Source organism: Polaromonas sp. P1_F2 (assembly GCF_056405735.1).
The window spans coordinates 449,939-505,752 of the sequence record NZ_JBFUBN010000002.1; the positions used below are offsets into that span (position 1 = coordinate 449,939).

The 55,814-nt window shown below is 64.8% G+C and carries 49 protein-coding genes (1 of these 49 cut by a window edge); 29 read left to right on the top strand and 20 right to left on the bottom strand.

What is annotated here, in order from left to right; genetic code table 11:
• Both AC1D0O_RS06065 and AC1D0O_RS06070 read right to left on the bottom strand, forming a co-directional pair.
• Window positions 1-66: the 5' end (the start) of a M48 family metalloprotease gene (locus AC1D0O_RS06065; protein WP_477652636.1), read on the bottom strand. The gene continues 981 nt to the left of window position 1, outside the view; the window shows 66 of its 1,047 coding nt (coding positions 1-66); its start codon is at window positions 64-66; the stop codon falls past the left edge of the window.
• 31 nt (window positions 67-97) lie between these two features.
• A complete protein-coding gene (locus AC1D0O_RS06070; protein ID WP_477652637.1) occupies window positions 98-664 on the bottom strand; it encodes an SH3 domain-containing protein in 567 nt (188 codons plus the stop codon).
• A 70-nt stretch (window positions 665-734) separates the two neighbouring features.
• Between AC1D0O_RS06070 and AC1D0O_RS06075 the strand changes: the two genes are divergently transcribed.
• From AC1D0O_RS06075 to AC1D0O_RS06120, 10 genes are all read left to right on the top strand, one after another.
• Window positions 735-1,529 carry an SDR family oxidoreductase gene (locus AC1D0O_RS06075; protein WP_477652638.1) on the top strand — a complete coding sequence of 265 codons (795 nt, stop codon included), beginning with the start codon at window positions 735-737 and terminating at the stop codon, window positions 1,527-1,529.
• Window positions 1,530-1,546: 17 nt separating this feature from the next.
• Window positions 1,547-1,921: a hypothetical protein gene (locus AC1D0O_RS06080; RefSeq protein WP_477652639.1), complete on the top strand. Its 375-nt coding sequence runs from the start codon at window positions 1,547-1,549 to the stop codon at window positions 1,919-1,921.
• Window positions 1,922-2,241: 320 nt separating this feature from the next.
• Window positions 2,242-3,285: a LacI family DNA-binding transcriptional regulator gene (locus AC1D0O_RS06085; RefSeq protein ID WP_477652640.1), complete on the top strand. Its 1,044-nt coding sequence runs from the start codon at window positions 2,242-2,244 to the stop codon at window positions 3,283-3,285.
• A gap of 134 nt (window positions 3,286-3,419) precedes the next feature.
• Window positions 3,420-4,535: an SMP-30/gluconolactonase/LRE family protein gene (locus AC1D0O_RS06090; RefSeq protein ID WP_477652641.1), complete on the top strand. Its 1,116-nt coding sequence runs from the start codon at window positions 3,420-3,422 to the stop codon at window positions 4,533-4,535.
• An 18-nt stretch (window positions 4,536-4,553) separates the two neighbouring features.
• Window positions 4,554-5,570 (top strand): Bug family tripartite tricarboxylate transporter substrate binding protein, encoded by a 1,017-nt coding sequence (locus AC1D0O_RS06095; RefSeq protein WP_477652642.1) that lies wholly within the window; start codon window positions 4,554-4,556, stop codon window positions 5,568-5,570.
• Window positions 5,571-5,581: 11 nt separating this feature from the next.
• Entirely contained in the window at window positions 5,582-6,862 is a 1,281-nt protein-coding gene (locus AC1D0O_RS06100; protein WP_477652643.1) for a glucarate dehydratase family protein, read from the top strand.
• A gap of 98 nt (window positions 6,863-6,960) precedes the next feature.
• Window positions 6,961-8,115, top strand: coding sequence for an ABC transporter substrate-binding protein (locus AC1D0O_RS06105; RefSeq protein WP_477652812.1), 1,155 nt, complete (start codon window positions 6,961-6,963; stop codon window positions 8,113-8,115).
• Between the two features lie 156 nt (window positions 8,116-8,271).
• Window positions 8,272-9,366: an ABC transporter ATP-binding protein gene (locus AC1D0O_RS06110; RefSeq protein ID WP_477652644.1), complete on the top strand. Its 1,095-nt coding sequence runs from the start codon at window positions 8,272-8,274 to the stop codon at window positions 9,364-9,366.
• A 1-nt stretch (window position 9,367) separates the two neighbouring features.
• Complete coding sequence (locus tag AC1D0O_RS06115) at window positions 9,368-10,255, top strand: ABC transporter permease (protein WP_477652645.1); 888 nt, start codon at window positions 9,368-9,370, stop codon at window positions 10,253-10,255.
• Complete coding sequence (locus AC1D0O_RS06120; protein ID WP_477652646.1) at window positions 10,252-11,121, top strand: ABC transporter permease; 870 nt, start codon at window positions 10,252-10,254, stop codon at window positions 11,119-11,121. The genes AC1D0O_RS06115 and AC1D0O_RS06120 overlap by 4 nt, the downstream gene beginning before the upstream one ends.
• A 96-nt stretch (window positions 11,122-11,217) precedes the next feature.
• On the opposite strand, the gene AC1D0O_RS06125 is transcribed toward AC1D0O_RS06120, so the two are convergent.
• The 5 genes from AC1D0O_RS06125 to AC1D0O_RS06145 form a co-directional block, all read right to left on the bottom strand.
• On the bottom strand, window positions 11,218-13,209 hold the full coding sequence (locus AC1D0O_RS06125) for an AAA family ATPase (RefSeq protein WP_477652647.1): 1,992 nt from the start codon (window positions 13,207-13,209) through the stop codon (window positions 11,218-11,220).
• Window positions 13,210-13,222: 13 nt separating this feature from the next.
• Window positions 13,223-13,459 (bottom strand): hypothetical protein, encoded by a 237-nt coding sequence (locus tag AC1D0O_RS06130; protein ID WP_477652648.1) that lies wholly within the window; start codon window positions 13,457-13,459, stop codon window positions 13,223-13,225.
• 404 nt (window positions 13,460-13,863) lie between these two features.
• On the bottom strand, window positions 13,864-14,196 hold the full coding sequence (locus AC1D0O_RS06135; protein WP_477652649.1) for a hypothetical protein: 333 nt from the start codon (window positions 14,194-14,196) through the stop codon (window positions 13,864-13,866).
• 153 nt (window positions 14,197-14,349) lie between these two features.
• A complete protein-coding gene (locus tag AC1D0O_RS06140) occupies window positions 14,350-14,793 on the bottom strand; it encodes a hypothetical protein (RefSeq protein ID WP_477652650.1) in 444 nt (147 codons plus the stop codon).
• A gap of 124 nt (window positions 14,794-14,917) precedes the next feature.
• The gene (locus AC1D0O_RS06145; RefSeq protein WP_477652651.1) at window positions 14,918-15,817 is read right to left on the bottom strand and encodes a DMT family transporter; all 900 of its coding nucleotides are present in this window, start codon (window positions 15,815-15,817) and stop codon (window positions 14,918-14,920) included.
• A gap of 137 nt (window positions 15,818-15,954) precedes the next feature.
• Between AC1D0O_RS06145 and AC1D0O_RS06150 the strand changes: the two genes are divergently transcribed.
• The 4 genes from AC1D0O_RS06150 to AC1D0O_RS06165 all read left to right on the top strand — a co-directional run bounded on the left by AC1D0O_RS06150 (window position 15,955) and on the right by AC1D0O_RS06165 (window position 21,338).
• Window positions 15,955-16,950 carry a quinone oxidoreductase family protein gene (locus AC1D0O_RS06150; protein ID WP_477652652.1) on the top strand — a complete coding sequence of 332 codons (996 nt, stop codon included), beginning with the start codon at window positions 15,955-15,957 and terminating at the stop codon, window positions 16,948-16,950.
• 83 nt (window positions 16,951-17,033) lie between these two features.
• Window positions 17,034-18,479, top strand: a complete 1,446-nt coding sequence (locus AC1D0O_RS06155; RefSeq protein ID WP_477652653.1) for a DUF1800 domain-containing protein — start codon at window positions 17,034-17,036, stop codon at window positions 18,477-18,479.
• Window positions 18,480-18,498: 19 nt separating this feature from the next.
• Window positions 18,499-19,860, top strand: coding sequence for a DUF1501 domain-containing protein (locus AC1D0O_RS06160; protein ID WP_477652654.1), 1,362 nt, complete (start codon window positions 18,499-18,501; stop codon window positions 19,858-19,860).
• A 656-nt stretch (window positions 19,861-20,516) separates the two neighbouring features.
• A complete protein-coding gene (locus AC1D0O_RS06165; protein WP_477652655.1) occupies window positions 20,517-21,338 on the top strand; it encodes an NUDIX hydrolase in 822 nt (273 codons plus the stop codon).
• Between the two features lie 17 nt (window positions 21,339-21,355).
• Here the strand turns inward: AC1D0O_RS06165 and AC1D0O_RS06170 are convergent, their stop codons facing one another.
• The 3 genes from AC1D0O_RS06170 to AC1D0O_RS06180 are packed head-to-tail and all read right to left on the bottom strand — an operon-like array spanning window position 21,356 to window position 25,094.
• Window positions 21,356-23,014 (bottom strand): Na/Pi cotransporter family protein, encoded by a 1,659-nt coding sequence (locus AC1D0O_RS06170; RefSeq protein ID WP_477652656.1) that lies wholly within the window; start codon window positions 23,012-23,014, stop codon window positions 21,356-21,358.
• Window positions 23,011-24,237: an AGE family epimerase/isomerase gene (locus AC1D0O_RS06175; RefSeq protein WP_477652657.1), complete on the bottom strand. Its 1,227-nt coding sequence runs from the start codon at window positions 24,235-24,237 to the stop codon at window positions 23,011-23,013. Before AC1D0O_RS06175 ends, AC1D0O_RS06170 begins: the two co-directional genes overlap by 4 nt.
• On the bottom strand, window positions 24,237-25,094 hold the full coding sequence (locus AC1D0O_RS06180; RefSeq protein ID WP_477652658.1) for a hypothetical protein: 858 nt from the start codon (window positions 25,092-25,094) through the stop codon (window positions 24,237-24,239). Before AC1D0O_RS06180 ends, AC1D0O_RS06175 begins: the two co-directional genes overlap by 1 nt.
• Window positions 25,095-25,227: 133 nt before the next feature.
• Here AC1D0O_RS06180 and AC1D0O_RS06185 point away from each other — a divergent pair, with 133 nt between their 5' ends.
• The 8 genes from AC1D0O_RS06185 (at window position 25,228) to AC1D0O_RS06220 (ending at window position 34,521) form a co-directional block, all read left to right on the top strand.
• Window positions 25,228-26,274 (top strand): sugar-binding transcriptional regulator, encoded by a 1,047-nt coding sequence (locus AC1D0O_RS06185; protein ID WP_477652659.1) that lies wholly within the window; start codon window positions 25,228-25,230, stop codon window positions 26,272-26,274.
• Window positions 26,275-26,462: 188 nt separating this feature from the next.
• Complete coding sequence (locus AC1D0O_RS06190; protein ID WP_477652660.1) at window positions 26,463-27,791, top strand: NAD(P)H-dependent oxidoreductase; 1,329 nt, start codon at window positions 26,463-26,465, stop codon at window positions 27,789-27,791.
• Complete coding sequence (locus tag AC1D0O_RS06195; protein WP_477652661.1) at window positions 27,788-28,813, top strand: thiamine pyrophosphate-dependent dehydrogenase E1 component subunit alpha; 1,026 nt, start codon at window positions 27,788-27,790, stop codon at window positions 28,811-28,813. Before AC1D0O_RS06190 ends, AC1D0O_RS06195 begins: the two co-directional genes overlap by 4 nt.
• Window positions 28,806-29,804, top strand: a complete 999-nt coding sequence (locus AC1D0O_RS06200; RefSeq protein ID WP_477652662.1) for an alpha-ketoacid dehydrogenase subunit beta — start codon at window positions 28,806-28,808, stop codon at window positions 29,802-29,804. Before AC1D0O_RS06195 ends, AC1D0O_RS06200 begins: the two co-directional genes overlap by 8 nt.
• Window positions 29,805-29,806: 2 nt before the next feature.
• Window positions 29,807-31,090 (top strand): acetoin dehydrogenase dihydrolipoyllysine-residue acetyltransferase subunit, encoded by a 1,284-nt coding sequence (locus AC1D0O_RS06205; RefSeq protein ID WP_477652663.1) that lies wholly within the window; start codon window positions 29,807-29,809, stop codon window positions 31,088-31,090.
• Window positions 31,091-31,098: 8 nt separating this feature from the next.
• A complete protein-coding gene (locus tag AC1D0O_RS06210; RefSeq protein WP_477652664.1) occupies window positions 31,099-31,872 on the top strand; it encodes a 5'/3'-nucleotidase SurE in 774 nt (257 codons plus the stop codon).
• A gap of 16 nt (window positions 31,873-31,888) precedes the next feature.
• Window positions 31,889-33,496 carry an alkaline phosphatase D family protein gene (locus AC1D0O_RS06215; RefSeq protein WP_477652665.1) on the top strand — a complete coding sequence of 536 codons (1,608 nt, stop codon included), beginning with the start codon at window positions 31,889-31,891 and terminating at the stop codon, window positions 33,494-33,496.
• 62 nt (window positions 33,497-33,558) lie between these two features.
• Complete coding sequence (locus AC1D0O_RS06220; RefSeq protein ID WP_477652666.1) at window positions 33,559-34,521, top strand: Bug family tripartite tricarboxylate transporter substrate binding protein; 963 nt, start codon at window positions 33,559-33,561, stop codon at window positions 34,519-34,521.
• 18 nt (window positions 34,522-34,539) lie between these two features.
• Here AC1D0O_RS06220 and AC1D0O_RS06225 read toward each other — a convergent pair whose 3' ends face one another.
• From AC1D0O_RS06225 to AC1D0O_RS06240, 4 genes are all read right to left on the bottom strand, one after another.
• Window positions 34,540-35,127, bottom strand: coding sequence for a hypothetical protein (locus tag AC1D0O_RS06225; RefSeq protein WP_477652667.1), 588 nt, complete (start codon window positions 35,125-35,127; stop codon window positions 34,540-34,542).
• 20 nt (window positions 35,128-35,147) lie between these two features.
• Window positions 35,148-35,648 carry a signal peptidase II gene (gene lspA / locus AC1D0O_RS06230; RefSeq protein ID WP_477652668.1) on the bottom strand — a complete coding sequence of 167 codons (501 nt, stop codon included), beginning with the start codon at window positions 35,646-35,648 and terminating at the stop codon, window positions 35,148-35,150.
• The gene (gene ileS, locus AC1D0O_RS06235) at window positions 35,648-38,479 is read right to left on the bottom strand and encodes an isoleucine--tRNA ligase (protein WP_477652669.1); all 2,832 of its coding nucleotides are present in this window, start codon (window positions 38,477-38,479) and stop codon (window positions 35,648-35,650) included. The genes lspA and ileS overlap by 1 nt, the downstream gene beginning before the upstream one ends.
• 108 nt (window positions 38,480-38,587) lie before the next feature.
• Window positions 38,588-39,622: a bifunctional riboflavin kinase/FAD synthetase gene (locus AC1D0O_RS06240; RefSeq protein WP_477652670.1), complete on the bottom strand. Its 1,035-nt coding sequence runs from the start codon at window positions 39,620-39,622 to the stop codon at window positions 38,588-38,590.
• Between the two features lie 162 nt (window positions 39,623-39,784).
• On the opposite strand from AC1D0O_RS06240, the gene AC1D0O_RS06245 reads away from it, so the two are divergent.
• Window positions 39,785-40,342 carry an HNH endonuclease gene (locus AC1D0O_RS06245; RefSeq protein ID WP_436153452.1) on the top strand — a complete coding sequence of 186 codons (558 nt, stop codon included), beginning with the start codon at window positions 39,785-39,787 and terminating at the stop codon, window positions 40,340-40,342.
• Between the two features lie 15 nt (window positions 40,343-40,357).
• Here AC1D0O_RS06245 and AC1D0O_RS06250 read toward each other — a convergent pair whose 3' ends face one another.
• Window positions 40,358-41,473, bottom strand: coding sequence for an acyl-CoA dehydrogenase family protein (locus tag AC1D0O_RS06250; RefSeq protein ID WP_477652671.1), 1,116 nt, complete (start codon window positions 41,471-41,473; stop codon window positions 40,358-40,360).
• A gap of 22 nt (window positions 41,474-41,495) precedes the next feature.
• Window positions 41,496-42,677 (bottom strand): acyl-CoA dehydrogenase family protein, encoded by a 1,182-nt coding sequence (locus AC1D0O_RS06255; protein ID WP_477652672.1) that lies wholly within the window; start codon window positions 42,675-42,677, stop codon window positions 41,496-41,498.
• A gap of 155 nt (window positions 42,678-42,832) precedes the next feature.
• On the opposite strand from AC1D0O_RS06255, the gene purN reads away from it, so the two are divergent.
• On the top strand, window positions 42,833-43,438 hold the full coding sequence (gene purN / locus AC1D0O_RS06260; protein ID WP_477652673.1) for a phosphoribosylglycinamide formyltransferase: 606 nt from the start codon (window positions 42,833-42,835) through the stop codon (window positions 43,436-43,438).
• Window positions 43,439-43,621: 183 nt separating this feature from the next.
• Window positions 43,622-44,176, top strand: coding sequence for a fasciclin domain-containing protein (locus tag AC1D0O_RS06265; protein WP_477652674.1), 555 nt, complete (start codon window positions 43,622-43,624; stop codon window positions 44,174-44,176).
• A 53-nt stretch (window positions 44,177-44,229) separates the two neighbouring features.
• Here the strand turns inward: AC1D0O_RS06265 and mdeB are convergent, their stop codons facing one another.
• Window positions 44,230-46,887 (bottom strand): alpha-ketoglutarate dehydrogenase, encoded by a 2,658-nt coding sequence (gene mdeB, locus AC1D0O_RS06270; RefSeq protein WP_477652675.1) that lies wholly within the window; start codon window positions 46,885-46,887, stop codon window positions 44,230-44,232.
• 106 nt (window positions 46,888-46,993) lie between these two features.
• Here mdeB and AC1D0O_RS06275 point away from each other — a divergent pair, with 106 nt between their 5' ends.
• Window positions 46,994-47,461, top strand: a complete 468-nt coding sequence (locus AC1D0O_RS06275) for an Lrp/AsnC family transcriptional regulator (RefSeq protein WP_477652813.1) — start codon at window positions 46,994-46,996, stop codon at window positions 47,459-47,461.
• A 136-nt stretch (window positions 47,462-47,597) separates the two neighbouring features.
• On the opposite strand, the gene AC1D0O_RS06280 is transcribed toward AC1D0O_RS06275, so the two are convergent.
• Window positions 47,598-49,433: a sensor domain-containing diguanylate cyclase gene (locus AC1D0O_RS06280; protein ID WP_477652676.1), complete on the bottom strand. Its 1,836-nt coding sequence runs from the start codon at window positions 49,431-49,433 to the stop codon at window positions 47,598-47,600.
• Window positions 49,434-49,634: 201 nt separating this feature from the next.
• Here AC1D0O_RS06280 and AC1D0O_RS06285 point away from each other — a divergent pair, with 201 nt between their 5' ends.
• Window positions 49,635-51,026, top strand: a complete 1,392-nt coding sequence (locus AC1D0O_RS06285) for an esterase-like activity of phytase family protein (protein ID WP_477652677.1) — start codon at window positions 49,635-49,637, stop codon at window positions 51,024-51,026.
• Window positions 51,027-51,129: 103 nt separating this feature from the next.
• Here AC1D0O_RS06285 and AC1D0O_RS06290 read toward each other — a convergent pair whose 3' ends face one another.
• Window positions 51,130-52,746, bottom strand: coding sequence for a peptide chain release factor 3 (locus tag AC1D0O_RS06290; RefSeq protein ID WP_477652678.1), 1,617 nt, complete (start codon window positions 52,744-52,746; stop codon window positions 51,130-51,132).
• A 25-nt stretch (window positions 52,747-52,771) separates the two neighbouring features.
• The gene (locus AC1D0O_RS06295) at window positions 52,772-53,032 is read right to left on the bottom strand and encodes a DUF1653 domain-containing protein (protein ID WP_477652679.1); all 261 of its coding nucleotides are present in this window, start codon (window positions 53,030-53,032) and stop codon (window positions 52,772-52,774) included.
• A 66-nt stretch (window positions 53,033-53,098) separates the two neighbouring features.
• Here AC1D0O_RS06295 and AC1D0O_RS06300 point away from each other — a divergent pair, with 66 nt between their 5' ends.
• Together AC1D0O_RS06300 and AC1D0O_RS06305 are read left to right on the top strand one after the other, a co-directional pair.
• On the top strand, window positions 53,099-54,352 hold the full coding sequence (locus AC1D0O_RS06300) for an RsmB/NOP family class I SAM-dependent RNA methyltransferase (RefSeq protein ID WP_477652680.1): 1,254 nt from the start codon (window positions 53,099-53,101) through the stop codon (window positions 54,350-54,352).
• A gap of 197 nt (window positions 54,353-54,549) precedes the next feature.
• Window positions 54,550-55,749, top strand: coding sequence for a DesA family fatty acid desaturase (locus AC1D0O_RS06305; protein ID WP_477652681.1), 1,200 nt, complete (start codon window positions 54,550-54,552; stop codon window positions 55,747-55,749).
• Window positions 55,750-55,814 lie beyond the last annotated feature (65 nt).

A 55,814-nucleotide genomic window follows, 5' to 3' on the forward strand; every position in this document is an offset into this window, starting at 1 on the left:
GCCGGCCAGCAGGGCCAGGGCACAGGCCGCATGGCGTGCGGGTTGGGGGAGGTGGTGAAGATTCATGGCGTGGCCTCTTGTTGTCTCTTGTGGCGGCTCAACGGCCGTACTGCTCGGCCGGTGCGCTGCCGGGTGCGGGAGCCGGCGGGGCGGGTGTGGGCAGGGGCTCGACCTGCCGGCTGTTCAGCGAGGCGCCGCCGGCGAACTGCCGGGCCTGCGCGGCATTCGCGCGGTTGGCGTCGGCCTGCGCCACGGCCGCCACATTCGGCTGCGCGTTGGCCAGGTCTTCGGCGCCCAGGCCGCGTATGCCGACGGTGGAGGTGGAGACCGTGCTCGAAGGCGCTTGTGCGCTGCCCTTGTTGAAAAAGCTCGAGAGGCTGCGCAGCGCGCCGCCGGCGGCGCCGCCCGAGGGCGCGCTGGCCGAGGTGATGTCGAACATGTGGACCCAGCCGCTGGTGCCGTCGGCCGTGCGCACCTTGATCCAGGCGCCCTGGCGGTCGCCCAGGCGCGTCACGGCGGTCTGCACGGGAAGCGGCGCGAGGCTGCGGGCCGAGTCGCCGGGCGCGTCACGCAGTTGCGCCTCGCGCTTGATCAGTACGGCTTCCTGGGCCTGTGCCGCGGCGCTGAAAACCAGCAGTGATGTGAGCAGCGGAGCGATAACCATCCCCGCCTGTGTTTTGTATTTACTCAGTATCATGAGCCGATCTCCCCCGTGGTTGTAATGAGGAATTATTATGGATTTGGGTATTGCAGGCAAATGGGCGCTGGTCTGCGGCGCCAGCAAAGGTTTGGGCCTGGGTTGCGCCGAGGCGCTGGTGCGCGAAGGCGTCAATGTGCTGATCGTGGCGCGCGGCGAAGAAACGCTGAAGGCCGCGGCTGAAAAACTGAAGGCGGATAAGGGCAAACCCGCGGGCGCTGGCGTCCAGTACGTCGCCGCCGACATCACCACACCTGAAGGCCGGGCCGCGGTGTTCGCGTTGCGCAAGGACTTTGACATCGTGGTGACCAATGCCGGCGGCCCGCCGCCCGGCGACTTCCGCGACTGGGACCGCGACGCCTGGCTCAAGGCGGTGGACGCCAACATGCTGACCCCGATCGAGCTCATCAAGGCCACGGTCGACGGCATGGCGGCGCGCGGTTTCGGGCGCATCGTCAACATTACCTCCAGTTCGGTCAAGTCGCCCATCGACATCCTGGGCCTGTCCAACGGCGCGCGCAGCGGCCTGACCGGCTTCGTGGCTGGCGTGGCGCGCACCAAGCTCGCGGCGCAAGGCGTGACCATCAACAACCTGCTGCCGGGCGCCTTCGACACCGACCGCCTGCGCGGCACCATGAGCGGCGCGGCGCAAAAAACCGGCCAGCCGCTGGAAGCCATCATGGACGCGCGCCGCAAGAACATCCCGGCCCAGCGCTTCGGCACGCCCGAAGAGTTCGGCGCCATCTGCGCCTTCCTGTGCAGCACGCATGCCGCCTACATGACGGGGCAGAACGTGCTGGCCGACGGCGGGGCCTATCCGGGCACTTACTGAGCATTGAGCGCGCGCCCTTGAGCCTGGACTACCTCCACTTCGACTACGCGGAAGGCAGCGACGGCACGGGCACGCTGGAGGCCATGGCTTCCACCTGGCCGGACCAAGTACCAGCCGTGCATGCCGAAGTGGTGCAGGTGCTGGCCTGGGTCCACGCGGAATTCCCCGGGCGGCGCGGCCCGCTTGAGGATGGTTTTGACTGGGACTACGACCTGCATGGAATGCAGGAGCTGACGGCGCCCGAGGCCTTGCTTTATGACGAGGCGGCGCATCGCCTCAAGGTGGAAGCCGGCACGCCCGGCAAGCCGCGGCATACGCTGACCCTGTCCTTCAGCGGGACCGCGGAGTTTTGCGAGGCCTTCAGGCGGCACTTCGGCCTGGGCGCGGACTAGCATCGGGCCAGGGCCAAAAATCACGATTAACTCCCTCCCGATTCAGCCCCCTCCCCCGCTGGGGGAGGGTAGGGGTGGGGGCCAGCAGCCTTCGAACAAGCACGGCGACCATTAGCCACCGCCGGCCCCCATCCCAGCCTTCCCCCAGCGGGGGAAGGAGCAAGAGCACCAGGCATCGCCGGCCATCAGCCGGTCGTCGCAGCTTCTTTTTGAACCTAGCCTTGCACCTGTACTGAGGCATGCTTTTCCGATGGAAGTCATGTCTGGCACCTTTCGATGAAAAGAACCCCGCAGCCAAAAGTTAGCGTTAACATCCGGGCATGAAGTCACCCACAGAGATGCTGCGCAAGGCCAAGCGCGCCCCGCGCCCCGGAACCGGCGGCATCACCCTCAGCGACGTGGCCAGCCTGGCCGGCGTGTCGGCCATCACGGTGTCGCGCGCGCTCAACACGCCGGCAGCCGTTTCACCCGCAACCCTGGAGCGCGTGCGCAGCGCGATTTCGCGCAGCGGCTATGTGCCCAACCTGGTGGCCGGCGGCCTGGCTTCCAACCGCAGCAGGCTGGTGGCGGCGCTGGTGCCCACCATCGCCGGCCCGGTGTTCCTGGAAACCATACAGGCGCTGACCGACGCGCTGGCCGAGGCCGGCTGCCAGTTGATTTTGGGCCAGAGCGGCTACAGCGGCGCGCGCGAGGATGCGCTGATAGACGCCATCGTCGGCCGGCGGCCCGACGGCATCGTGCTGACCGGCATCATGCATTCGCCGGAAGGGCGCCGCCGCCTGCTGGCCTCGGGCATTCCCGTCGTCGAGACCTGGGACATCACGCCCACGCCCATCGACATGATCGTGGGCTTCTCCCACGAGAAGGTCGGTGCGGCGGTAGCGGACTATCTGTACGGCCAGGGCTTCCGTCGGCCAGGCGTGGTCATCGCGGAAGACCAGCGCGCCATGCGCCGCCGCGCCGGATTTGAGGCGCGGCTGGCCGAACTGGACGTGCACGGCATCCCGGTCTGTACCGTGCCTGCGCCTTCATCGCTGGCCAACGGCAGAGCCGGTTTCGCCGATCTGCGCGCGCGCCATCCTGATATTGATGTGGTTTTTTGTGGTTCCGACGTCATTGCCCACGGCGTCATCACCGAGGCCCAGGCTTTGGGCCTGTCTGTTCCGGGCGATGTGGCGGTCATGGGTTTTGGGGACCTCCCGTTTGCTGCTTTTACCCATCCCTCCCTGAGCACGGTGCGTATCGACGGCACCTCCATAGGTCGCCAGGCGGCCCGATTCATCCTCGACGTCGCTGAAAATCGCGACGTCGGCGCGCGGGTGCGGGACCTAGGGTTTCTCATAGTCAAAAGAGCCAGTGCCTGACTTGACGCGAGGCAGGCCTTTCCCCTAATATTGATTTGTTAGCGCTAACAAATTGGTTTAGGCCACAGCGAATTGATTTCCTGTCAATGCAGGCCGCCGACCTCGCCGTCGGAAAATAAAAAAGGAGACAAAACATGCGTCAGGACACTATGCGCGCGCGCCGCGGGTTTCTCAAAACCGCTGCGGGTGCCGGGGCTGCGATGGCCGCTTCCGCGTTCGCCCAGTCTTTTGATTTCAAGCCCTATCAGCGCTATCCGGACCCGGCTGTGCTGATCCTGGATCCATCATTTGCCAAATACCGCATCTACAGCAGCACACTGGAGCAGGTGGGCACCGGTATGCGTTGGGCGGAAGGCCCGGTCTATTTTCCCAATGAAGTCGCCGGAAGGCCGGGCTATCTGCTGGTCAGCGACATTCCGAATAACCGCTTGATGAAGTACGACGAGGCGACCAACGCCTTTACCGTGCACAAGGAAAACGCGAACTACGCCAACGGCAACACCCGGGACCGCCAGGGACGCCTTGTCACCTGTGAGCATTCGGTGACGCGCCGGGTAGTGCGGACCGAAAAAAATGGCCGCATGACTGTGCTGGCCGATAGTTTTGAAGGCAAGCGCCTCAACGCGCCCAATGACGTCGTCGTCAAGTCCGACGACAGCGTCTGGTTTACCGACCCGGTATTCGGCATCAATGGCGAGTGGGAAGGCTCGCGCGCCAAGCCCGAGCAGGCCTCTACCAATGTCTTCCGTATGGGGGCGGACGGCAAGCTCCAGGCAGTCATCACCGACCTGGGCAACCCCAACGGCCTGGCGTTTTCGCCCGACGAGAAAAAACTTTATGTCGTCGAATGGCGGGGCTCGCCCAACCGCAGCATCTGGAGCTACGACGTTGCCGCCGACGGATCGTGCAGCAACAAGACCAAGCTGATCGACGCGGACGGCCCGGGATCGCTCGACGGTTTCCGCGTTGACCGGGATGGCAACCTCTGGTGCGGCTGGGGTTACAACGGGTCGTTCCAGCAGACGGCAACCGATGTAGGCGGCGGCATGAAGGCGCATCTGCAAAATGCCAGAACCGAAGACCTTGACGGTGTCAAAGTGTTCAATGCCGCCGGCAAACCCATCGGTTTCATACGCCTGCCCGAGCGCTGCGCCAACCTGGAATTTGGTGGCCCGAAGCGAAACCGCCTCTATATGGCCAGCAGCCACTCTCTCTATGCGCTTTATGTGGAATCCCACGGAGCCGTCTAACCCCGACAAGGAGCAGAAATGACCAAGAAAATGTTTTCCGCCGCGCTTGCGTGCGTGGCTGCGGCCGCCGGCCTGCTGGCCCTTCCAGTTCAGGCCCAGACCGACTACCCGTCGAGGGCGATCAAGCTTATCGTTCCGTTTCCGGCGGGCGGCACCAGCGATGTGATGGGACGCATGATTGCGGAAGAGCTGACCAAAGCCCTGAAGCAGCCCGTGATCGTGGAGAACCTCGGCGGCGCGGGCGGGGTCATCGGCACCGAGAAGGGCGCCAAAGCGGCGCCCGACGGCTATACGCTGATACAGACAGGTGTTGGCCAGAATGCGGTGGCGCACGGCCTCAACCCCAAGCTCGGCTACGACTCCCTCAAGGATTTCATTCACATCACGCAAGTCCACTCGGGACCCAATGTGCTGGTGGTCCATCCTTCTGCGCCCTTTAATACCTTCCAGGAACTGATCGCTTACGGGAAAGCGAATCCCGGAAAGCTGAGTTATGGCTATGTGCCCGCGGCTTCGGGCCACATGGCGATGGAGCTGCTCAAGCAAACCGTTGGCACCTGCTCGGGCGTCAAAAAAGAAAACTGCAAGCCCCTGTTCATGGTGGGCATTCCCTACCGGGGCGGCGGCCCCATGCTGACGGATATTCTCGGCGGACAGATCCCCTTGATGTTCATCAACCAGGACGTGGCGCTGCCGCATATCAAGGCGGGCAAGCTCCGGGCTCTGGCTGTGACCAGCTTGGCGCGCAATCCCCTGTTCCCGGACGTGCCCACCATTCACGAATCGGGTTACCCCGGCTTCTCGGCCTTGTCGTGGTCCGGCCTGTCCGTCCCCAAAGGCACGCCCAAGCCCATTGTGGAAAAAATAGAAGCCGCCGCCGTCAAGGCGATGCAGTCCCCCGCCATCCGCGCGCGGATGGAGGCCAACGGTTTTGTGGTGCCGGCCCAGGGCAGTACCGAATACACGCAGTTCGTGGCACGGGAGCTGGACCGCTGGACGCGGGTCATCAAGATCGCCGGAATCAAGGGCGAATAATGGTTGGGCGGATGAAAAATATCAAAATCAGCGCAGTCCGGATTACGCCCATCGCGTTTCGCGATGCACCGCTGCTCAACGCCAGCGGTATCCACGAGCCCTGGGCACTGCGCAGCATTGTCGAACTGGAAACTTCGGACGGGCGCCTTGGCATCTCTGAAACCTACGGCGACGAGCCCATGGTGAAAGTGCTGGAGCAGGCCCGTGCCCTGGTCCTCGGCCTGTCCCCGTTTGAGCTGAACGTCATGGAAGAGCGCGTACGCGCAGCCATCAAGCCCGGACACGCCAGCGACGGCAGCGTGCAGTTCGAGCTTGCGCCCGGCTCGCACACCGCCAAAAATGCCGACAAGGTCATCAGTGCGATGGAAGTCGCCATGCTCGACCTGCAAGGACAGATCCTGGGCATGCCCGTGTGCGATTTGCTGGGCGGCGCGGTGCGCGCCGAGGTCCCTTACAGCGCCTACCTGTTCTACAAATACGCGGAGCACGCCGGCAAACCTTATGCGCCCGACGCCTGGGGCGAAGCCGTCACGCCCGAGCAGGTTGTGAAGCAGGCGCAGCGCATGGTGAGCCTTTACGGCTTCAAGAGCATCAAGCTCAAGGGCGGCGTGTTCCCGCCGGCTGAAGAAATCGCCGCCATGAAGGCGCTGTCCAGGGCCTTCCCCGGTGTGCCCTTGCGGCTGGACCCGAACGCCAACTGGACGCTGGAGACCAGCATTGCCGCCGCGAAAGAACTCGACGACTTGCTGGAGTATTACGAAGACCCGGCACCCGGCCAGGAGGCCATGGCCGAGCTGGCCCGGCACTGCCGCATGCCGCTGGCGACCAATATGTGCGTCACCACGATGGAGGAGTTCAAGCGCAATGCCTCCACGCATGCGGTGAGCATCCTGCTGTCGGACCACCATTACTGGGGCGGCCTGCGCGCCACGGCCGCACTGGCGCGCATGTGCGGCGTTTTCGGCATGGGCATGTCCATGCATTCCAACTCGCACCTGGGCATCAGCCTGATGGCCATGACACACGCGGCCGCCGCGATTCCCAACCTGACCTATGCCTGCGACACGCATTACCCGTGGCAGGAAGAGGAGGTCATCAAGGGCGGGCGGATCCAGTTTGACCAGGGCGCCGTCAAGGTGCCGACGGCGCCCGGCCTGGGTGTGGAGCTCGACCCGGCCAAACTGGCCGAGCTGCACCGGCAATACCTGGATTGCGGCATCCGCAACCGCAACGACCTGGCGCAGATGCGCAAGTACCAGCCGGAATTTTCCGGCATCAGCCCGCGTTTTTAAGAGGCCGGCAGCAGCCTCGCATTTCCGTTGACAGTTCATCGTTCGCTATTCACACCAACAATGAAGGAGACAAGATCATGATCAAGTTCGAGCATTTGATGTCCCGGCTGGCCCAGGGCCTGCGGGCCGCCGGCATTCTGGCGGCGTTCGCGGCCGTTGCCGCGCATGCGCAGCCCGTGACCCTCAACGTCGTCGACGTGGCCGGCAACCTGGCACTGACTCAGGAAGCGCTGGAAAGTTTTGCCGCGAAAAACCCCAACCTGGTTTCGCGCGTCACCTTCACCAAGGCGCCCGCGCCCGAGCTCCCCGGAAAAATCAGGGCCATGCAGGCCGCGGGCCGCACCGACATCGACCTGGTGCTGACCGGCACCGACGCGCTGGCCGCGGGTATCGCGCTCAACCTCTGGGAGCCGTTGCTGCCGGCGCACGCCGCGAAGTTCCCCAACCTGATGGACAACTACCTGCCCAGCGCCCGCAAGATGCAGGACCTGGCCAACGGCCAGGCCGTCATGGTGACCTATATGCCCGCGGGCCCGCTGCTCGAGTACAACCCCGACAAGGTCAAGGCGCCGCCTAAAACGCCGGCCGAGCTGCTGGCCTGGTGCAAGGCCAATCCCAACAAACTGATTTACGCGCGACCGGCCAACTCGGGCCCGGGCCGCACCTTTTTGATGGGCCTGCCCTACCTGCTCGGCGACAAGGATCCCAAGGACCCCATGGCCGGCTGGGACAAGACCTGGGCCTACCTGAAAGAGCTCAACAGCTGCATCGAGTACTACCCCACAGGCACGGGCGCCGTCATGAAGGAACTCGGCGAAGGCTCACGCGATATGACCGTCACGGTGACCGGTTGGGACATCAATCCGCGCGCGCTCGGCGTGGTGCCCAAGCAGTTCAAGGTGGCGGCGCTCAATGGCTTCACCTGGGTCAACGACGCGCACTACATGGCGATGCCCAAGGGCTTGCCCGCCGCCCGCCAGGCGGCCGTGATGGAACTGATGGCCTACCTGCTCAAACCCGAGCAGCAGGCGCTGACCTATGACTCCGGCTACTTCTACCCCGGCCCGGCCGTGAAAAACGTGCCGCTGACTGCGGCGCCGCAAAAGAGCCAGGACATCATCAAGGAATACGGCCGCCCCGAATACGCAGACTGGATCGCCAAGCAGCCGCACGTCCAGCCGCTGGAAGACAAGGCCATGGTCGCCGCTTTCAAGAAGTGGGATCAAGAGATCGGTTCCGGCAAAGGCAAGTAAGAGTCGCTCAAAAACCCTCCTGGCGTTGTTGCGCCGCCTTGCCGTGCTGTAGCACTGTCTGCGGCGGCGCGCCTAGCCAGGACCGCTTCGCTGGGTTTTATGAGCAACTCTAAATAACAAGCAGACCCGCGGTGCGGGCATGAAAAGGTTTCTGACATGGTGATGCCCAACACCGCGGGACGGCCCGCGGGAAAAAACGAGTTCAGGCAGCTGCGCCTGGACGGCGTGAGCCGCAGCTTCGGAGGCGCGCACGCGCTGGAAAAACTCTCGCTGACCATAGAGCGCGGCGAATTCATCGCGCTGCTGGGCCCCTCGGGCTGCGGCAAGTCGACCGCGCTCAACTGCATGGCCGGCCTGATGCCGCTGTCGGACGGCAGCATCTGGCTGGATGAGCGGCGCATAGACACCCTGCCGCCCGAAAAACGCGGCTTCGGCATGGTGTTCCAGAACTACGCGCTGTTCCCGCACCTGTCAGTCAGCCGCAACGTGGGCTTCGGCCTGAAGATGCGCGGCGTGCCGGCGGCCGAGATCGACCAGCGCGTCGCCGCGGCCCTCGATACCGTGCAGCTGCAGGCCCATGCCCACAAGCTGCCCGGCCAGCTGTCGGGCGGCCAGCAGCAGCGTGTGGCGATCGCGCGTGCCATCGTGATCGAGCCGCCGCTGATCCTGATGGACGAGCCGCTGTCCAACCTGGACGCCAAGCTGCGCATTGAAATGCGTTCCGAGATCCGCCGCATCCACCGCGCCCAGGGCTGCTCCACCGTCTACGTGACGCACGACCAGGACGAAGCCCTGGCCATGGCCGACCGCATCGTGGTGATGAAGCTGGGCGTGGTGCAGCAGATCGGCACGCCGCAAGAGGTGTTCGCGCGGCCGGCCACGCTGGACATCGCGCGCTTCATGGGTTACCGCAATGTGCTGCCGGTGCGGGTGGCTTCCGCCAACGGCGCGGGGCTGAACCTCGAAGGCCCCGGCGGCGTGCAACTGGCCGGTACCGCCATGCATACGCTGCAGCCCGGCCCGGCCATGGCAGCGATAAGGCCCGATGAATTGATCATCGGCGACGGCCCGCAGGCTTTTCCCGGCGTGGTGGAAACCGCCGAGTATGGCGGCCGCGAATGGCTGCTGCAGGTCAGGACCTCGTTTGACGATTTGCTCTATGTGCGCTCCTCGCGCGTCGTCGCGCCCGGCGACCAGGTCATGCTCTCGGCCCCGGCCGAGCGCGTGCTGGTCTATGCAGGGGATGCGTGAGATGAGCGCGATGACCCTGCCGCCGCAAGGCGCCGCGCGGCGCCCGCCTTTCGACCCGGCCGTCATGCTGGTGGCGCCCGCCGCCGCGCTGATGGTGATGTTTTTCGTCTATCCCTTTGCCTACGGCCTGCTGCTGTCCTTCCAGCCGCAGCAGGGCGGGGTGTTTGAGAACTACATCCACTTCTTCCAGACGCAGGATTTGTGGAGGACCATAGGCAACACCATGCAGCTGGCGCTGCCGGCCACGCTGATCAACATTGCCTGCGCGCTGGGCATTGCCTATGCGACGCGCGCCAAGGGCCCTTACCAGCGCTTCCTGTCCACCCTGCTGGTGGTGCCGCTGACCCTGGGCACGGTGCTGATCGCCGAGGGCATGCTGACTTACTTCGGCCCGCAGGGCTGGCTGGCGCAGACGCTGCGCTGGCTGCATCTGTATGAGGGCTCGATACGGCTCACGCACAACTACTGGGGTGTGCTGATCTCGCTGATCATCACCGGCTTTCCGTTTGCCTACTTGCTGATCCTGTCCTACATCACCGGCATAGACCCGGCGCTGCCGCGCGCCGCGGCCACGCTGGGCGCCGACGGCTGGAACCGCTTTCGCCACATTTACCTGCCGCTGCTCACGCCGGGCCTGGTCATGGCTTTCTGCCTGTGTTTTGTGCAGGCCTTCTCGGTCTTTCCTTCGGCGGTGCTGCTGGGCTCGCCGGCCGGCACCACGCGCGTGATCGCGATTGCCGCCTATGAAGCGGCCTTTGAGCAGTACGACTATTCGCTGGCCTCGGCCGTCGCCATGATCATGGGCCTGGTCCAGCTGGCCATCGTGGTCGCGGCGCTGGGCCTGCGCTCGCTGTTCTACCGCGGCCCGGTGGCGGGAGGCAAGGGATGAGCGCGATCAGCACACAACAGATGCACGAGAAAGACCCGCTGCGCGACCGCGCCTGGCGCGCCCTGGTCTGGGGGCTGATAGCCTTCTTCCTGGTCAACGTCGGCATGATGATCCTGGCGGTGGGAACCAACTCGGTCGCCACGCGCTGGTTGGGCACCTGGCTGCCCGAGGCCTACACCCTAGGCTGGTACGTGTCGGCCTGGAAGGAGTTCCAGCTGGGCCATGTGCTGGTGGTCACGGTGGTGGTGGTGTTCTCGGTGGTCTTTTTGTCGCTGTTGATCGGCGTGCCCGCCGCCTACACGCTGGCGCGCAAGGACTTTCGCGGCAAGAAGCTGCTCACGCTGCTGTTCCTGCTGCCGCTCATGGTGCCGCCCATCACCTACGGCATTCCGCTGGCCACGGTGATGTACCAGCTGCACCTGGCCGGCACGCTGCCGGGCGTGATCATCGCCAACATGATCCCGGCCTTGCCGTTTGTGATCCTGGTGATGACGCCCTTCGTCGAGCAGGTGGACACCAACATCGAATCGGCCGCACGCGTCTTCGGCGCCAACACGCGGCAGATGTTTCTCTATACCCTGGTGCCCTTGCTGGCGCCCGGCGTGCTGGCGGCGGGCCTGCTGGTGCTGGTGCGCACGGTGGCGATGTTCGAGCTGACCTTTCTGGTCGCCGGCCCCGACACGCAGACCCTGGTGGTGGCGCTGTATTACGCGGTGTTCGCCGCGGGCGTTCGCGCCGGCCAGTCGGTGGATGCCATGGCCATGATCTACATGGCGATCACGGTGCTGTGGTTGCTGATTGCGCTGCGTTTCGTCAACCCGACGCAGCTGGTCAGCCGCGTGAAGGAGCATCCGGGCAAGGCTTGATTCGCTGAATAGGCGCCTGCAAAAAATTTCCGTTGGTGGAAATTGGGCACGGAAACAGCTGGGCTGTTCTCCGTGCTTTTTTTTTGTCCGGGAAGATCATTCAAGCGCCGGTTCGACAGCCTCCACTGCCGTAGCGCTGACCCGTTGCATCAGCCCGTGCTGCAGGCTGAACACCTGGAGCTGTTCGGCATAAGGCATGAGCATCTTCTCTTCCGTCGCGATGCCCACACCCAGCAGGCCGGCCATTTTTTCCTTGCTGACCTGGCCCTGCGCCAGCAGTTCGTCCACGATGCGCAGCAGCAGGGCCGAGTCGGCCTTGAGCAGCGCCTGGGCGCGTGCATAGGCCTGCGCCAGCAGGGCCTCGATCTCGGCGTTGGTCGGCGCTACGTCCGTGTTGAGATTTTCATCGGTGCTGTCGGTTACGTCGGTGCGGCTCAGCCGGTTGCCGAAGCCGAAGTGGCGCACAAAGCGCGCGGCCAGGGCGGTGGCGTTCTTGAAGTCGCTTTCGCTGCCGGTGGTGCTGGCGTCCTCGCCGAACACCAGGGTTTCGGCGGCGCGGCCCGCCAGGCCCACGCAGAGGCGGTCCAGGCAGCTTTGCCGGGACTCGGCTTTCAGGCGCACATAGCTGTTGTAGCCGCCCTCGAAAGAGGCCACGTTGATCTTCACCTCCTGCGGTGCGTGGCCGAACAGCCGGCCGTAGGCCAGGCCGTGACCGGCCTCGTGCACGGCCAGCAGGGCACGGAAGTCCGGGCTGGCGCGCTGCTTGAGCTGGTTCAGGTCCAGCGGCACCGGGTAGGCGATGCCGGGGCCGCCGGCCTGGCCGAGGTCGATGCGCAGCGATTGTGTGGCTGTGTCCAGGCTGACCTGCAGCGTGGCGCCATCCGGCACGCCGTGCTCGAAAGCCCACAGCACGGCATTGACCAGCGGCGCGCTCAGGATGGCGTGGATGGACGAGAACAGCGGGCGTGTGCCCTGGGCCGGAAAAACCGCGTTGGCATAAATGCCTTCGTACACCGATTCATGCAGGTCAAACGACAGTCCGGCGCTCGCCTGCATTTCGTCAACATATCTGGCGCAGGTGCTGCGGATCAGCCGCTCGTACGTAGACTGGCTCAGCGACGGGTAGATCACATGGTTGTTGCCCAGCCGGGCGATCTGCTCGGGCTTGAAGCGCTCTCCCAGGGCCTTTTTGACGTCGATGAGCGACAGCTTTTTTGTCAGTGCGTGAAAAATGTCTGCGTCGGTGTCGCAGTCTTCCACGCGTTTGGCAGTGCCTTCGTACATTTCGTCCAGGTTGCCCGAGACAATGATAAGCAGGCGGCTGTAATCCGTTTCCCACGAGTCGGTGGATGCCCTGAACGCCAGCATGCGCTCTTGCAGTTGCTGAGGCGTCCAGGTCATCACTTCCTGCAGGGGCTCATTGATCTTGAGGCTTTGTTTGAACTCCTGGGCCTGGTAGGGCGAGAGTTTGAACTTCATTTTTTTGGGTGGAGCACCATCCTTTGCGGGCTTTTCATCCGCCTGCTCCTCGCGTTCAAGCTCGTACTGCGAGAAAGCCAGTGACTCATCAAGTTCCTGCAGAAACGACAGCGATGGCGGCAGGCGTCCGTCGGACAGCAGTTGCCACACATCCTGGTAGCGCTTGACGGCGACATCGTCGCCCTTCTCGTTGACGGTGCGAAAGCGCTGGAATTCGTCCAGCACCAGCATGCCGGGCTCGCTCTCGGCGACGCCGGACTCTGCCAGCATGGCGCTGATGGAGTCGGCGCTGCGCCAGCTGCTGCCGTTGCTGAAGCCGTCCATCTGCACTTCGACAAAGCGGTCGTAAAAGCCCAGCTTTTGCGCCAGGCGGCGCGTGAGCTGCGTCTTGCCGGTGCCCGTCAGGCCCCAGAGGCAGACGATCACCGGGCGGCGAATAATGTGCGGCAGCACATACCAGGCGCGGATCGATTCGATCACCCGGTCGATGATGTCGTCAATGCCGAACAGCTCGGTCTTCAGTTCGGCGGCAACCAGTGCCAGGTGGGCACTGCGTTCTCGCATGATTTCGGGCGGCACGCGGGCTGCGGCCACCGTTTCGGTTGTCATATCGTTCTTCATGTCAGTCAATCAATTTTTTAAGGGCCTTGTGCAGGGCCACGGTTTCAGCACGGCGGTTGGCGCCGGTGCTGCGAATATGTTTGCCCGCGCCGGACGTGATGGCACGCTGGGCGAGGGCCCGCACCACGGGGTTGCGCGGGGCGGGCAGTTGCAATGTCAAGGCAAGCGGCTGCTTCATGCGCCGCAAATGCTTGACCTTGCCGTCGGCGAAGTCACGGGAAAAAGTTTTGGCACTCATGTGCACGCTCCAGAAAGCAAAAAACCCCGGCGAAAAAATCAGCCTGGGGTTCGCGGAGCGCGCTTCACACGTGAAGGCACGGCACCGACTGCCCGCAGGGCTGGGTATGGTTGGCACCACATCCAGCCGGGGGCAGTGGAGGGTGCGTCAGGTGTGAGTGAACAAAGTCATGGGTCTTGGTGGCTTCAAGGTGTTGACCGCGCAAGGTTATTCGTTACGCGGCGGCTCAAAGCAAGGAACGGATTCTGAAGAGCCCGCGCGGGCTTGGCAAGTTTTATGCGATGGTTTTTCGCAATGTGTTGTGAAAATCAAACCATGGGCGGCGAGTGCAGGTAGAGGATTGGGCTTGTTGATTACGAACTCCAAATGCCTGGCGTTGCCGCTGCGGCGCCTGTCAAAGTGCGTCACTTTTTGTCCCACCCCAGAATGCCCATGGCAATGTCGGGCCAGATAACTGTGGCCAAGCCGCACATCCCGAAGATAAGGTTCAACACCAAGGCTGTCCATCCCGTGATGTAGCCGGAAGGCGGGCGGCCCTCCCATCCGTATTCGATCCGGCCGGAAAATTGCTGGATTAGCGCGCCCACCATCATGTAGACGCCGACTCCGCGTGTTCCGGCTTTGGTGCTCACGAACAAAAATAGCAAAACGACCACAAGAAAAGCCGCGAAGCCCAACAGACTAAATTCGTTGGAATCGTTGGCCTGAGCCTTGTCGGACTTCAAGTGTTCGCGCATTGTTTATGGCTAGTCGTTGCCGGCTTGTATTTGGAACTCAAGTATGTACTCGTCGAGCCAGATTGTCTTGATGGTGAGGCCGAGTGGGATCATTGCGATGCGACGTTGCTGGTCGTGAGCAGGCTGCCTGTGGCCACTTCTTCGACGGAGGGGTTAGACAGCTTGATCATCGATGAGCTCGAGCAACTCGCCTGCGCTCCTGGAGACTGCGCCAGTCCCCTGCGCCAGCAGCGCAACTTTGGGCCGCATTGAATGGATAAATGCCCGAAGTGTTTTTTGAACTGAGGCCCCAAGGTACAACTCGTGTCCTTTTTCCGGAACGAACGACCCGCCAAGATCGATGAGTGATTCCATTGCCGCGCGTTGAGACCAGGGGTCACCGTCACTCAGGATTTGCTGGATCTGCGGCAAGGCAGCCAGGACGACCGGATAAAAAGTGCCTGCGTGATTGTTTCCCATTGCCCAAAGGAATTCGTCGCGGGCCTCTTCCGAAGACTGTTGGTCGTGGGCATTGCGCAGCGCCTCAATTGCGCTTTCGACGCTACCCTCGTCATTGGACTCGGGCTGGGGAAATTGACTGAAATCTAGCGGTTCCATCCAGGGTAATGTATGCCGCAATATGCAATTCAATCTGGCCTCTGCAGTTTGATCTGGACATCGGGTCCATCCAAAACCGGCTTGCGGGCGAACGCTAGCCGCTGATTCGGCTTTTTCGCGCGCTTCAGCGCCGTGACGACACCACGATGCCGCCCACGATCAGCACAAAGGCCAGTGCGTGGTAGAGGTGAGGCAGTTCGCCGAGGAAGGCCGCCGAGAGCAGGGCGGCGAACAGCGGCGTGAGGTTGGAAAAGAAACCCGCAATCGCAGGCCCGACGCGCTGCACGCCCATGCCCCAGCAGCGGTAGGCGATCACCGCGGGTCCGACGGCCACGTAGGCCAGGGCCGCAGCCAGCGGCCAGCCCCATTGGATGTGTGCATCCGTCACGGCCCATTCGCCGGCCGCGAAAGCGCCCGACCAGGCCAGGCCGAACACGATTTGCGCCAGCAGGAAAGCCGCCCAGTCACTGCGGATTTCCTTGGGCTCTTTCGGCTGCGACAGCAGCCAGCTGTAGAAAGCCCAGGCCAGCGTGGCCAGCAGCACATAGAGATCGCCGGGCACCAGCTGCACCTGCATCAACAGCTCCCACCGGCCGCGCGAGAGCACCACCAGCACGCCGGCAATCGACAGCACGGCGCCGGCGACCTGGCGCCGCGACACGGCCTGGCCGAAACACAGTGCACCCACCAGCAGCATCCAGATCGGCACGCTGGAAGCCACCAGCGTGACGTTGAGCGGGGTCGAGGTCTTGAGCGCCAGGTATTGCAGCGCGTTGTAGCAGCCCACGCCCAGCAGTCCCAGCACCGCGAAACGCTTCCAGTGGGGCCACAGGCTGCTGCCGGGTTTGAGCAGGCGCCAGGCCAGCGGCAGGAGGATCACAAAGGCCAGGGCCCAGCGCAGGAAATTCAGCGTCATGGGCGGCACCAGGCCGGTGACCAGCCTGCCGACCACGGCATTGCCGGCCCAGAGCATCGGAGGGATCACCAGCAGCGAGGCGGTGGCGGGCGTCAGGCGTTGAGTCATGCGGTCGACTTTACCAAGCGCCACCTTTTGCCGCGTGCGGGCCGGCCTTAGTCCCTGCGGCCTCTTCGGATTCATGGCACCATGGCGGCCACGCTTTTCGCTTTTGTTTTTTACTTCTCCCTCTGCAAGGAACACCCATGGCCTCCTATCCCTCCAAAGCCGTACACATCAACCAGCACGGCGGCCCCGAAGAACTCACGCTGGTGGACGTGACGGTGGGCGAGCCCGGCCCTGGCGAAATACGCATACGCCACAAGGCTGTGGGCCTGAACTACATCGACGTCTACCAGCGCAGCGGCGTCTATCCTTTTGCCATGCCGCTGCAACTCGGCATGGAAGCCTCGGGTGTCGTCGAGGCCGTGGGCGAAGGCGTCACGCACCTCAAGGCCGGCGACCGCGCGGCTTATGCCAGCCAGCCGCCCGGCAGCTATTGCGAGCTGCGCGTGATGCCCGCCAAATGCGTGTGCAAGCTGCCCGATGCGATCTCCTTCGAGACCGGCGCGGCCATGATGCTCAAGGGCCTGACCACGCAGTACCTGCTGCGCCGCACGCAGCCGCAGGGCGGCCTGCAGGCCGGCGACTTCGTGCTGTTCCACGCGGCGGCCGGCGGTGTGGGTCTGATCGCCTGCCAGTGGGCCAGGGCCATGGGCCTGCAGCTGATAGGCACGGCCGGCTCCCACGAGAAATGCGCGCTGGCCCTGTCGCAGGGCGCGGCCTTCGCGATCAACTATGCCAAGGAAGACTTCGTGGCCCGTGTCAAGGAGATCACCGGCGGCAAGGGCGTGAAGGTGGTCTATGACTCGGTCGGCAAGGACACCTTCCTCAAGTCGCTGGACTGCCTGCGCCCCTTCGGCCTGCTGGCCAACTTCGGCAATGCCTCGGGCAAGACGCCGCCGCTGGACATCGGCCTGCTGGCCGCCAAGGGATCGCTGTATGTGTCCAGGCCCACCTTGTTCACCCACATCGCGACCCGCGAGGTCACGCAGGAAATGGCCGACGAACTGTTCGCCATGGTGACCAGCGGCAAGGTCAACATCCCGATCGACCAGCGCTTTGCCCTGGCCGACGTGGCCGAAGCGCATCGCGCGCTGGAAGCCCGCAAGACCACGGGTTGCACCATCCTGACGCTGTAAGCGGAAAAAACCTGTGTAAAGCCGGGGGCCGCGTTCAACGCAAGCCGCGGTGCATGCGTTACAAGGAGTCGCAGGAGAAAAACATGCCCACAGCGACGATCACCCAGGCCGGCCTGTTCGCGGCCTTGCTGGCTGGCCTGGCCGGCCCCGCGGCGCAGGCCGAGGGACAGCTTGAAGCCGCACCCCCGACGGCCAGGATGGCCGACACCTGGCGCGCCGCCTCGCGGCTGGGCTATGCGCCCACGCCGGATTCGGCGCAGGCCGCGGCGGCCTCGCCCCGCGCCTGGGCGTTGCGGCAGCTGGACGCGGCTTATGCCGCCAGCAAACGCCCGCCAACGCTTCCCGCCGAACTCGCCGGCATTAACGCACCGCTCAATGACATCGCGCGCAGCTTCCGGGCTGAGCAAGAGGCGCGCAGGACGATGCGCGAAAAAACCGCCAAGCCCGGTATGGCCGCCGCGGCGGGCGCGGGGGATGAAAAATTCAGCCGCGAGATGGCCCAGGACGCCGCCGCCTGGCGCCTGATGTCCTGCAGCGATCCGGCACTCGAAAACCCGCTGCTGGCGCGCATGACCGAGTTCTGGTTCAACCACCTCAACGTTTTTGTCGGCAAGGGCCCAGTGCGCCCCTTCGTCGGCCACTATGAAATCAACGTGATACGCGCCAATGCCCTGGGCCGCTTTGAAGACTTATTGCTGGCCAGCGCCAAACACCCGGCCATGCTGTTCTACCTGGACCAGGCGCAGAGCAACAGCCGCGGCCTCAACGAAAACTATGCGCGCGAACTGATGGAGCTGCACACCCTGGGTGTGAACAGCGGCTACACGCAGAAGGACGTGCGTGAACTGGCGCGCATCCTGACCGGCTGGACGGTCAACCTCAAGGACGGCGAAGGCTTCCGTTTCGCCGAGCGCCTGCACGACAAGGAAGGCAAGGTCCTGCTGGGCCGCACCTTCGGCAACGAAAGCATGGCCGAGGGCGAGGAGGCCATACGCTACCTGGCGCGCAGGCCCGAGACCGCGCGGCGCGTGGCCACACGGCTGGCGAGTTTTTTTGTTGCCGACAAACCCCCGGCCGCACTGGTCGACAAATTGGCCGCCACCTTTACGGACACGCAGGGCGACATCCGCGTGGTGATGCGTGCCCTGATCGAATCGCCGGAATTCTGGGCCAAGGACAAGCAGCTGTTCAAGACGCCGCTGGACTTCGCCTGCTCGGCGCTCACCGCGACCGGCGGCGTGAAGCAGCGCCGCGACATTGTCCAGACCCTGGGCTTTCTCGCGCAGGCCGGCCAGCCCATGCATGGCTGGCAGACGCCCGACGGCTACAAGACCGACGCGAACACCTGGCTCGCGCCCGAGGCGCTCACGCGGCGTGCCGACTATGCCATGGGCCTGGGCCAGCGCATGGCCGAGCCGGCTTACCTCAATGCGTTTTTCAGTGTCGCGACGCGTGAGCGCATCGCGCAGGAACCCGCGCAGATGCGCACCGGCCTGATGCTGGCGAGTCCCGATTTCATGCGTAAATAAACCGGCAGCGAGAACCCCCATGAGCTCAAACCAATCTTCGTCGCTCAAGCTGCTGCAACGCCGCGGCCTGCTCGGCATGGGCGCCTTGTCCGCCTTGTCTCTGGCCGTGCCCGGCGTCTGGGCGCAAGCCGTGCCTGGGAGCCTGAACAACGGGCGCCTGGTCGTCGTTTTTCTGCGCGGCGCTTATGACGGCCTGTCGGCCTTTGTGCCTTATGCCGACAAGGACTACTACGCCCTGCGACCCAATATCGCGATTGCGGCGCCCGACGGCACGGCGCAGACCGCGATCAAACTCGACAAGACCTTTGCCCTGCATCCCGCGCTGGCCCCCTTGTTGCCGCTGTGGCAGCAAGGCGTGCTGGGCTTTGTGCCCGCGGCCGGCCTGCCCGCGCCGAACCGTTCGCACTTCGACGCGCAGTACCAGATGGAAATCGCGCAGGGCGGCAAGACCAGTAGCGCGCCCGGCTGGCTCAACACCACGGCGGGTGTTGGCAAAAGCGCCGCACCGGGTGCGGTCGCATTGGGCGTGGGCGAGGCCAATCCCGCCATCCTGGCCGGCCAGGCCGCCGCCGTCAGGCTGATCCCGCGCGGCCAGTCGGCCGAACGCACCGGCGTGCTGGCCAACGACAAGACCCGCCAGGCGCTGATGGATTTGTACGCCGGCGACGACAAGCTCAGCGAGGCCTTCCGCCAGGGCGCGGGCAGCCGCATGCAGAGCGCGCAGGAGCTCACCGAGCAAAGAACCGCCAGGGCCGAAAAGATGGCGCAGGACGCCAAACGCATGGCCGACAGAAACCTGGACCGCGACGGCACGCCCGCGAACCAGCAGGCCCTGAACGCCCAGATGCTGGCAGCCAGCAATGGCGCGTCTGACCCGGTGGGGCTGCAGCTGGACGCGCAGCACCTCGGCACCTTGATGCGCAACGACCGGAAACTGCGCCTGGGATTTTTGTCGGCCGGCGGCTGGGACACCCACGCCAACCAGGGCGCCGCCACCGGCCAGCTCGCCAACAACCTCGGTAACCTGGCGCGCGGCATCGCGCAGCTGCGGCAGGATTTTTCCGAACCCGGTGACGTGGTCGTGGTGATGAGCGAGTTTGGCCGCACCAGTGCGGAGAACGGTACCCGTGGGACCGACCACGGCTTCGGTAACGCTATGTGGCTTATGGGGAGTCGGGTTGCTGGTGGGCGGTGGCATGGGCAATGGACGGGTCTTTCGCAGCTTAATGAAGGGCGGGATCTGCCTGCGCATCATGACTATCGGGCGGTGTTGGCGCAGGTCCTTCGCGGGACCTTTGCGTTTGGGGATTCGCAACTTTCCGAGGTGTTGCCCGGGGCCAAGTGGGATAAGCGGTTGGATGGGTTGTTTAATAAGGCTTGATGGAGCCTGGTCTTGCTCCTGCGGTGCGCTCTCTGCTGAGGGCGGTTGGCCGGGGGTAGCCCGGCGGCTACTCACTTTTCTTTTGCTTCGCCAAAAGAAAAGTAAGCAAAAGAAAAGGCGACCCTGGTTGCTGCGTCCCTTCGCTTCGCTACGGGCAACCTGCGGTGCTCGGTCCAGACGGGGTCAAAAACAACTCGCTTCGCTCAAACAAGTTTTTGCCCTGATCCGTCTGGCCCTGCGCTCCTCGGCGCATCCACAAGGGGTGGGGAAGGAATACCAATACCGAATACCTGAGGAAACAAGGACTCGCCATGGCGAGTCCTTGTTTGTATTGGTGTTGGTTTCTTTGTCTTCTGTTCCCGCTCCCGATTGCCCCGTCCTGGCTGGGCCGAGGAGCGCAGAGACAAGCGGATCAGGGCCGGCGTTGTCTGAGCCGAAGGCGAGTTTAGCCGGACCCCGCTTGGCTCGAGCACCGCAGGTTGCCCGAAGCGAAGCGTAGGGACCCAGACTGCGGGTCGCCTTTTCTTTGGTGACTTTCTTTTGGCGAAGCAAAAGAAAGTTACTTGCCGCCGGGCAACCCCCGGCCAGCAGAACCAAGCAGAAAACACACTCACAACAAGCCCACCGAAGTAAACTAAAACCCAACCCCAAGAACCATGACAACCCCCCCTTACGACCAGCAGTGGCTACGTACCCTCCGCGCAGGCGCAACCGTACCCCCGTTACGCCCACGAGTGCCGTTGTGGGCCGGCGAATCCATGATCGGCTCAGTAGAACCCGGCTTCTTCCACAAGCTGGCCCTCCACACCATGACCGACGGCGACCACCCCCTCCTCAAGGAAGAGCGCCCCGGAACCTTGGGCTGGCGTGTGATGGGGGACGTCACGACCAGCCTGAACAAGATCGCGGTCGCGCTGCACGAGGCGGGCCTGGCCGGCGCCTGGCGTGACGAGCAGCTCGCGGTGCCGGACCAGTTCGGCCACCGCAAGGGCACGGTGGAGCGCGCGGCGGTGCGGCCTTTGGGCATCACTACGCTGGCGGTGCACCTGGTGGGGCAGTCACCGGACGGGCGCTTCTGGGTGCAGCAGCGGGCTTTCAACAAATCCAACGACCCGGGCCTGTGGGACACGCTGATGGGCGGCATGGTGTCGGCTGCCGACACGGTGGAAACCGCGTTGGTGCGCGAGACCTGGGAAGAAGCCGGCCTGCACACGGCCCAACTGCAGGCCATGCGCTACGGCGGGCGCCTGGCGACGCGGCGGCCGGCTACGGACGGTAACGGCGCGGGTTATGTGGTGGAGGACATCGACTGGTATGTCTGCACCGTGCCCGAAGACATGGCGCCGGACAACCAGGACGGCGAGGTCGAGCAGTTCCGCCTGATGGAGGCCGGCGAACTGGTGGCTGCCCTGCAACGCGGCGAGTTCACGACCGAAGCGGCGCTGATTCTTTCAGACGCCATGGGCCTCACGGCCTGAGGCGTTAGAACAAATTCTCAGACTTGGTCGGTCAGTGCGGAAGCGCGCAGCCGGTTGGGCGCGAGCGCGCCGGCCGAGTCGAGGATAGGGTAGGCGATCGAGCAGATGTGCGAGTTGATGCGCTTGAGTTCGCTGATCAGGTCGATGTGCAGCGAACTGGTCTCCAGGCTTTGCACCGTGTTGGCCGAGAGCCGGCCCAGGTGGGTGGTGGCGTAGGCGCGCTCCAGGTCGCGGAAACGGGCTTTTTCCTCGAGCAGCTTTTGCGCGTCGCGCACCGTGCCGTTGAGGAACACGCTCATGCCCAGGCGCAGGTTGTCCACCAGGCGCTCGTGCAGCTCGACGATCTCGGCCATGCCGGCCTCCGAGAAACTGCGGCCCGGCTTGATCTTCTTGTCCTCGATGTCGATCAGCACGCGCTCGATGATGTCGCCGATCTGCTCCATGTTGATGGTGAAGCTGATGATGTCGGTCCAGCGGCGGCTTTCTTCCTCGGCAAGCGCCTCGCGCGAGATCTTGGTCAGGTAGTACTTGATCGACGAATACAGCTCGTCGACGGCGTCGTCCATCTTGCGCAGGTCTTCGGCCAGCTTGAGGTCGTTGTTGCGTATGACCTGCAGTACGCCCAGCAGCATGCTCTCCACCACGTCGGCCTGGTGCAGCGCCTCACGCGCCGCGCAGGAGATCGCCAGCGAAGGCGTGGCCAGCGCGGAAGGGTCCAGGTGTTGGGGCCGGCCGCCGGCCTTGTTCTTTTCGGGCTTGGGCAGCAGTTTTTCGACCCAGCGCGCGATCACCTGCGTCCAGCCTATGAAGACCGCGCCCACCAGCATGTTGAAGGCCAGGTGGAACAACACGACCACGGTGGCCGCCTCACCCAGGTAGGGCCGCACATGGCGCAGCCACAGGCCGATCAGGGGCGCGGCGATCACGATGCCCAGCAGCTTGAACAGCAGGTTGCCCAGGGGCACCTGCCGCACTTCCACGGGCGAGCGCAACGTGGTCAGTACGGCCAGCAGGCCGCTGCCGAGGTTGGCGCCCAGCACCAGGCCCAGCGCGACGTCGATGGGGATCACGCCCGAGGCGGCCAGCGTGGCCGTGAGCAGCACGATGGCCAGGCTGGAATACGACACCACGGCCAGGAAGGCGCCGGCGGTGATCTCGAGCAGCAGGTCGCTGCTCAGCGAGGCCAGCAGGGCCTTGACGGCCGGCGCCTGCGTGAGGACTTCGGTGGAGGCCGTGACCAGGCGCAGCGCAAGCAGCATCAGGCCCAGGCCTATCAGCACGCGGCCCACGCGGCCGACGTTGGTGTCCTGGCGCGAGATGAACAGCACCACGCCGACAAAGATGAAAAGCGGCGACAGCCAGGACAAGTCAAAGGAGAACACCACGGCCATCAGGCTGGTGCCCACGTCCGCGCCCAGCATGACGGCCAGCGCCAGCGGCAGGGTGACCAGGCCCTGGCCGACGAAGGAGGAGACGATCAGCGAGGTGGCGGTGCTGGACTGCACCAGCGCCGTGACGCCTATGCCCGAGACCGCGGCGGCAAGCCGGTTGCTGATGCTGACGGCCAGTACGTGGCGCAGGTTGGCGCCGAAGACGCGCAGGATGCCGGTGCGTACCAGGTGGGTGCCCCAGACCAGCAGCGCGATGGCCGCCAGGAGATTCAACAAATGCTTCATGCGGTGATTGTCCGTTCTACAGGGCCCGGGCGATGTGCCGCAGGTGTCAGGGGAGGCAGGGGAGGCAGGGGAGGCAGGGGAGTCAACAGGCTTTCGAGGCCGGTCATCAGGTGGTAAAGCGAGGAGGCCGGCGAGGGCGCGAGGTCGAAGCCGCCGTCTTCCCGCTGCCATTCATGCCAGAGGCCGGGCACGCCGGTGGCGAGGAAACGCGTCAAGCCGGAATAACTGCCGGCCGCGGCGGCCTGGAAAGCCCCGGTCCCGGCCGTGTCGCCCATGCCTTGCGCGGCGAACAGCAGCGAGGTCCTGAGCCTCTCGGTCTGCGCCCACAGCCGCGCCCGGCGGTCCACGGGCTGGCCGGCTTCGTTGACGGCGAACAGCGCGACCTGGCGTGCGGAGTCAATGCCGAAGCCGCGGCCGAAGGCCTCAAGCGCGATGGCTTCGCGGCTTGCTTCAATGCCCAGCAAAGCTTCGGCCTGGAGCAGCAGGTAAGCCCATTCGAACTGGTGGCCGGGTTCGTACAGGCGCTCACGGGGCTCGCCCAGCGGGGCCCAGCCGGCCGTGAAAAGCTCACCGACCGCGCCGTTGGCGGGGTTGATCAACCGTGTGGTGGCCAGCTTGCACAGCGCCAGGGCCGCCGCGCGGAACCCGCCCTCAACCCCCAGGGCCACCCAGGCCAGCAGGGCTTCGAGCAAATGCATGAGCGGGTTGGATTTGAGGATGGGCTGATGCGGCAAGCCGTCGTAATAGCCGCCGCCCTCATGCGCCAACGCGGTGTCGATTTGCCGCAGCAGGGTCTGCGCGGTGTCCAGCAATGCTTGCGGCCGGCCTTCGGCTTCATAGGCATGGGCCAGCGCGAACAGCACAAAAGCCTGGTCGTAGAGGTCCACGCTTTCGTCGGTGGTGTCCAGCGTGCTGCGGAACAGGCCGTCGGGCCGGGGATAACGCGACAGCATGAAAGTCAGGCCGTGCCGCATGGCCGCCTGCCAGGGGCCGGTCCAGCCGAGGGCGCCGGCGCGGGCATAGACATAGGTTTGCCGCGCCTGCACCCGCACGCGCACCGGCTTGCCGATGGCCTGGCCGTCCTGGCCCAGCTTTTCATGGAAGCCGCCTCCCTCGTGGTCCGCGCCGCGCTCCCACCACAGGGGCAGGGCAGACTCAAACAGCCAGTGTTTTGCGTGTCGGCGCGTGTCGGCAAGAAAGGAAGGGAAGGACTCAGGGGGCATCAAGCGTGGCGGAATAAAAAAGCGAGTTCTACGGTCAGGTGCTGGTCGTCGGGTTGCTGCAGCGCGGCCTCCAGCAGCGGCAGGCGCGCGGTGACGAGTTGTGCGGCCATGTGCAGGCGTTCGCCGACGTCGGGGGTGGGATTGTCGCCGCTTTTCGCCAGGCCGACGGCGACCACGACCGTGAGCAGTTCGGGCAGGGCCGTGGATGCTTCGGGCTGCTGCGCCGGCTGGCCGGCCCAGGGCGGCAGGCTGGCGTCGCGCACCGGGCGCGCCGCGGCGAGTGCCCGCAGCACGGCGGCGCACAGCGCGGCGTGGTCGCGCGGCGAGGCTTTGGCCTCCTGCGCGCGGGCGACCAGGCCGGCATGCTGCTCCAGCACCTGCCAGAAAGCCTCGTCGATCGCCTGCTGGCGCGCGATCAGCGCGCTGCCGGCTTTGGCCGCCAGGGCGTGGCGCAACAGCCAGTAAAAGGCATTGGTGAAATGCTGCGACGGATGTTTCGGGTCGCTTTGCTGCAGGAAGTAGTCGGCGATCGGCTGCAGTTCAAAGTGCAGGGTGCGGTAGGCGGCGTCCGGCAGCACCGCGACGGCCGCGGCTTGCTGCGCGACCTGCAGCGTGGAGAAGGTGGCCTGGGCCGTCGAGTCGATCAGGTGGTGCAGCTTGTGCAGCGTGCCGGCCTCGTTGCGCGGCTCGGCCTGCTTGACCAGGCTGCTGCCGACATCCTGCAACAGCCAGTGCGCGCCGCGCTGCAGGTTGAAGCCGAAGGTGCGCAGTTCGTCCTTGAGCGCCAGCTGCACGGCGGTGCGCGTCGGCTGGACGCTGCGGGCCGGGCGGGCGGTGGGCAATATGTTGTGTGTCATGAAAATCCCATCAATGGTTTACGTTAGCATGACAGCCGGACGGAGAGGGCCTGAAGCCTGATTTTGCACCCCAAACCGGCCTAAATTGACCAAATTGGCCAAATCGGTCACTTCCCCAGAATCAGGAGCCGCCTTGCCCAAACCCGCGAAAACCCCAGCCGAAGGCAAAGCCGCCGCGCAGCCGCAAACCGTCGCGGCCGAAGCGGACGCGCCGCTCGCGGGCGCGGGGCCCAGCCAGCGCAACAAGCGCATGCGCCTGCGCGTGGCCTGGATGTATTTTGTCGAGGAGATGACGCAAAACGAGATCGCGCAGCGGCTCGGCATAGGCCGGGTCACCGTGGTGCGGCTGCTGTCCGACCTGCGCGAGCGCAACGAGATCAAGTTCAGCATAGAGACCGGTGTGCCCGAATGCATCGCGCTGGAGCGCGAGCTCGAAAAACTCTTCGGCCTGGGCGAGGCGGTGGTGGCGCCGGTGTCGGATGCGGACATGGATGCCACCGTTCCCATCGCCGCGGCCACCGGCCAGTACATGGCCGGCCTGCTGCGCCCCGGCATGCGCATAGGCCTGGGCTGGGGCCGCACGCTGCATGAGTCGCTGCGCTTCATGAGCGAGGCGCCGGTCGCCGACCTCGGCGTGATTTCACTGCTGGGCGGCATCACCAAGGTCAGGCGCTTCAACCCTTCCGAGTTCGCCTGGCGGTTTTCCAGCCTGTTCCAGGCCGAGTGTTATCTGATGACGGCGCCCGCCGTTGTCGATTCCCCGCAGACGCGGCAGACGCTGATCGACCATTGCGGCCTGGGCGAGGTCTTCGACAACGCCAAACTGCTGGACGCCGTGCTGGTGAGCGTCGGCGACGTGTCGCCCGAGGGCACGGCCTACCGCTACGGCGTGATGCCCGAAGAGCTGCGCCGCCGCGTCGTGAAAATGGGTGCGGTTGGCGATCTGCTGTTTCACTATTACGACCGCAAGGGCGAACTCATCAATGACCCTGTCCAGGGCCGCGTGATGTCGGTGCCCGTCGAGACGCTCAAGGCCGTGCCGCAGCGCATCCTGGCCTCGGGCGGTGTCGGCAAGGCCGAGGCCCTGCTGGGCGCCTTGCGCCTGATGAAGCCCACCACCCTGATCACCGATGAACACGCCGCCAGGGCGCTGATCAAGCTCGCCGGCCAGGCCGGCTGAAGCGCCGGCCCAGGCCTCTCCCACCTTTCGGGGATTACCCCTAAATCGCGGCTGATTCGACATCAGCCGGTGGTTTTTGCTTGCGCTCATAATGTACATAAGTATAAGATTAAGATCAAATGTACACAAGCGCGGGGGTTTGAGCCGGCGCCGTACCGGTCTTTCAAATCGACGAAATGGGGTATTGGATGAATGGTTTTACGCCCAGCGGCCTGGCCGCTGACCTGCTCAGGCTCGAGGCTTCGGGCAAACCGGTGCGCATAGGCCTGATCGGCTCGGGAATGATGGGCACGGACATCGTGACCCAGGTGCTGCAGATGCGCGGCATCGTCGTCGCGGCGATTGCCGACATCAACGTGGCGGCCGCCGTTGCCGCGCTGGCCTCGGCCGGCCATAACCCCGACGCGCATCGCGTCGTCAACACGGCCAGCGCGCTGGAGCAGGCGATACGCGAGCGCCGCATCGCCATCACGCAGGACGCGCAGCTGGTCTGCGCCTGCGGCCTGATCGACGTGGTCGTCGACGCGACCGGCAAACCCGCCGTCGGCGCGCAGATAGGCCTGACCGCCATGGAGCACGGCAAACACCTGGTGATGATGAACGTCGAGGCGGACGTCACCATAGGCGCCTACCTCAAGCACGAGGCCGACCGCCTGGGCGTGATCTATTCGCTGGGCGCGGGCGACGAGCCGAGCGCGGCCATCGAGCTGATCAACTTCGTCTCGGCGCTGGGCTACCCGGTGATTGCCGCCGGCAAGGGCAAGAACAACCCGCTCAACGTCGACGCGACGCCCGACGACTACACCGAGGAAGCCCTGGGCAAGGGGCTGAACCCGCGCATGCTGGTCGAGTTCGTCGACGGCTCCAAGACCGCCGTCGAGATGTCGGCGATCGCCAACGCCACCGGCCTGGTGCCCGACGTCGCCGGCATGCACGGCCCCAATGCCTCGCTGGAAGACCTGCACAAGGTGCTGTGTCCGGTCGCCGACGGCGGCATCCTCACGCGCAAGGGCGTGGTCGACTACACCGTCGGCAAGGGCGTGGCGCCCGGCGTGTTTGTGGTCGCCGAGATGGCGCACCCGCGGCTGCGCGAGCGCATGGACTACCTCAAGCTCGGCACCGGCCCTTACTACACCTTCTACCGGCCTTACCACCTGTGCAGCCTGGAAGTGCCGCTGACCTGCGCGCGCGCCGTGCTTTACGGCCGCGCCGACATGGCGCCGCTGCCCAGACCCACGGCCGAGGTCTGCGCGCTGGCCAAGTGCGACCTGAAGCCCGGCGACCGACTGGACGCGATCGGTGAGTACACCTACCGCGCCTGGGCCATGGCGGCCGGTGATGCACGCGCGAAGAACGCTGTGCCCTGCGGCCTGATCGAGCGCGGCACGGTGACGGCGCACATCCGCAAGGGCGAGCTGCTGACCTACGCGAATGTCGCGGTCGACCCGGACTCGCGCATCGTCGAATTGCGCCGGCGCCAGGACGAACTGGTCTACGGCGTGCTGGAGCACGCATGAACGCCGTGCTCAAACCCACAATCCCTGAGGCCTATACCCGCCTGGGCAAAGCCGCCTTGCACAAGGCCTTGCGCCAGATGGTGCTGATACGCCGCTTTGAGGAAGGCGCGGAGCAGGCTTACATGCGCGGCCTGGTGCACGGCACCATGCATTTGTCGATTGGCCAGGAAGCCAGCGCCGTCGGCGTCGGCATCAACCTGGGCGCGGCGGACTGCATCACCTCCACGCACCGCGGCCACGGCCACTGCATTGCCAAGGGCGCGGAGCCCAAATACATGTTCGCCGAATTTTTCGGCAAGGACACCGGCTACTGCCGCGGCCGCGGCGGCTCCATGCACATCGCCGACGTGGCGGGCGGCAACCTGGGCGCCAACGGCATCGTGGGCGGCGGCATCCCGATCGCGGTCGGTGCGGCGCTGGCGCTCAAGCAGATGAAAAAGCCCAACGTCGTGATTTGTTTCTTCGGCGATGGCGCCAACAATGAAGGTGCCTTCCACGAAGGCCTGAACATGGCGGCGATCTGGAAGCTGCCCGTGGTCTTTGTCTGCGAGAACAACAAATACGGCATGTCGACCTCGACCGAGCGTTCCACCGCCGTGAAAAAAATCGCCACGCGCGCGCTGGCCTACGACATGCCCGGCCTCACGATCGACGGCAACAGCTTTGCCGACGTCGCCGAAGCGGCGCACGCGGCGATTGAACGCGCGCGAGCCGGCGGCGGCCCGAGCCTGATCGAATGCCTGACCTACCGGCACCGCGGCCACTCCAAAAGCGACCGCAACCGCTACCGGACCAAGGAAGAGATCGAGTCCTGGGTCGAACGCGATCCCATTGCGCTCTTCGAGCAGGACCTGCTCAGGCACGGAATGATTCAACAGGATGAAGTGGATGCACTGGTGAAAAGCGTGGAACAGGAAATCGAGGACGCGGTGGCGTTCGCGAAAGACAGCCCGGCGCCCGACATCGCCAGCCTGACGGATTTTGTCTATGCCGCGCCCGTGGCGGAGGCCGCCCATGGCTGAAGCGGTGCGTGAACTGACTTACTCGCAGGCCATCCACGAAGCCCTGGGCATCGCGATGGAGCGCGACGAGCGCGTCTTCCTGATGGGCGAGGACATCGGCGTCTACGGCGGCGCCTTCCAGGTCACCGGCGACCTGGTGCAGCGCTTCGGCGAGGAGCGCGTGATGGACACGCCCATCTCCGAACTCGGCGGCGCGGGCGTCGCGGTCGGCGCGGCCCTGATGGGGCGCCGGCCCGTTTATGAATTCCAGTTTTCCGACTTCGCCTCGCTGGCGATGGAGCAGATCGTCAACCAGGCCGCCAAGATGCGCTTCATGCTGGGCGGCAAGGCTTCGGTGCCGCTGGTCATGCGTTTCCCGAGTGGCTCCGGCACCGGCGCCGCGGCCCAGCACAGCCAGAGCCTGGAAGCCTGGTTTGCCCACGTGCCCGGCCTCAAGGTGGTGCAGCCTTCGACGCCGCACGACGCCAAGGGCATGTTGCTGGCGGCCATCGAAGACCCGGACCCGGTGATGTTCTTCGAGCACAAGCTGCTCTACAAGATGAAGGGCCCTGTCCCCGAAGGCTATTACACCGAACCGCTGCACGAGGCGCGCGTGCGCCGCGAGGGCAGCGACATCACCATCGCCGCAACCGCCATCATGGTGCACCGCGCGCTGGAGGCCGCCGAGCTACTCGCCGCTCAGGGCATTTCGGCCGAGGTGGTTGATTTGCGTTCGCTGCGGCCGCTGGACCATTCCACCTTGATCAGGAGTGTGAGCAAGACCACGCGCCTGGTCTGTGTCTACGAAGGCACCAAGCAGCTGGGCATAGGCGCCGAGGTCAGCGCGATGATCGCCGAGAGTGCGGCCTTCGACCGGCTGGACGCGCCCATCATCCGGCTGGGCGGCGCCGACTGCCCCTTGCCCTACAACCCCGAACTCGAAAAAGCCGCGGTGCCCCAGGTGCCCGACATCGTCGCGGCGGCGCGGCGCTCGCTGCTGGTGAGGGCCTGAGCATGGCGGTGGAACTGATACTGCCGCGCGTCGACATGGACATGAGCGAAGGCAAGATCGCGCACTGGTATGTCAAGAACGGCGACACCGTCACCAAGGGCCAGGTCGTGTTCGAGATCGAGACCGACAAGGCGACCATGGAGATTGACGCGGCGGCCGACGGCATTGTGCAGGGCATAGACGGCGTGGTGGGTGTCACCATGCCGGTGGGCCAGATCGTCGGCTGGATCCTGCAGCCTGGTGAGGCGGTTCCCACTGCCGGTGTGGCACCCGATGCGCCGCAGGCCGTGGCTGAAGCACCTGCGCCGGTTGTCGCTCAAGCCGCACCCACAGTGGCTGCCGCGGGAACATCCACACTGCTGCGCGCCACACCGCTGGCCCGCAGCCTCGCGCGTGAACGCGGCATTGATTTGAACAAGGTCAGCGGCTCCGGTCCCGAAGGTCGCGTGGTGGCCGCCGACCTGGCGAGTACGAAACGTCCGGCAAGCCAAGTCACCACTGGCGCCCTGAACCTGCACTGGTTTTCGCGCCATGAGGGCGCGCCGCTGGTGATGCTGCATGGTTTCGGCACCTCGCAGGGGTCCTGGCGCCTGCTGGCCGACCAGCTGCGCGACCTTCCGGTGCTGGGCGTGGACCTGCCCAACCACGGTAAGTCGCCGCGCGCCGAAACGCCCAATTTCGCCGCCGTCGCGCAGGCCGTGCTGGACCGGCTGGACAGCGAAGGCATCAACGAAGTCCACCTGCTGGGCCATTCCATGGGTGGCGGCACGGCACTGGCACTCACAGGCCTGCTGGGTTCTCGCCTGCGCTCCTTGACCCTGGTGGCCCCGGCCGGGCTGGGCCCCGAGATCAACGGCGCTTTTGTGGACGGCATATTGCGCGCGAACAGCGAAGCCAGCCTGCGCCCCTGGCTGGCCCAATTGTTCGGCGACGCCTCGCGCCTGAGCGGCTCTTTTGTCGCGACGGCCCTGCAGGAACTCGGCAACGAGACCAAACGCGCCGGCCTTGCCGCCATGGCGGCCAGCCTGCTGCCCGACGGTACCCAGGCCGAGTCCTTGCGCAGCCGCCTTGAAGGGCTTGTCATGCCGGTGAAACTGCTCTGGGGTAGGCTGGACCGCGTGCTGCCGATACAGCAGGCCGAGGGCCTGCCGGGCAATGTGGCGCTGCACACCTTGCCGGCTATGGGCCATCTGCCGCAGATCGAGGCGGCGTCGCTGGTCGCGGCCCTGGTGCGGCAGCAGCTGGGCGCGGCGGCTTTCGCTGCATCTTCCCTCCAACCCACGTGAGAACGGCCATGCGAATTCTTGTCAGCAACGACGACGGACATTTCTCGCCGGGGCTGGCCGCCCTGGAGCGCGCCGCTTCCAGCCTCAGCGACGACGTCTGGGTGGTCGCGCCGCAGGACAAGCGCAGCAGCAAGGGCCACAGCATTTCGCTGCATGAACCCTTCACCATGACACGCCTGGGCGTGCGGCGTTATGCCTGCTCGGGCACACCGGCTGACTGCGCGATCGCGGCCTTTGCCTGGCTGTTCGCCGACTCGCACAAACCCACGCTGGTGCTCTCGGGCATCAACGACGGCCGCAACATAGCCGAAGACATCGCCTACTCGGGCACCATGGCCATCGCGCGCGAGGCAAGCTTCTGGGGTGTGCCCGCGATAGGTTTTTCCGCGCCCAAGGGCAGCGATCTTGAATCGCCCGAGGTCGCTGCATGGCTGGCGCGCCTGGTGCGCCATTTCGGCGAGTCCATTGAGGACTGGCACCATCCCGACACCTGGCTCAGCGTCAACCTGCCGGCCGTGCTGCCCGCACCCCTGCGCCATGCGGCGCCGGGCCGGGCCAAGATCGCGGCCGCGATCACGGCTGAAAAAGCTGGGCCCGACACGACGGTCTTGCGCTACGACAAGGGTCGCGCCAGTTCGGCCCAGGCCGGCGACGAGCAAACGCAGCTCGAAGCAGGGTTTGCGACGGTTTACCGACTGCGCTGGAATGGCTACGCTAGCCTGGAAGACTCGCTGCTGGACGGCATCAACGACGCCGCCCTGCAATCCACCACCCACTCATGACGAGACCGCTTTGGCCATGAACCCCTTCGACTTGCCCCTCAAGGTCTTGCGCCACCTGCCAAGCCCGCTGGACCTGCCCCTGGCGCTCAAGGAGCTGTCGGACGGCATGCGGGCACGCGTGGGGCCGCGGCCGGCCGTTACCGCGAAGAAGCACCTGCCGCTGGTCGACGACAGCCAGGTCAGCGGCATACAGATCGGCGAGGTCAGCGGCGACGCGGCCATCATCTGGGCGCGCCTGCCCTATGCGGCCGACGTTGAAATCGCCTGGAGCGCCGATGGCGAAGCCGGCCCGTGGCACACGCTGCGCGCGCCGCAGGCACTTGAAGTGACCGACTACACCACGCGTATCCAACTGGCCGGCCTGCCGCGCAATGCGACGATTTCACTGGCCGTCACCGCCCATGGGCTGGAGGCCGCGCATGCCGGGCCCTGGGTCAGGCGCTCCAGTTTCCGCTCCGCACCCGATACCGCGCGGCCCATCCGTTTTGCCTGGTCGGCTGACGTCAACGGCCAGGGTTTCGGCATCAACCCCGAGTGGGGCGGCCTCAAGATGTTCGAGACCATTCGCCGGCGCGAGCTCGATTTCTTCGTGCACTGCGGCGACACGATTTACGCCGACCATCCGTTGCAGCACCGGGTTGACGACGAGCGCGGCCGCAGCTGGACCAATGTGGTGACCTTGGCCAAGACCCGCGTCGCCGAAAGCATTGAGGACTACCGCGGCAACTTCCGCTACAACTGGCTGGACCCGCATTTCACGAAGTTCTGCGCCGAGGTGCCGCAAATCATCATGTGGGACGACCATGAGGTCGTCAACAACTGGTCGCCCTCGCTGGACCTGATGCGCGACAAGCGCTATGTGGGCAAGGACCTCAAGCTGCTGGCCGCGACGGCCGCCCGCGCCTTCCGCGAATACTCGCCCATGCCGCTGGAAGGCTTTGGCGGCGCCGGCCTGCTGTACCGGCGCGTGCAGTACGGGCCGCTGCTTGACGTGTTTGTCGTCGACATGCAGACGCACCGCGGGCCGAACTCGCACAACACGCAGACCGAAGGCCCGGGAACGGCCTTCCTCGGCGAAGCGCAGGTCCAATGGCTGCAGCAGGAGTTGCTGGCCTCCACCGCGCAATGGAAGGTCATCGCGGCGGGCATGCCCATAGGCACCAACGTCGCCGACGGCCATGACGCCGAGGGCCGGGTCAAGTGGCAGGGCGTGGCCAACGGCGACGACGGCGAGCCCAGCGGCCGCGAGATCGAACTGGCCGGCCTGCTGTCCTTCATCAAGGCGAATGCCATCCACAACATCGTCTGGCTCTGCGCCGACGTGCATTACACGGCCGCGCATTATTTCGATCCCGAACAGGCGGTGTTCAAGGACTTCCTGCCCTTCTGGGAGTTTGTCTCGGGGCCATTGCATGCGGGCTCCTACGGCCCCTTCAACCCCGATGCGACCTTCGGCAACCAGGTGCGCTACTCGCGCGCCTCGCCGGTGCGCGGTGCCAGCCCGGCCGCCGGCTACCAGTTTTTCGGCGAGGTCGAGATCGATCCCGTCTCGCGCTGCCTGACCGTCAAGCTCTGTGATCTCGAGGGGGTCGTGCTCCACACGGAGGTCATAGCGCCCCAATAGCCGAAGTTGCCAGGTTTTCCGTGACCGCATTTGATAACTAAATAGATAGCTAGGAGACAAAGATGAAACGACGTTCCCTGATCCAGGCGGCCGGTGGGCTGGCCGCGGTTTGCGCCGCGGCGCAGCTGCGGGCCCAGCCTTCGGCGATCTGCAAAATCATCGTGCCCTTCGCGCCCGGCGCGGGCAGCGATGCGATGGCGAGGTTTTTCGGCTCCGAACTGAGCAAGTCCTTGGGCCGGCAGTTCGTCATCGACAACCGCACCGGCGCCGGCGGCGCGGTGGGCGCCGACCTGGTGGCCAAGGCGCCGCCCGACGGCCAGACCCTGTTGTTCATCGCCTCGCCCTTCACCACGGTGGCGGCTTCGGGCGGCACGCCCAAATACGACCCGACGCAGTTCGCGCCCGTGGCCATCATGGGCGCGGGCCCGCTGCTGTTTGCCGCGCACCCCAGCCTGCCCGGCAACAACCTGCGCGAAGCCATGGACCACGTCAAGACCAACCCGGGCAAGTACAACTACGGTTCGGCCGGCAACGGCAGCATCAACCATCTGGTGGTCGAGTTGCTCAAGCAGCGCACCCATACCGCCATTGTTCACATCCCCTACCGCGGCATCGCGTTTGCGACCACCGACCTGCTGGCCGGCCAGCTCCAGTTCATGACCGGCAGCGTGCCGGCGTTGATGCCCTACATCAAGGACGGCAAGGTCAAGGCCCTGGCGCTCACCTCCAAGGATCGTGCGCCCAGCGTGCCCGGTGTGCCGGGCATGGAAGAGCTCGGCTTCAAGGACTTCGACGTCAACAACTACTGGGGTTTGATGGCGCCCCCGGGCACGCCGGCCGCGATCACCTCGGAGCTCAACGCCGCGATCAACAAGCTGATCGCACAGCCAGCCGTCGCCGCGCGGCTGCGCCAGGACGCGACCGAGCCGACCCTGCTCGAAGGCGCGGCGATCTCAGCCTATGTGGCGGCCGACTACCAGCGCTGGAAGCACCTGATCACCTCGACCAATATGAAGCTCGGTTGAGCCGGGGCGCTGCGGGATTCAGGAGCGCTGGCGCGCGAGTGCCAGCGCTTTTTGCATGGCGGGCCGGTGCTCTATCAGCGAGCGGCTTTGCCAGGCCGGTTGCAGGCCGGTCATCTGGTCGAGAAAACAGGTCGCGGTCGAGCTGTCTTCGGCGATGTTTTCCAGGAAGCTGTCCCAGCGCGGGCCGCTGAGGGCGGCCGCATCCAGCGTGAGCGCGGCCGTGCCGGCGTTTTTGTGCAGCGCCTGCAGCAGGGTCAGCACAAAGCTTGTGAGGGGAATGGCCGCGGCGGCCGCGGGTACATCACGCAGCACGGGCGGCTGGGCTTCCAGCAGTTTTTGCAGCAGCAGGCCCAGGATGAAATGCCGGAAATCGGCTGCGTTCAGCGCCTCGTAAGGCGCATACAGCTCGACCAGTTCAGCCCAGGAAAAAAATGCCTTTGCCAGGCTTTCTTCATCGACCGCCCAGCTTGTGGAGGGCGTCACGGCATGGCCTTGAAGCGCCTGGCCGAAGGCTTGCCTGAACCAGCTCCAGCTCTGCGCCCTGGAATGCAGGGCGGGCTCACCGGCCCATTCGGCCGCGAGCGGCTCAAGGATGGAGGCTGTCATGGACTCGCTGGGGCCGCGGCCTAGCTGGTTTTGCGAACCCGCAGCAGCTCGTCCAGGATCAGGCAGACCGCGCCTATGGTGATGGCGCTGTCGGCGATGTTGAACGAGGGGAAGTACCAGCCCGCCCAGTGGAACTGCAGGAAGTCCACGACGTAGCCGTGCAGCGTGCGGTCTATGACATTGCCCAGCGCGCCGCCCAGGATGCAGGCCAGCGCGAAGGAGAACAGCTTTTGCCCGGCATGCGAGCGCAGCATCCAGATGATGAACAGCGCCGCGGCGACGCCGATGGCGGTGAAGAACCAGCGCTGCCAGCCCGAGGCTTCAGCCAGGAAGGAAAAGGCCGCGCCGGTGTTGTGCACCCGCACGACGTTGAAGAAGCTGGTCACATAGGTGGAGTCGCCCAGGCGGTAGTAGCCCAGGATCAGCACCTTGGTGAACTGGTCGGCGATGAGGATGATCAGCGCCAGGCCCAGCCAGGGCAGCAGCGAACTGGGGGAGCGGGTGAAGGTGGTTTTTGGCATCAGGCGAACTTCCGCTCTTCACCGGCGCCGAACAGGTTGCTGGTGCAGCGGCCGCAGATTGTCGGGTGGGCCGGGTCGTGGCCCACGTCGGCGCGGTAGTGCCAGCAGCGATCGCATTTGGCGTCGCTGCTGGGGCTCACCTTCGTCGAAACCGCGCTTGCGGCGGCCACTTCGATGGCGGAGGTGATGAAGACGAACTTCAGGTCTTCACCGAGGCCGGCCAGCAACGCGTGGTCTTCGGCCGGCACTTCCAGCACCACATTGGCCTGCAGCGAGGAGCCGACCTTGCCGTCGGCGCGCAGGGTTTCGATGTCCTTGTTGACCGCATCGCGCAACTCGCGGATGCGCGCCCACTTGGCCAGCAGCGCCGCGTCGGGTGCGGGGAACTCGGCGTAGGTTTCCATGAAGATGGATTCCGAAGCGCCGAAGACCTTCCAGGCCTCTTCCGCCGTGAAGCTCAGGAAAGGCGCCATCCAGCGCAGCATGGCGTGCGTGATGCGCCAGAGCGCTGTCTGCGCGCTGCGGCGGGCCAGCGATTTGGGGCCGGTGGTGTAGAGCCGGTCTTTCAGGATGTCGAGGTAGAAAGAACCCAGGTCTTCGCTGCAATAGATCTGCAGCTTGGAGACCACCGGGTGGAATTCATAGACCTCGTAGTGCGCCAGGATGTCGGCCTGCAGCTGCGCCGCGCGGCTCAGCGCGTAGCGGTCGATTTCCAGCATCTGGTCCAGCGGCACGGCATCTTTTGCCGGGTCGAAGTCGCTGACGTTGGCCATCAGGAAGCGCAGGGTGTTGCGGATGCGGCGATAGGCGTCGACCACGCGGGCCAGGATCTTGTCGTCGATGCCCAGGTCGCCCGAGTAGTCGGTCGAGGCGCACCACAGGCGGATGATCTCGGCGCCCAGCTTGTCGCTGACTTCCTGCGGCACCACGACGTTGCCCTCGCTCTTGCTCATCTTGCGGCCCTTGCCGTCGACGGTGAAGCCGTGCGTGAGCAGGCCCTTGTAGGGCGCGCGGTCGTACATCGCGCAGGCGGTGAGCAGCGAGGAATGGAACCAGCCGCGGTGCTGGTCATGGCCTTCGAGGTAGAGGTCGGCCGGCCAGGTCGATTGCGCCGCGTGGCTGTGGCGCAGCACGTGGTCGTGGGTGGTGCCGGAGTCGAACCAGACGTCGAGGATGTCGGTGCTCTTGATGTAGTCGGCGGCTTCGGCGCCCAGGATGGATTCGGCGCTGGCCTTGCTCCAGGCCTCGATGCCGCCGGCCTCCACCATGCGGGCGGCCTGGTCCATGATCTCCATGGTGCGCGGGTGCAGCTCGCCGGTGGCGGTGTGGATGAAAAAGGGCAGGGGCACGCCCCAGTTGCGCTGGCGGCTGATGCACCAGTCGGGCCGGCCGGCGATCATGTCGCGCAGGCGGACCTTGCCGTTTTCAGGGTAGAAGCTGGTTTCCTCGATGGCCGCCAGGGCCAGTTCGCGCAGGGTCTTGCCGGCCTTGTCGCTGGCGAACACGCCCTGGGTGCCGGCGGTTTCGCCGTCCATGCGGATGAACCACTGGGCCGCCGCGCGGTAGATCACCGGCGTCTTGTGGCGCCAGCAGTGCGGGTAGCTGTGCAGGATGTCCTGGGTGGCGAAGAGGCGGCCGTGCTCGCGCAGCTTCTCGATGACCAGCGGCGCGGCCTTCCAGATGTTGAGGCCGCCGAACATGGGCAGCTCGTCGACATAGCGGCCGTTGCCCTGCACCGGGTTGAGGATGTCGTCATAGGCAATGCCGTTGGCCACGCAGGAGTTGAAATCCTCTACACCGTAGGCGGGCGAGGAGTGCACGATGCCGGTGCCGTCGTCGGCGGTCGCGTAGTCGGCCAGGAACACCGGGCTGAAACGCTGGTAGCCTGGGTCGACGTCGTAGAACGGGTGCTGGAAGTTGATCTTCGCGAGGTTTTCGCCCTTGGTGACGGCGATGACGCGTCCTTGCAGCTGGAAGCGCTCCAGGCATTTTTCGACCAGCACCGAGGCCAGCACCAGCAACCCGCGCTCGGTGTCCACCAGCGAGTATGCGAGCTCCGGGTTCAGGTTCAGCGCCTGGTTGGCGGGGATGGTCCAGGCGGTGGTCGTCCAGATGACCGCGAAGGCGTCCTTGCCCAGCGTGGCCTGGCCGAAAGCCAGTGCCAGCTTTTGCGGTTCGGCGCATTTGAAGCCGACGTCCAGCGTCTGCGACTTCTTGTCGGCGTATTCGATTTCAAACTCGGCCAGCGAGGAGCCGCAGTCGAAGCACCAGTACACGGGCTTCAGGCCGCGGTAGACGAAGCCGCGTTCCATGATGCGTTTGAGTGCGCGGATTTCATTGGCCTCGTTGGCGAAATCCATGGTGCGATAGGGGTTGTCCCATTCGCCGAGCACGCCCAGGCGCTTGAAGTCGGACCTCTGGCCTTCGATCTGTTCGGTGGCGAAGGCGCGGCTCTTGGCCTGCACCTCGTCGCGCGGCAGGTTGCGGCCGTGCAGTTTTTCGATGGCGTTTTCGATCGGCAGGCCGTGGCAGTCCCAGCCGGGCACGTAGATCGCGTCGAGGCCCTTGAGCTGGCGCGCCTTGACGATCATGTCCTTGAGGACCTTGTTGACGGCGTGGCCGATGTGGATCTTGCCGTTGGCATAGGGCGGGCCGTCGTGCAGCACGAACTTGGGCTTGCCGGCGCGCACGTCGCGCAGCTTTTTGTAAATGCCTTTGTCGTCCCATTCCTTGGCCCAGCCGGCTTCGCGCTTGGGCAGGTCGCCGCGCATGGGAAACGGGGTGTCTGGCAGGTTCAGGGTGCTGCGGTAATCGGTTTTGGTTTCGGACATGGGATGCTTTTGTTAGGGCGGCCTGAGGGAGCGGGGCCGCCGGCAATACGGTGGGGAGGAAAGCCATCCGCCGTGAGAGCAGGGCGGGGCCAGAGGCGACGAGATCGTCTAAATTCGGTCGCGCGTGGTCTGGCGGCTGGTTTCCGTGTGCATGGCGGCTGAAAACGACTGCGGCGCCTGGGCAAAAAACGCCCGAGCCTCGTCGCAGTCCTTGGCGATGCCTGTTTTCAGGCTCTCCAGGCTGTCGTATTTCAGTTCGTCGTGCAGTTTGTGCAGCAGTTCCACGCGGATGATTTTACCGTATGCCCCCTCGGGCCCAAGGCCGGCGGGCCATTCGAGGCAATGGGTCTCCAGCAGCACGCGTCCGCCGTTGACGTCGGCCGGGTCCAGCGAGGGCCGTATGCCCAGGTTGGCGACGCCCGGGATGGGCTTGTCGCCCAGGCCGTGCACCTGCACCGCAAAAATCCCGCCGGCCGCCGGTTTCCAGTGCGAAAAACGCAGGTTGAGGGTGCGGAAACCGAGGTCACGCCCGAGTTTTCGGCCATGGACTACGTGGCCGGAGACGCTGTAGGGCCGACCCAGCAGGCCGGCGACGCGGTCCATGCGGCCCTGGGCCAGCGCTTCGCGCACGGCGGAACTGGACACCCGGGTGCCATGCACTTCATAGCTGTTCATGCGGGCGACGTCAAAACCCAGGCGTTCGCCGGCGGCGTCCAGCATGGCGTAATCGCCCACGCGCTTGGCGCCGAAGCGGAAGTCGTCGCCCACCAGCACGTACTGGACACCCAGGCCGCGCACCAGCACGTCCTGGATAAAGGCCTCGGCCGGCTGGCCGGCCAATGCGGCGTTAAAGGGCAGGACCACGCACTGGTCTATGCCGCAGCGCGCCAGTTCGGTGAGTTTGTCGCGCAGGGTGGCGATACGCGCCGGCGCCAGTTCCGGCTTGCGCGCCACCGCCGCGAAATAGTCGCGCGGATGGGGTTCGAAGCTCATCACGCAGCTGGGCACGCCCCGGTGCTGGGCTTCGTTTTTCAGCAGCGCCAGCATGGCCTGATGGCCGCGGTGCACGCCGTCGAAGTTGCCTATGGTCAGGGCGCAGTGTTCGGCCAGCTGGGGATGGTGGTAGCCACGGAAAACTTTCATGGGGGCAATTATCGTTTTTGTAGCGCGGGAGCCCGGCCAAACGGGGCTTGAACGTGGTTAATGGGGGATTTGGGGGCGTTTTTCATGATTTCACTGTATATTGATACACAGTCAGCCCAGTACCGTGTTTCCATGCGTCGTCCACCTTGATGGAGGTTCGTTTTGAAGGTCTTGAAGCTCTCAGCCCAGGGATTGCCACAGTCGTGGATCAGCCTTGAACAAGCCGTGTTGCACTACGCGGCCGACGAGGTGCGCTGGGAGATGGGCGCGCGGGTGGTGGTCTTCCACGGCGGCCACAACGCGATCACGGGCCAGCAGTCCATCATCACGGTCAATAGCATCATCGGCACCAAGGGCGTGCCCAACATCAACCCCTTTGACCTTAAACCGGGCCTGACCAACGGCAAGCTGTTCGCCCGCGATCGCAATGTGTGCGCCTACTGCGGCGGGCATTTCCATGAGGAAGACCTGACGCGCGAACACATCATCCCGTTCGCCCAGAACGGCATAGACACCTGGATGAACGTGGTGACGGCCTGCCGCGCCTGCAACCACCGCAAAAGCAGCCGCACGCCCGAACAGGCCCACATGCCGCTGCTCTACACGCCTTATGTGCCCAGCCTCTGGGAAGACTTCATCCTGCGCAACCGCCGCATCCTGGCGGACCAGATGGAGTTTTTGATGGCGCATATTCCCAAAACCTCACGCCTGCACGCGTGAGGCTCTGGGGGCGGCTCAGGCAAATACGCCAGCCGTCTCCTGCATCCGCTCCGACACCTCGCCCAGGTGGTGCAGCGTGTCGCCAAAGGTCATTTCCAGCTGGGTCAGCTTCTTGAAGTAGTGGCTCACGATGTATTCGTCGGTCACGCCGATTCCGCCGTGAAGCTGCACCGCCTGCTGGCCGACAAAACGCATGGACACACCGAGCTGGTATTTGGCGCGCGCCAGGGCCCGGCGGCGCTCGTCGGCCGGGGCGTTGAGCTTGAGCGAGGCGTAATAGCTCATGGAGCGGGCGAGCTCCAGCTGCATCTTCATGTCGGCCACGCGGTGGCGCAGCGCCTGGAAGCTGCTGATGGCCACGCCGAACTGCTTGCGCGTGTTCATGTACTCGACGGTGATGGCCAGGGTTTTATCCATCACGCCCACGGCTTCGGCGCAGGCGGCGGCGATGCCGATGTCGACCGCCTGGGCCAGGGCCGTGAGGCCGTCCAGCGTGATCAATGCGGCCGGCGCGTTCTTGAGCACTACCTCGGCGGCACGGCCGCCGTCCTGCGTGCCGTAGCCGCGCGTCGTCACGCCGGCTGCCGTGCGTTCAACTAAAAACAGCGCGAGTTTGCCTTTGACGAGGGCGGGCACGATGAAGGCGTCGGCCTGGTCGCCGGCCGGGACTATGCTTTTGGTGCCGTTCAGCGTCCAGGCGTCGCCGGCCGCGGTGGCTGCGGCTTCGCATTTCTCAAAATCGTAGCGGGCCGCGCGTTCCTGGTAAGCCAGCACCACCAGGCTTTCGCCGGAAGCGATGTTGGGCAGCCAGGCGGCCTTGAGGGCGGCCGGCGCATAGCCGGCGAGCACGGCCCCGGCGATCAGCGCCTGGGCAAAGGGTTCCAGCACGATGCCGCGGCCCAGCTCTTCCATCACCACCATGCCCTCGACGGGGCCCATGCCCAGGCCGCCGTCGGCTTCGGGGATGTAGAGGCCGGTCAGGCCCAGTTCGGCGATCTGGCCGTAAGCCTCGCGCGAGAAACCGCCGGCTTTGGCGATGCCGCGGCGGCGCTCGAAGTCGTAGCCCTTGTCCACCCATTTGCGCACGGCGTCGCGCAGCTGTTCCTGGTCGTCGGTGAAATCGAAATCCATGGTGTTTTCCTTAGAGCCGGTATTAGCCGAGAACGACTTGCGAGACGATGTTTCGCTGCACTTCGTTGGAGCCGCCGTAAATCGTGGTCTTGCGCATGTTGAAGTAAGTGGACGCCAGCGGTGCGTCGCCCGGCAGGCCGCCGGGAAAGTCGCCTTGCCAGCCGGCTTCCATGGCCTCTTCGATAAAGGGCAGGCTGAAGGGGCCGGCGGCCAGCATCATGAGTTCGCTGTAGCGCTGCTGGATCTCGCTGCCGCGTATCTTGAGCAGGCCGGCGATGTCCAGCGAGTTCTTGCCCGATTTTTCGGCCGAGAGCACGCGCAGCACCAGCATTTCGAGCGCCACCACATCGACCTCGAGCTTGGCGATCTCGTCGCGAAAGCGCTGGTCGTCATAGACGCCTTCGGCCTTGGCGATGCGCTTCAAGCGCTCGAGCTCGCGCTTGGCGCGGTTCACGTCGGCGATGTTGGTGCGCTCGTGGCTCAGCAGGTGCTTGGCGTAGGTCCAGCCCTTGTTCTCTTCGCCGATCAGGTTTTCGGCCGGCACTTCGACGTTGTCGAACCAGACCTCATTGACCTCGGCCTCGCCGTCCAGCAGCACGATGGGGCGCACCGTCACGCCGGGCGACTTCATGTCGATCAGCAGAAAGGAGATGCCTGTCTGCGGCTTGCCTTCGGTGCTGGTGCGCACCAGGCAGAAAATCCATTCGCCGTACTGGCCCAGCGTGGTCCAGGTCTTCTGGCCGTTGACAATGTATTTGTCTCCCTGGCGTTCGGCCCGGCATTTGACCGAGGCCAGGTCGGAGCCGGAACCCGGCTCGCTATAGCCCTGGCTCCACCAGACTTCGCCGCTGGCAATGCCGGGCAGAAAGCGCTTTTGCTGCTCGGGGCTGCCGAAGGCCATGATCACGGGCGCCACCATCACCGGGCCGAAGGGCACAACGCGCGGCGCGCCGGCCAGCGCGCATTCTTCCTCAAACAAATGTTTTTGCACCGCGTTCCAGCCCGGGCCGCCGAACTCCTTGGGCCAGCCGTGGCCCAGCCAGCCTTTTTTGCCGAGGATCTTGGCCCAGCGTTGCATGTCGTCACGCGTGAGCCGCAGGGCGTTGTGCACCTTGTGTGAAATGTCGGCCGGAAGATTGGCATGAACCCAGGCGCGAATCTCTTCGCGGAAAGCCTGTTCTTCAGGGGTGAAAGCTAAATCCATGGTGGGATGTCTCCAGGTTATCGGGGTGTCCGCAGCCGGTCGCCTGCGGTCAATTTCTTATTTTTAGCACGGTCGTTCGCAATTTTATGTCTCAGTTGGGACATGGGGCTGGAGGCGGGTGGCCGGCCGGCCGGGGCCCTCTAAACTAGAGGGCTATGGCCAGCGCGAACAAACCGAACAAAAACATCGTCATCCTGATTTCCGGCAGTGGCTCCAACATGGCCGCCATTGCCCGGGCGGCGGAGAAAGAAGGCTGGCGCGGCCTTTACGGCGCCCAGGTGGCCGCCGTCATCAGCAACCGCGCCGACGCCGCCGGGCTGGAACTGGCCCAAGGCCTGGGCATCGCCACCGCTGTGGTGCCGCACAAGGCCTTTGATTCGCGCGAGGCCTTTGACGCCGAATTGATGGTGCGTATAGACGGCTACACGCCGGCGCTGGTGGTGCTGGCCGGTTTCATGCGCATCCTGACGCCCGGCTTTGTGCGGCACTACGCGGGGAGGCTCATCAACATCCACCCCTCGCTGTTGCCGGCCTTCACCGGCCTCAACACGCACCAGCGCGCGATCGACGCCGGCTGCAAGGTGGCGGGCGCGACGGTGCATCAGGTGACGGCCGAACTCGACCATGGTGCCACCCTGGCGCAGGCCGTGGTGCCGGTGCTGCCGGGCGATACAGCCGAAACCCTGGCCGCGCGTGTGCTCACGCAGGAGCACCTGATCTTCCCGCAAGCCGTGCGTGGGTTTTTCGAATGCGGCGGCTGAGGTTTGCCGGCTCGCAGGCAAGCGGGCTTACTTCTGGTTGCCAGTGACGGCCTTGAAAAAAGTTGAAACCGGATCTGTTTTGAATCCAGCGGGGCCTGTGCTTCGTATTCATCACAGCCGCTTGAATCCCTGTGATTTCGGCTCCTGGTTCATCTCAGTTCAACTTCTTTCAAAGGACTTCACATGCAGATCCAACACAAACTCGCTTCCCTCGGTGTGGCGCTGGCCCTGTCGCTCGCCACGATTCCTTCGTTCGCGCAGGTCATGGTGGGCGGCGCGCCCATGCTGGCAAGCAAGGACATCATCGACAACGCCGTCAACTCCAAGGACCACACCACGCTGGTCGCGGCGGTCAAGGCCGCGGGCCTGGTCGACACGCTCAAGGGTCCAGGCCCTTTCACGGTGTTCGCGCCCACCAACGCGGCCTTCGCGGCGCTGCCCGCCGGTACCGTGGACACGCTGCTCAAGCCTGAGAACAAGGGCATGCTGACCGGCGTGCTGACCTACCACGTGGTGGCCGGCAAATGGGATGCCGCCGCCATCAGCAAGATGATTGCCGACGGCAAGGGCATGGCCTCCATCAAGACAGTAGCCGGCGGCACGCTCGTGGCCAAATCAAACGGCGGCAAGGTCACGGTGACCGATGAAAAAGGCGGTGTGGCCACCGTGAGCATCGCCGACGTCTACCAGTCGAACGGCGTGATCCACGTAGTCGACAAGGTGTTGTTGCCCAAGTAAGGCGGGGCTTTTGACCAGGCCCGTGCGTCGTGCACGGGCTTGTTTGCATTCGCTCAGGCGGGCTTGAGCAGGTGCAGCGCGGCCTTCAGGATGCTTTGCGCATCGACGCTGAAAAATTCGCGCAGCGCGGCGCGCGTGTCGCTGCGGCCGAAGCCGTCTGTGCCCAGGGTCAGGTAGCGCCGGCCTTCGGGCAGGAAGGCGCGAATGCTTTCGGGCACGGCGCGCACATAGTCGGTGGCGGCGATGATGGGGCCGGTGCTGGCTTTCAACTGCTGCGCAACGAAGGCTTCAGCGTGCGCTTCGCCGCTGAGCGCCGCTTGCTGGTTGGCTGCACCGTCGCGCGCGAGTTCGCTCCAGCTGGTCACGCTGTACACCGTGGCGGCGATGCCCTGCTGCGCGAGTTGCTGCGCGGCCTTGATGACTTCGGTAAGGATGGCGCCTGATCCCATGAGGGTGACTTCGCCGGCCGCCTTCTTGCCGGTGGGCGGGAAACTGTCGAAGCGGTAGCAGCCGCGGATGATGTCGGCCTCGGCGCCGGGCCGCAGGTCGGGCTGGGCGTAGTTCTCGTTCATCAGCGTGACGTAATAGAACACGTCTTTCTGCTCGACCATCATTTCCCGCATGCCGCGGTCCAGGATCACGGCAAGTTCGCCGGCGAAGGCCGGGTCGTAGGCCTTGCAGTTGGGAATGGTGGCGGCGATCAGGTGGCTGCTGCCGTCCTGGTGCTGCAAGCCTTCGCCGCCCAGGGTGGTGCGGCCCGAGGTCGCGCCCAGCAGGAAACCGCGCGCGCGCTGGTCGGCGGCGGCCCATATCTGGTCGCCCACGCGCTGGAAGCCGAACATGGAGTAATAGATATAGAAGGGCAGCATGGCCAAGCCGTGCACGCTGTAGCTGGTGGCGGCGGCCGTCCAGCTGGCCAGGGCGCCGGCTTCGCTGATGCCTTCTTCCAGGATCTGGCCGTCAAGCGCCTCGCGGTAGCTCAGCACCGAGCCTATGTCTTCGGGGGCATAGCGCTGGCCCACGCTGGAATAGATGCCGACCTGCTTGAACAGGTTGGCCATGCCGAAGGTGCGTGCCTCGTCGGCGACGATGGGCACGATCTTCGGGCCCAAGGCTGAATCCTTGAGCAGGCCGCCCAGCATGCGCACAAAGGCCATGGTGGTGCTCATCTCCTTGCCGTCGGCGGCCAGCGCGAACTGGGCGTAGGCGGGCAGGGCCGGGATGTCCACGGTGTCGGCCGCGGTTTCACGCCGCGGCAAATAACCGCCCAGCGCCGCGCGCCTGGCGTGCATGTACTGCATCTCGGCGCTGTCGGCGGCGGGTTTGTAGAAGGCCAGGTTTCTGGCCTGCTCGTCACTGAGCGGCAGGTTGAAGCGGTTGCGGAATTCGATGAGGTCTTCGCCGTCGAATTTTTTCTGCGAATGCGTGGTCATGCGGCCCTGGCCGGCGCTGCCCATGCCGTAGCCTTTTTTGGTGTGGGCCAGGATCACGGTGGGCTGGCCTTGGTGGTTGGCGGCTGCGGCGTAGGCGGCGTGGATTTTCACGAGGTCGTGGCCACCGCGTTTGAGGCGGTCTATCTGCTCGTCGGTCATGCCCTGGGCCAGGCGCGCGAGTTCGGCGTTCTGGCCGAAGAAGTTGTCGCGGTTGAAGCGCCCGTCTTTCGCGGCAAAGGTCTGCATCTGGCCGTCCACCGTTTGCGCGAAGGCCTGGGTCAGCGCGCCGGTCAGGTCGCGCGCAAACAGGCCGTCCCAGTCGCTGCCCCAGACCAGCTTGATGACGTTCCAGCCGGCGCCGGCAAACAGCTTTTCGAGCTCGTCAATGATGCGGCCGTTGCCGCGCACCGGACCGTCCAGGCGCTGCAGGTTGCAGTTGACGACCCAGACCATGTTGTCCAGCCCCTCGCGCGCGGCCAGGGTCAGCGCGCTCATGGATTCGGGCTCGTCCATTTCGCCGTCGCCGAAGACACCCCAGACCTTGCGGCCGGTGCAATCAAGCAAACGTCGGTGCGTGAGGTAGCGCATGAAGCGCGCGTGGTAGATGGAGCTGATGGGGCCTATGCCCATGGAGCCGGTGGGGAACTGCCAGAAGTCCGGCATCAGATAAGGGTGGGGGTAGCTGCACAGGCCTTGCGCACCCTGGCCGGGCGCGCTGAGTTCCTGGCGGTAAAAGCCGAGGTCTTTCTCGCTGAGGCGGCCTTCGAGATAGGCGCGTGCATAGACGCCGGGCGCGCTGTGCGGCTGGAAGAACACGAGGTCACCGCGGTGCTGGCCTTCCCCCACACCTTCACGCGCGCGGAAGAAGTGGTTGAAGCCGGTTTCAAACAGGTCGGCCGCGCTGGCGTAACTGGCAATGTGGCCGCCGAGTTCGGCGGAGCCGCCGGTTTCGGCCTGGTTGGCGCGCACCACCATGGCCAGCGCGTTCCAGCGCATCAGCGAAGCCAGGCGCTCTTCCATCGCGAGGTCGCCGGGGAACACGGGCTGCTCGTCCACGGCGATGGTATTCATATAGGGCGTGGCCAGCTCGGGCTGCCAGCCTATGCGCTGCTTGCGGGCGACGCGGCTCAATTCGTTGAGCATGTGCCGCGCGCGGGCGGGGCCGTGGGTCAGGGCCAGCGCCTCAAAGGCTTCACGCCATTCGGCGGTTTCCTGTGGGTCCGGATCGGTCGGCGTGACGGCCTGCATCAGCAAATGGTGGGGGGTGGAATCGTTCATGGCAGAAACGACTGTACGCAGCTTTTCCCGGAAGGTGTAGCCTCAATATCGGGGTTTAAGGTGATTCAGAGGCATAAAATGCCGTAGAAATGGATTTTTACAGATGATGCAGCTTGACGCCCTTGATTTGAAAATCCTCGACGAATTGCAGCGCGACGGCTCGCTGTCCAACGTGGAGCTGTCGCGGCGTGTGCATCTGAGCCCCTCGCCTTGCCTGGCCCGCGTCAAGGCGCTGGAGGCCGGCGGTGTGATTGACCGTTATGTGGCGATCGCCAATGCCGCAGCGCTGGGCCTGGGCCTCAATGTCTTTATCTCCATCAGCCTGCGCACGCAAAGCAAGGAGTCGCTGGCCGACTTTGAGCGGCGCATCGCCGAGCACGACCAGGTGATGGAGTGTTATTTGATGTCGGGCGACAGCGATTACCTGATTCGCGTGGCGGTGGCCGACATAGGTGCGCTGGAGAAATTCATCCTCGAGCAGCTGTCGCCGATTTCAGGGATTGAAAAAATCCGCTCGAGTTTTGCGCTCAAGCAGGTCAGATATAAAACCGCCTTGCCGCTGCCCAGGCGCTAGGGCCGCTCACAAAACCCTCCTGGCGTTGTTGCAGTCGCCTTGCCGTGCTGGTGCACCGTTTGCGGCGCCGCGCCTAGCCAGGACCGCTGCGCTGGGTTTTGTGAACGGCCCTGGGCGGAAAATCTACGGACTGGGCTCAGCGGGAGCCGCGCTCGCCCGCCAGCGAGGGATGCGAGGTTTCAATCGCATTGATCTTGGCCAGCAGGTCCTCACGCCGGTTGGCGCCCTCGGCCGCGGCGCTGCCGGGCTCCAGCGGCGAGTCGACAAACTGCACCGGGCGTTTGGTGCCGGAGGCCATGTGGTGCAGGCGTACCTTGAGTGAATCGGTCACATCCGCGGCGGTTTGTTCGCGAGGCGTGTCGTGCCATATGGCGATGTGCAGGCTGAAAGCGCCCGCATCGGCGAATTTTTCGGAGGCGCGTATGCAGTCCGCCAGGATTTTGGTGGAAACCTCCGACAGGACGGCGCGGCTGACGGGGCCTTCGACCAGCACCAGGAAATGGTTTTCGTCGCAGCGCGCCACGGTATCCACGTCACGCGCGGCGCGACGCAGGATCTCACCGATGCGCGACAGCGCGGCGCCGCGCTTCTGGTCGCCCACCTCGTCATGGCTGGGCGCCTGGTTGAGCCAGTGCAGCATCAGCGCGCCGCAGGCCAACTTCTGCCGGCGGCCGCGCAGCAGCATGGCCGGCAGCCTGGCTTCGATGATGCGCGGCAGCATCAAGCCGCTGGCGGCGTCGTAGGTCGCGAGGGTGGCGCCGCGGTGATTGGAGAACAGCGCCGCCCGGCTGCGCCATGCGAGCACCCCGAAAACCCAGAGCAGGCCGACCATGGCCGACAGCACGCCCGCGGCCTGCGCCGATTCCACATTCAGCACCCAGCCCGCGTTGTAGGAAAGCCGCGCCAGCGCGGCCAGGCCGATAGGCGCGGCGCCGAGCAGCAACAGGAGGTTCCATGCCTGGCCGCGCAGGGATATCCAGACCAGGCTCGCCAGGATTGCCATGGTGGCCAGCGCCAGCCACAGGTTGCGCAGGTCGCGCGGCACGAAGTCCAGGCGGACCATCATCACGCAGGCCAAAAGCAGGCTGCCCGCCGTAACGCCGCCCAGCAGCCGGTACAGGCGCGGATGGCCGTCCCGGGCATAGCTGGCCTGGGCGCAGAACCAGGCGGCCGCGGCCATGGTGACCGTGGCGGACACCCAGCCCATGACCTGGTTCAGGTGCACGCTGTAGGGCCAGATGCGCCAGCCGCCATAGCCGATCAGCACCAGCTGCGTGAACATCAGGGTGACCACCACGGCGCCGAACCACAGGAAGACCTTGCTGCGCGACATGCTGAACGCGGCCAGGCACAGCAGGGCCAGCACGCTGAACATGCCCCACATCAGGCCAATCACCACGCCGACGCGCGAGGCGCCGTCGATGTATTCAATGGGGGTGAGCAGCATGGGCCGTTCGGTGATGGGCCGGCGATGCTCGAAGCGCAGGTAATAAACCTGCGGCTGGTCGGCGTGCGATTGCAGCTCAAAACTCGGGACGCGGGTGCGCAATGCCCAGTAGGCCGGGGCGATCGCCTCGCCCGCGGAGTGGACCTGCCAGCCGCCCTGCGGGTCGCGCGCATAAAGACTGACCTTGAAGATCGCCTGGGCGGGCAGCCGGATATACCAGGTCTGCAGGTTCTCGGTGACCGGCAAGGCGAAGCTGGCCCAGACTTCCTGCTTGTCCGAGGTCGGCAGGATGGTGTCGTCGGTATAGGGCTGGAAGACGCGCTTTTCGGCGCCGGATTCCGCGGTGCTGAAGGCGTCGGGCGAGGTGACGGAGTCCTTGGGCACAGCGACCCATTGCAGCGGCTGGGCCAAGGTGATCTGGGGGCTGTTTTCATACAGCCGGTCAAACACCTGCGCATGGCTGGCGCCGAAAATGACGCAGAGCAGCATGAGGAGGAGACAACGCAGGCTGGCTTTGAGGGACATGGGCATAGCTTATGGCAAAAGAGCGGCGTGACCACAACCGGCGGCCGGCCGATTCGGGCAATTTATACGGTGAACAGCTGTTTAAACCGGAAACCAGCGTCGTCCCGAAGAGTTTCTTGAGGGTGGCGGCCCTCCGCCTTCTGTAATGACGGCGTCACACGAGTTGCACACCATCCGCTTTTCATCAACTGTGGATTGCAAATGCCTTTTTCCCGTTTTTCCGCAACGCGGCGCCCTGCCTTCAACGCTCCCGTCAAAGCCCTCTTCTTTGCGCTGGCCGCCGCCGCGCTGGTGTCGCCGCTGCAGGCCCAGACGGCCTTCCCGGCCACGCTCGCCGGCCATGCCGTGATGCCCGCCAAGTCCTTTGTCGCCGCGCCCAAGGATGCGCCGCAAGACCTGCAGGTCAGCGGCAAGTTCAGCAACGGCCAGCGCACCGAAGCGCCGGGCACGGTGGAGGGTATGTCGGCCGGCCGGCCCACCGGTGTCTCGTTGCCTTTCAAGGGCCAGCCGCTGCAGGGCCATTCCGGTATCAAGAAGATGGCCGACGGCACCTTCTGGATCCTCACGGACAACGGCTTCGGCGCCAAGGCGAACTCGCCCGACGCCATGCTCTACCTGAACCACTACAGGATCGACTTCAAGGCTGGCAACATGACAAGGCTGGGAACCGTTTTCCTGCATGACCCGGACAAAAAAGTGCCGTTTCGCATCGTCCACGAAGGCACGAAGAAGCGCTACCTGACGGGCAGCGACTTTGACACCGAAAGCTTCCAGTTCGCCGGCGGCGCGCTGTGGATAGGCGACGAGTTCGGTCCCTTCCTGATCAAGGCCGACCTCAAGGGCAAGGTGCTGGCGGTGTTCGAGACCCTAGTGGACGGCAAGGTGGTGCGTTCGCCCGACCATCCCGCCATCACCACGCCGGGCGCTCCCGGCGGCGCGGTCGATTTCCAGGTCAAGCGTTCCAAGGGCTTCGAAGGCATGGCGTCGTCAAAGGACGGCAGCAAGCTGTACGCGCTGCTGGAAGGCCCGGTGTGGAACGCCGAGGCGAAAGACTATGAACGTGTGGCCGGCAAGGAGGCTTTGCGCGTGCTGGAGTTCGACGTGCAAGCCGGCAAGTGGAGCGGCCGTTCGTGGATGTACCCGCTGGAGGCCAACGGCCATGCCATCGGCGACTTCAACATGATCGACGGCACCACGGGCCTGATCATCGAGCGCGACAACGGCGAAGGCACGGCCGACAAGGCCTGCCCCGAAGGCCAGAAACGCAGCGACTGCTTCCACGACATCGCGAAATTCAAGCGTGTCTACAAGATTGAGATGACGGATGCCAACGTGGGCGGGCCGGTGCGCAAGGTCGGCTACATCGACCTGCTCAACATCGCGGACCCGCAAAAGCTGGCGCGCAAGCCGCTGAACGAGGGCGTACTCAAGTTCCCCTTCTTCACGATTGAAAACGTGGATGTGGTGGACGCGACGCACATCGTGGTCGGCAACGACAACAATCTGCCGTTTTCCAGCAGCCGCGAGCCGAACAAGGCTGACGACAACGAGTTGGTCCTGCTTGAAGTCGGCGAGCTTTTGAACGCTAAATAGGCCGGCGCAGCATCAACGCATAAAAAGCTACGGGCGTCAGTCGCTATCCATGGGATAGCGACTGACGCCCGTTCTACGTCTGGATGGAGCGAGGTGAAATCGCCTACATCTTGGACTGGAACACCAGCCCGGCGTGCTCACGCAGTGCATGGAACTTGATCTTGGGCCATTGCTGCTCCACGGCGCGCAGGGTGGCGCTGTGGTCCACCAGCAGGGTGGGCGCGTCGACGGCGTCCAGCGCCACGCGGTGGGCATTGGCATCCATGAATTTTTTCAGTTCATTGGCGTCGTCGCTGGTGACCCAGCGCGCGAGGTTGAAGTTGCTGCCCATGATGCGGGCCTTGACGCCGTATTCATGTTCCAGGCGGTGAGCGACCACTTCAAACTGCAGCTGGCCGACCGCGCCTAGCAGCAGCAATGAGCCGGCGATAGGCCGGAACACCTGGATCGCGCCTTCTTCGCCGAGCTGCGTGAGGCCGGCGCGCAGCTGCTTGCTGCGCAGCGGGTCGGCCACCTCGACGGCGCGGAACATTTCGGGCGCGAAGAAGGGCAAGCCGGTGAACTGCAGCGCTTCGCCTTCGGTCAGCGTGTCGCCGAGCTGTAGCACGCCGTGGTTGGGGATGCCGATGATGTCGCCGGCAAAGGCGGTGTCCAGAAGTTCGCGGCGCTGGCTCATGAAGCTCACCACGGTGTTAGGGCGCAGCTCCTTGCCGCTGCGCACCACCTTCAGGCGCATGCCGCGGGTGAACTCGCCGCTGGCCACACGCAGGAAGGCGATGCGGTCACGGTGGGCCGGGTCCATATTGGCCTGGATCTTGAAGACCACGCCGGAGAATTTTTTCTCCTCGGGGTGCACCACGCGCTGGATGGACTCGCGCTCGGCCGGTGCGGGCGCCAGGTCGACCAGCGCGTCCAGCACCTCCTGCACGCCGAAGTTGTTGATGGCCGAGCCGAAAAACATGGGCGTCTGTTTGCCGGCCAGGAATTCGGCGCGGTTGAACTCGGGCGTGGCGCCGGCCACCAGTTCGATCTCGCCCTGGGCCTGCGTGTATTCGGCCCCGAAGCGTCTGGCGGCTTCGGCGTTGTCCAGGCCGGCCAGGATCTCGTCGTCGCCGCCGGCTTTTTCCTCGCCGGGGCTGAAGACGCGCATGCGGTCCTCGCGCCTGTCATAGACGCCGTGAAACAGCTTGCCCATGCCGACCGGCCAGGTGAAGGGAATGACCGTCATGCCGAGTTCGCGCTCGATCTCGTCCATCACGCTCATCGGGTCCTGCACTTCTCGGTCCATCTTGTTGACGAAGGTCAGGATAGGGGTGTTGCGCGCGCGGCAGACCTGCAAGAGGCGCCGTGTCTGCGGCTCAACGCCGTTGGCCGCGTCGATCACCATCAGCGCCGCGTCCACGGCGGTCAGCACGCGGTAGGTGTCTTCCGAGAAATCCTGGTGGCCGGGGGTGTCCAGCAGGTTGATGACGCAGTCGCGGTATTCCATCTGCATGACCGAGCTGGCCACCGAGATTCCGCGCTGCTTTTCGATCTCCATCCAGTCGGAGGTGGCGTGGCGCGCGGCCTTGCGCGCCTTGACGCTGCCGGCGATCTGGATCGCGCCCGAGAACAGCAGCAGCTTTTCGGTCAGCGTGGTTTTACCCGCGTCGGGGTGGGAGATGATGGCAAACGTGCGGCGGCGCTTGACCTGCTTTTCAATTTCAGTGGATTCGGACATAACCCACGATTATCGGTGACGGCGCCTATTGAGGCGCCGGGCCGGGCTGACGGGCAAATCGTGGCTGTTTCACCCCGTCGATGACCACCTCTTCATTGAACATGGCTGCGGGCCTTACCCACAGGCCTTTTTCGCCGTAGAGCGCGCGGTACAGCGTCATCGGCTCCAGGCTTTCGCTGTGGCGCACCGTGCCCACCACTTCGTAGAGCATGCCTTTGTAGTGGCGGTACAGGCCGGGCGGGGTTTCAATCAGGGGCGGCAGTGCTTCTGCGGAGGTTTCGGGCATGTCGGTCGGGGGCGGTGAAGGGTTTTAAAAAGGCTTCGGAAAGACCGGAGTGGGACAATGGGGGCTATGCATCCTAAAGCCTTACTCGATAGTTGTTCCGAGCTTCTCAAGCAGGTCCTTAAATTTGATCACCCCGCCGATATGGTGGTGTCGCGCTATTTCCGCGATTACCGCCTCGGCCCGCGAGAGCGCGCCACCGTGGCCGAGACAGTTTACGGCGTGCTGCGCAAGAAGAACCTTTACACCTACCTGGCCCAGCACGGCAGCGGCGCACCGGAGCGCCGCCTGGCCATCCTCGGCTTTGCGGCCGACCGCGACTTTTTGCTGGGCGCGCTGACCGACCAGGAAAAAGACTGGTTGTCCCGCTGCGACCAGGTCAAGCCGGCCGACCTGATGGAGTTGCACCGCCACAACCTGCCGCAGTGGCTGGTGGAACCGCTCAAGGAGCAATTGGGCGAGGACTTCTGGCCGCTGGTGGAAAGCCTCAACGTGCCGGCCGGGCTGGATTTGCGCGTCAACACGCTCAAGGACAAGCGCGCCGAAATCCAGAAAGAACTCTCAAAGGCGGCGATCAAAACCGTCGCCACGCCGTATTCGCCCTGGGGTCTGCGCATCGACGGCAAGCCCCAACTGGCCAAGCTGGACGCCTTCACCCGCGGCGCCATTGAGGTGCAGGACGAGGGTTCGCAACTGCTGGCTCTACTGGTGGACGCCAAACGCGGGGAGATGGTGGTCGATTTCTGCGCCGGCGCCGGCGGCAAGACGCTGGCCCTGGGCGCATCCATGCGCAACACCGGGCGGCTGTATGCCTTTGACACCTCCGGCCACAGGCTTGATGCGCTCAAGCCCCGGCTGGCGCGCAGCGGGCTGTCCAATGTACACCCGGTGGCCATTGCCCATGAACGCGACGACCGCATCAAGCGCCTGGCCGGCAAGATAGACCGTGTGCTGGTCGATGCGCCGTGTTCGGGTTTGGGCACCTTGCGGCGCAACCCCGACCTCAAATGGCGGCAAAATCCCAAGGCCATTGAAGAGCTCAGGGCCAAGCAGACCGCGATTTTGCAGAGCGCCGCGCGGCTTTTAAAGCCCGGCGGCCGGCTGGTTTATGCCACCTGCAGCGTCTTGCGGGAAGAAAACGAGGCCATCGCCGAAGCCTTCAGCGCGGCCAATACAGGGTTCAACGTCCTTGAAACCGGGCCTTTGTTGACCCATCTGGGGGTGGAACATGCGGAAAAACTGTGCCGCGGTCCCTACCTTCGCCTCTGGCCCTACTTGCACCAGACTGACGGGTTTTTCGCGGCAGTTTGGCAAAAGTCCTGATATTTTTGCCAGCAAATAACGACAGATAGGCCGATGTTACATATTCATTCGTGACTTTTCGCACTGATTTGACCATTGGCCCTGTACCCCAGGAGACTTGGTATTTATGGGGGTTCGCCTTACAATAAGGCCTCGTCTGGTGCAGCGCCCGGAGACAAATTTGGATGGCGCTGGTGCAGCTTGTTTAAAGGATTTTTATGATTTTGTTTGATGCCGCCCTCGACTGGCTGGCAAATGGATTGCTCGCCGCCAGCTGGTGGCAAATCGTGCTGTACGCCCTGGTGACCACCCACATCACCATCGCCAGCGTGACGATTTACCTGCACCGCCATCAGGCGCACCGCGCCATGGATCTGCACGCGATCCCCTCGCATTTCTTCCGCTTCTGGCTTTGGCTGGGCACGGGCCAGGTGACCAAGGAATGGGTGTCCATTCACCGCAAGCACCACGCCAAGTGCGAAACCCTTGAAGATCCACACAGCCCGCAGGCTCACGGCATCAAGAAGGTGTTCTGGGAAGGTGCCGAACTGTACCGCGCCGAAAGCAAGAACAAGGAAACCATGACCAAGTACGGCCATGGCACGCCGAACGACTGGATGGAGCGCAATGTCTATTCCCGCTACAGCTGGCAGGGCGTGGGCCTGATGATGATCATCGACCTGGCCTTCTTTGGCGCGGCAGGCCTGGCGGTCTGGGCTGTGCAGATGGCCTGGATTCCCGTGACGGCTGCGGGCATCATCAACGGCATCGGCCACTACTGGGGCTACCGCAACTTTGAGGCGCCCGACGCCAGCACCAATATTTCGCCCTGGGGCATCATGATTGGCGGCGAAGAACTGCACAACAACCACCACACCTACCCGACCTCGGCCAAGTTCTCGGTCAAGCCCTACGAGTTCGACATCGGCTGGATCTACATCCGTGCCCTGGAAAAGGTCGGCTTGGCTTCCGTGAAGAAGGTTCCGCCCAAGCTTCAGCTGGGCTCCATCCAGCCCGTGGCTGACGAGAAAACGCTGGAAGCGCTGATCGCTCACCGCTACGAAGTGATGGCCGGCTTCGCGCGCGAACTGCGCCGTGCCGGCAAGGCCGAAATCGAAGTGCTGAAGGCGAAAAAAGCCGACGTCTCCGTGCTGCGCGCAGCCAACCGCTGGTTGCACCGTGACGACGACAAGGTGCCCGCGGCCGCCAAGCCACAACTGGCCCAGGCCCGTGCCGAACACCCTGTGCTCGACAAGATGGTCACCATGCGCGAAGAGTTGCGCCAGATGTGGATGAGCACCTCTGCCTCCCGCGAGCAGCTGGCAACCGACCTGCAGGCTTGGTGCCACCGCGCGGAAGAAAGCGGCATTGCCGCGCTGCGCGAGTTTTCCATGAAGCTGCGCGCCGCCCGCGCCTGACCTGGCTTTACATGTCGGCCTGGTTCAGGTCGATACCTCTTCAAAACCGCTCCGGAGAAATCCGA

Excerpts from the sequence above, each read along its gene's own strand:
- AC1D0O_RS06075 (WP_477652638.1), top strand. The coding sequence starts at position 735 with ATGGATTTGGGTATTGCAGGCAAATGGGCGCTGGTCTGCGGCGCCAGC.
- AC1D0O_RS06250 (WP_477652671.1), bottom strand. The coding sequence starts at position 41,473 with ATGGATTTCGATTTCACCGACGACCAGGAACAGCTGCGCGACGCCGTG.
- AC1D0O_RS06130 (WP_477652648.1), bottom strand. The coding sequence starts at position 13,459 with ATGAGTGCCAAAACTTTTTCCCGTGACTTCGCCGACGGCAAGGTCAAG.
- AC1D0O_RS06125 (WP_477652647.1), bottom strand. The coding sequence starts at position 13,209 with ATGACAACCGAAACGGTGGCCGCAGCCCGCGTGCCGCCCGAAATCATG.
- AC1D0O_RS06120 (WP_477652646.1), top strand. The coding sequence starts at position 10,252 with ATGAGCGCGATCAGCACACAACAGATGCACGAGAAAGACCCGCTGCGC.
- AC1D0O_RS06290 (WP_477652678.1), bottom strand. The coding sequence starts at position 52,746 with ATGTCCGAATCCACTGAAATTGAAAAGCAGGTCAAGCGCCGCCGCACG.
- AC1D0O_RS06300 (WP_477652680.1), top strand. The coding sequence starts at position 53,099 with ATGCATCCTAAAGCCTTACTCGATAGTTGTTCCGAGCTTCTCAAGCAG.
- AC1D0O_RS06180 (WP_477652658.1), bottom strand. The coding sequence starts at position 25,094 with ATGACACACAACATATTGCCCACCGCCCGCCCGGCCCGCAGCGTCCAG.
- AC1D0O_RS06105 (WP_477652812.1), top strand. The coding sequence starts at position 6,961 with ATGTCCCGGCTGGCCCAGGGCCTGCGGGCCGCCGGCATTCTGGCGGCG.
- AC1D0O_RS06265 (WP_477652674.1), top strand. The coding sequence starts at position 43,622 with ATGCAGATCCAACACAAACTCGCTTCCCTCGGTGTGGCGCTGGCCCTG.
- AC1D0O_RS06240 (WP_477652670.1), bottom strand. The coding sequence starts at position 39,622 with ATGAAAGTTTTCCGTGGCTACCACCATCCCCAGCTGGCCGAACACTGC.
- AC1D0O_RS06205 (WP_477652663.1), top strand. The coding sequence starts at position 29,807 with ATGGCGGTGGAACTGATACTGCCGCGCGTCGACATGGACATGAGCGAA.
- purN (WP_477652673.1), top strand. The coding sequence starts at position 42,833 with ATGGCCAGCGCGAACAAACCGAACAAAAACATCGTCATCCTGATTTCC.
- AC1D0O_RS06070 (WP_477652637.1), bottom strand. The coding sequence starts at position 664 with ATGGTTATCGCTCCGCTGCTCACATCACTGCTGGTTTTCAGCGCCGCG.
- AC1D0O_RS06225 (WP_477652667.1), bottom strand. The coding sequence starts at position 35,127 with ATGACAGCCTCCATCCTTGAGCCGCTCGCGGCCGAATGGGCCGGTGAG.
- AC1D0O_RS06175 (WP_477652657.1), bottom strand. The coding sequence starts at position 24,237 with ATGCCCCCTGAGTCCTTCCCTTCCTTTCTTGCCGACACGCGCCGACAC.
- AC1D0O_RS06160 (WP_477652654.1), top strand. The coding sequence starts at position 18,499 with ATGAGCTCAAACCAATCTTCGTCGCTCAAGCTGCTGCAACGCCGCGGC.
- AC1D0O_RS06210 (WP_477652664.1), top strand. The coding sequence starts at position 31,099 with ATGCGAATTCTTGTCAGCAACGACGACGGACATTTCTCGCCGGGGCTG.
- AC1D0O_RS06190 (WP_477652660.1), top strand. The coding sequence starts at position 26,463 with ATGAATGGTTTTACGCCCAGCGGCCTGGCCGCTGACCTGCTCAGGCTC.
- AC1D0O_RS06280 (WP_477652676.1), bottom strand. The coding sequence starts at position 49,433 with ATGTCCCTCAAAGCCAGCCTGCGTTGTCTCCTCCTCATGCTGCTCTGC.
- AC1D0O_RS06145 (WP_477652651.1), bottom strand. The coding sequence starts at position 15,817 with ATGACTCAACGCCTGACGCCCGCCACCGCCTCGCTGCTGGTGATCCCT.
- AC1D0O_RS06200 (WP_477652662.1), top strand. The coding sequence starts at position 28,806 with ATGGCTGAAGCGGTGCGTGAACTGACTTACTCGCAGGCCATCCACGAA.
- AC1D0O_RS06095 (WP_477652642.1), top strand. The coding sequence starts at position 4,554 with ATGACCAAGAAAATGTTTTCCGCCGCGCTTGCGTGCGTGGCTGCGGCC.
- AC1D0O_RS06110 (WP_477652644.1), top strand. The coding sequence starts at position 8,272 with ATGGTGATGCCCAACACCGCGGGACGGCCCGCGGGAAAAAACGAGTTC.
- AC1D0O_RS06195 (WP_477652661.1), top strand. The coding sequence starts at position 27,788 with ATGAACGCCGTGCTCAAACCCACAATCCCTGAGGCCTATACCCGCCTG.
- AC1D0O_RS06165 (WP_477652655.1), top strand. The coding sequence starts at position 20,517 with ATGACAACCCCCCCTTACGACCAGCAGTGGCTACGTACCCTCCGCGCA.
- AC1D0O_RS06305 (WP_477652681.1), top strand. The coding sequence starts at position 54,550 with ATGATTTTGTTTGATGCCGCCCTCGACTGGCTGGCAAATGGATTGCTC.
- ileS (WP_477652669.1), bottom strand. The coding sequence starts at position 38,479 with ATGTCCGAAACCAAAACCGATTACCGCAGCACCCTGAACCTGCCAGAC.
- AC1D0O_RS06150 (WP_477652652.1), top strand. The coding sequence starts at position 15,955 with ATGGCCTCCTATCCCTCCAAAGCCGTACACATCAACCAGCACGGCGGC.
- AC1D0O_RS06155 (WP_477652653.1), top strand. The coding sequence starts at position 17,034 with ATGCCCACAGCGACGATCACCCAGGCCGGCCTGTTCGCGGCCTTGCTG.
- AC1D0O_RS06100 (WP_477652643.1), top strand. The coding sequence starts at position 5,582 with ATGAAAAATATCAAAATCAGCGCAGTCCGGATTACGCCCATCGCGTTT.
- AC1D0O_RS06275 (WP_477652813.1), top strand. The coding sequence starts at position 46,994 with ATGCAGCTTGACGCCCTTGATTTGAAAATCCTCGACGAATTGCAGCGC.
- AC1D0O_RS06135 (WP_477652649.1), bottom strand. The coding sequence starts at position 14,196 with ATGCGCGAACACTTGAAGTCCGACAAGGCTCAGGCCAACGATTCCAAC.
- AC1D0O_RS06255 (WP_477652672.1), bottom strand. The coding sequence starts at position 42,677 with ATGGATTTAGCTTTCACCCCTGAAGAACAGGCTTTCCGCGAAGAGATT.
- AC1D0O_RS06295 (WP_477652679.1), bottom strand. The coding sequence starts at position 53,032 with ATGCCCGAAACCTCCGCAGAAGCACTGCCGCCCCTGATTGAAACCCCG.
- AC1D0O_RS06140 (WP_477652650.1), bottom strand. The coding sequence starts at position 14,793 with ATGGAACCGCTAGATTTCAGTCAATTTCCCCAGCCCGAGTCCAATGAC.
- mdeB (WP_477652675.1), bottom strand. The coding sequence starts at position 46,887 with ATGAACGATTCCACCCCCCACCATTTGCTGATGCAGGCCGTCACGCCG.
- AC1D0O_RS06285 (WP_477652677.1), top strand. The coding sequence starts at position 49,635 with ATGCCTTTTTCCCGTTTTTCCGCAACGCGGCGCCCTGCCTTCAACGCT.
- AC1D0O_RS06220 (WP_477652666.1), top strand. The coding sequence starts at position 33,559 with ATGAAACGACGTTCCCTGATCCAGGCGGCCGGTGGGCTGGCCGCGGTT.
- AC1D0O_RS06170 (WP_477652656.1), bottom strand. The coding sequence starts at position 23,014 with ATGAAGCATTTGTTGAATCTCCTGGCGGCCATCGCGCTGCTGGTCTGG.
- AC1D0O_RS06215 (WP_477652665.1), top strand. The coding sequence starts at position 31,889 with ATGAACCCCTTCGACTTGCCCCTCAAGGTCTTGCGCCACCTGCCAAGC.
- AC1D0O_RS06115 (WP_477652645.1), top strand. The coding sequence starts at position 9,368 with ATGAGCGCGATGACCCTGCCGCCGCAAGGCGCCGCGCGGCGCCCGCCT.
- AC1D0O_RS06090 (WP_477652641.1), top strand. The coding sequence starts at position 3,420 with ATGCGTCAGGACACTATGCGCGCGCGCCGCGGGTTTCTCAAAACCGCT.
- lspA (WP_477652668.1), bottom strand. The coding sequence starts at position 35,648 with ATGCCAAAAACCACCTTCACCCGCTCCCCCAGTTCGCTGCTGCCCTGG.
- AC1D0O_RS06085 (WP_477652640.1), top strand. The coding sequence starts at position 2,242 with ATGAAGTCACCCACAGAGATGCTGCGCAAGGCCAAGCGCGCCCCGCGC.